We start from the raw sequence: 55,719 nt of genomic DNA on the forward strand, positions 1-55,719 counted from the left end.
GCTGCTCATTATGGGAGTGGTGGCCTGGCTGCTGACCCTGTTCCTTGGTTATAGCTCGCTGACCAGCCTGGCGAAGCTGTGGTCCTAATGCTGCCCCGTCCGGTAACCGCGCGGCCCGCCGTCGTCTCTCCTGAAAACCCGGCTGGCCTGCTTCCGGCGGCGGCACGGTCCCTGTTCCGCGCCGGCCTCGTGACTCCCACCTCCGGCTGGAGCAGCGGCTACGCGCAGGCCAATCTGATAATTGTTCCCAAGGCGCAGGCGTTCGACGTGCTGCTGTTTGCCCAACGCAACCCTAAGCCGTGCCCTATCCTGGGCGTCCTGGACGCCGGGGTGACCTCCGGAGCGCTGCTCGCCGGCGGCGATATCCGCACCGATGTGCCCAAATACGTGGTGTACAAGGACGGCGTGAAGGTCGACGAACCGACCGACATCACGGACCACTGGCGCGATGACCTCGTTACGTTCATTGTGGGGTGCAGCTTCACCTTCGAATCGGCCCTGCAGGACAACGGCATCCGGGTGGCGCATATCGACCAGGGCACGAACGTGCCCATGTACCGGACGTCGGTTCGCTGCGACCCGGCCGGCACCATGGCCGGGCCGCTGGTGGTCTCCATGCGCCCCATGCCGGCATCCCAGGTGGCCGACGCCGTTCGGATCACCTCCCGCTATCCGGCCGTGCACGGCGCCCCGGTCCATGTCGGCAACCCCGCAGAACTTGGCATCGCTGATCTGGGCCGGCCGGACTTCGGCGACCCGGTCCGCATCCCGGACGGCCAGGTACCGGTCTTCTGGGCATGCGGGGTGACTCCGCAGGCAGCCGTGATGGAATCAAAACCTGCACTGGCCATTGGACATGCTCCGGGGCACATGCTCATTACGGACGCACGCGATACGTCCTACCAGGTCCCGTAGGCCAGCGGACTACGAGCTCCGAGCTCCGAGCTGGACTGTTGACGGCGGTCCGCCGGAATCCCAATTCTCCCGAGGGCAGCTGGGCTCAGCGTCGAAACTCGCCCGGCCGCAATTCACGCTGATGATCGCGTAGCTACGATTCGCCGAGCGCAATGTCATCGCCGGGTTCTGCTAGTCCAGAACTTGAAGTGCCAGAACTTGCAGTGATCGGAGGTTGTGGCCTGTTTCCTTGGCCCGGGAAGTTACGTCTGGGAAGTAGACGTCTGGGCGAAGAGCCGTGCCGAAGCCCGCGATGCCGCGCCTCGTTCATCCGAAGCCGTCTGCACGCAATGTCGACACTCGTCTGCACGACCCACGATGTGTCCGTGCCGGGAGCCTTGGGTTCTTGCGGGCACCGTCGTCGCTTTGGGCGCGCAACACTTCGCAGGTGGCGCGCTTATCCAAGGTGCTATCGCTTACGATGACGCGCATCTCGCCAGTGTGAAGCATCAGTTGATGATTTCGCCCCGCTCGCTCGAGAGCAGCACCGATAGCCGTTCCCGCCACGTCTGCAGCTGTTCGGGTGTCAGTCTGGCCCACTCGGTGATCTCGCCGCAAATCCGCAACGGGTCTCTGCTCCGGTACGACAGGGTGGGGTTACCAGGGAACTTCTTGTCGGTCACGTTGGGGTCGTCCTCGAACGCTCCGGTGGGCTCGACCACATACACCCGTGGAGTCGTCGCGCCCTCTGCAAGTTCCGCGGCGATTTCCGCTGCGAGGCCGGCGCCGTCGGCACGAGCTGTGAAGTAGATATGGTTCATCACGATCTCGGGGCGGTAGTTCGATCGGTTGCCCGATGTGAGCAAATCGCCCACCTTCAAATCCGCGACCGTGCCATGGAAAAAAGGGCCCTCTTCGAGCGGTCTGGACACCTGGACTCCTTCTGTTGGCATACTCAACCCCGCGAGTATGCCACGTCAGCAGTCCCTTGCCGCAAGTCCCCCTCAGCGCTTTATCCTGAGAGTAGTGGAGGTACAACCTGCATTGCAGCGAGGAACACTACTCCGCAGAAGATGTTTGCTTAGCGCGAGGTCAGGACGCCTTGTTGGCGCCACACGGCGACACGCACGCACGAGGACGCTCGGTAAGGAATCGCTCACCGGACACAAGGATCCCGGACGTTTGATGATCTCAGCGAAAAAGCACCGAATCCGAGATCTGTTGCGCGGCTTGTTCCGGTGTGCGGTATGGGGTGTCGATGACCTCGGCTTCATCATGCGGCCAGGTTTGAGCTGCCTGGGCGTCCGGTTCCAGGTACGCGAAGCAGACTGTTGACGGGCCGAGGTGCGACCGCCACTGCGGCGGCGGAGGGGGCAGCCAACGACGGCGCCTCCGCCGCGGTCACGTCGCTGGCTTCCTTGGTTCCACCGGAGCAGGACCCCAGTGCACTGCCGAGCAGCAGCACGCCGGCGGGGATGAGGAAGCGCTTCATCTTGAAGAACCGCTTAGTGTGCGGTTAGCAAGGTGGTAACAAGCCTTTCTGCTGGCGTCCGTGCATCGTTTCCCTACGCCTCGGGCTTCTCGCCACGGAACCCCCGCTTCATGAAGTCCTTCGCTCAGGAGTGGCCGGACTTCCCAATGTTGCATCAGCCTGTTGCAACATTGCCTTGGGGCCACAACGTCATTCTTGTGGACAAGCTCAGCGACGCTGAGACCCGGCTCTGGTACGCAAGGTCCGCCGTCGACAACGGTGCTCCCGGAATGTTCTGTCTCATCACATTGAGACCAGACTCGACGAGCGCACGGGTAATGCCGTCACCAACTTTACGCAGACTTTGCCGCCAGCTGAGTCGGACCTAGCCCAGCAGGCATTCAAGGACCCTTACGTCTTTGACTTCCTGTCGCTGACAGGCCAGCAGAATGAGCGTGGGTTAGAGGATCAGCTGATTGGCCACGTGGAGAAGTTCCTCCTGGAAGTTGGCCAGGGTTTCGCCTTTGTGGGACGCCAGGTGCAATTGATAATCAGCGGTGATGAATTCTTTGCCGATCTGCTCTTCTGCAAGTTCAAGCTCAGGTGCTTTGTGGTGGTCGAACTGAAGGCAACGGCGTTCAAGCCGGAGTATGTGGGCCAGATCAATATGTACATGTCTGCGGTGGACGATCTGCTGGGCCATGCGGAGGACAAACCCACCGGATTCAACTCAAGCCGCTCATCTTTTTGCCCTGCCTTGAACAACTGCCCGGTGTGCGGCCCATGGAACTGCTTTTGAGATCTGGTCGTCGTGATTCAGACGCCCGATTCGCTGAATGCGCCGACGATAATCGTTTCGAAGGCCTCGCGCGTACGACGATTCTCCACATTCTCGGCGACGCGAGGGGCAAGTTCGGCATGCATTTCCTGAATCGCCATATGGAGGTCGTCGCTGCCGGGGTCAAGGCTTCGGTACGGCGCCGCGTGGACGTCCATATTGATGAATTCAGCGAGTAGTGCTTCCGTCAACACCTGGAGTACCAGGACGGCTGCCTGCGCTCCGAACTCGGCCCCGATCCTTGCAGCGGCAAGGCCGGGTCCCTCACCCGCGGACAGAGTTGCCCAGCCGTCACTCAGAGGAAGGGCTTCGACCTCACAAGGGCTCAGACCCGAATCCTCCACAGGAAGGGAGAGCTGCCCAACGCAGTGCCGCCAGTCCGCGGTATACGTCAGCCCGTCCTGATCGACGCCCGCAACGACGACCGGATACATACTCAGCTCCAGCATCGGCAGACCGTGCTCATCTACTCCGGCGACGACGAGTTCCATCGCGAAGCTGCCGTCAACGTGCAGGTGGTTCTCTTCGTACATGTTCATGGTTTTGACCTTTTATAGGTTCGGAGTGGCTTGAGACGCGAGAAGACCCCCGCCGGCGATGCCGTGCGGAGGTCTTCTCCTGATGATGCGATTGTGTTCCGCATTGCGCTACAAATGCAAGAAAGCTTGTCTAAGACAGTCTCAATGTGGTGCAACTTCCGTTTCACCGCCAAGCCACGCAGGGGCCGCGCCCCGGGAAACACATACTGACTAAGCGAAGACGGTCTTTTCGACCTTCCACTGCATCAGTCGCGGGTAGACCCAGAAGGTGTAGATGCCCAGCGTGATGATGCTCAGGAGCGCCCATTTGATCCACAGTCCGAAGATGCCCCACCCGGTGCCGACGAAGAGGAGCTGCCGGCCGTGAAGATAGGTGTTCTTGGCCCGCCATCGCTCCACGAGGACAAGGGCGAACGGGTAGCAGATTCCAATGGTGCAGATCGTAATCAGCACGCCGAGAATCTGGGTGCCGAACCAGGATGCGGCCCCGCCACGGAACTGATAGATCTGGGCCACAGGGACGGCCCCGGCGCCGCTGGCCACTATGGTTCCGGCGTCTGCGGCGGGCATTTGCCCAGATGGCGAAACGTGCTCTTTGTTGATGCTCAAGGAATCCCCCAATTGATAACGCGAAAGTGAACAGTTGAACTGTAAGGGTCGAGAGGGAGCCGGGCACCCCCGGACACGGCTCCACAGTTGCACTACCCCGGGATCTGGATCCGTGCGGCTTCCTGCATCAGCGGGGTGGAGATCATCACGGTCGAAGCACCGGCCGCGGTGTCGAAGGCAATGAATCCCCGGGTCTTGTCACCCGGCAGAACGTCGCCGGAACCAAGCTGGTTGTCCGCGAAGAGGTTCAGATCGGCTTTTCGCCCGTTGGAGTCCTTGGCCGAGAAGTAGAACGGGTTGGAGCTGGTTTTGCCCGTCTCCGTTTCCCACAGGACGTCCAGGAGCAGGTAGCTTCCACTCTTGGGTGCCGCCGCGAAGGCAGTGGTGGTGACAGCGTCAGTGCGGACGGCAGAGACAATCGTGATCTTCGCGACGTTGCCGTTGCCCATCTTGACGCTGAACGGAGCGCCGACGGCGGGTCCGGCAGGTGCCGCCGGTGGAGCAGGTGGAGCAACAGGGGCAGCCGGCGTTGCGGCCGGCGCAGCAGCTGCCGAAGAAGCAGGTGCCTCTGCCGCAGGAGCTGAGGTCGCGGCCGCCGGCGAGGCATCGCTGGCCTGCTTGGAGCCCCCGGAACACGAGCCCAGGGCCATGCCCAGCACCAGGACTCCGGCCGGGATAAGGAAACGCTTCTTCTTGAAGAACGGCCGCGGCTGAGGCGCTGCAAGCGCAGTGGTCAAGGGCTGTTCCGGAAGTTCGTGGGACATGTGGTGCCTTTCCAAGGTGAATGAATGATGCGAGGCGTGGAACTGTTACTGCTTTTCCCATTTGCCACAGCGGCTGGACTTGAAGTCCTGCCCGCCGGAGAGCGCCACTGAGGGCCGGCCGCCGCCGGGGAGATCGTTGTCGATAATGGTGCTGCCGTTGCTTCCGGTCGCGTAGATGCCCCAGTAGCAGGAGGAGCCGACGTCGGCAGCGGCCCGGTAGGTGCCGGCCTCAAGGTCCTTGCCGACCGTCCAGGTGCCGTCGGCGATGGTGTTGGCCGCCTTGGTCTTCTCGGCGCCGGTCACCGCCTCTTCGCGTTTTTTGACGGCCGCATCGGCGGTCTTGACGGCCGCATCGGCGGTCTTGACGGCCGCATCTGCCTTGCCAACCTCAGATTCCCTGGCCGTGAGCTTCGCTTCGCGGGCGGCATTGCCGTTCTGCAGGGTGTCGTACTTCGACTTCATCGACTGGTAGTTGGACTGAGCCGAGTCGCGCTCAGACTTCGCAGCGGCTTCCTCCCCCGCCAGCGCCAGGTAGGCGTCGCTGGACCTCGGGTCAGGCAGCGTCGTGCCGAGCACCGTTCCACCGGCCAGGAGCGCGATGGCGGCGACAGCCAGCAGGACCCTCTTCTTGCGCGCCGGCTTCAACTTCCCCAGGAACGGCGTCTCGTCCGTTCCGTGGCCCGTGACGGAGTTCAACATGATCTCGTCCTCTCTTTGCTGTAGCTACTGAGCGGCGGCGGGATACCGGTCCCCCAATGCGTGGTTCCCCGCCGCCGTCGCAGCATCGGAGGATTCCCTCGGCGCTGCAGAACCGAAGCTACGGCGGCCCTGCACCGGCACGACGAAAGACCACTGATAACCCCCCTTATCAGCACTCCAGCAGGAATGTCACCACATCCCGTTAGGCTTGGGGCGACGTCGTAAGGAGGCGCACATGACCAAAGCAGAAGCCCTGCGTATGACCCTTTCCGACGTCGCCGCACTGGCGCAGGTCCAGCGGCCCGTCGTGTCCATTTGGCGCAAACGCAGTGCCGGGTCAGCTCACCCGTTTCCCGAGCCCAGTGCGCTGGATAGCGGCCGTGAACTGTTCGACGCCGATCAGGTCGCCGGCTGGCTGGACGCTACCGGACGCGGCAACAACCCTGATGCCGTGAACGACGCCGCCGCTTTCGCCCGGATACCCGTAACGGCGGCCGGCGGCGTCGAAGGGAACACCCTGGCTGCCCTCACCGCCCTCCTGACTCTCAAGGCCATGACAGGAGCCGGGATTGGAACCCTGACCACAGCTGAACTGCTGGACGCCGCGGACGAGTGCGACCCCGATGACGGGTTTCTTTACTCGGAACTGGAGGCCCAGGGCCCGTCGCTCGCTGCTACCGCAGCGTTCGCGGACCGGCTGGTGGACAGCGCCTACAACGCACCTGCCGCCTTTGAACAGCTTCTGGCCGCCCGGTTCCGGGCGGGGCTGCGGGAGCACTCGGATACCGCCCTTACGGAATCTGCCGTGGAGCTAATCGCCGCCGCGGCGGTCGAACTGTCCGCGGTGCTGGGCGGGAGTCCCGTCTTTGCCGACTCCACCCGCGGCGGCAGCGACCTCCTGATGGGCGTCGTGCACGCTTCCGGCGAGGGTGCGCCCGTCACCTTTCTGACAGCGGACGACGACGGCGGCGCCGGCCGGCTGGTGCGTCGCCGCCTGCGCGTCCATGGTGTGGACTCCGGACAGATCCGTGTCGAGACCAGCGGCGAATTCGCCATGCATGGAGCCGTGGTCCATGTGGCGCAGTACCCATCCCCCGGCCAACCAGGCATGGACGCCACCCAGATTCTCTCCGCGGTGGAACACCTTGTCCTCCAGATGGACGACCAGCAGCGGGCGGTCATCATTGCCCCGGCACGTGTTCTCTGCGATGTTCCGCTGGCCGCCGGGGCCGCGGGTTTGCGTTCGGGGCTGCTGCGCACCGGCCGGGTACGTGCCATTGTCCGGCTGCCCCAGGGCCTGCTGCGGTCCAAGCCCCGCGAAGCGCAGGCGCTGTGGGTGCTGGGACCGTCGTTCGCAAAAGTACCGATTGCGGAACGCTGGACCATGGCGGCGGACCTCAGCGCCTGTGCCCTCACCGACGACGTGAGGCAGGACCTGGTGAGCGACATGGTCGCCTCTATGGGTAACCGCGCCACCGTGCGCGCCCACTCCTTCAGGTTTGCCCGACTGGTCCAGACCCGTCTGCTGCTGGCCGCCCGGACATCCCTCGTGGCAGCTCATCACCCCGGGCCGGCTCCGAGTTCCGGCGGCGCGGGGGCTGTCCTTCGCGTCGAGGAACTGGTGCGTCTGGTCGGAGCCGGAGGAACGAAGCCATCAGCTGACATGGCCGTTCTCCCGGGAGGTCCAGCCACGAAGGCCCAGCCCGCCGCAGTCCAGGGACTTCTGGCCGCCGGCACCCTGAAATACATCAAGGGGAACCGGATTGTCGATGCGGACCTGGCGCCGGGCGGCACCACACGGGTCCTGGGGCCGGCCGAGCTGCTCCACCCGCACACCGCCCCGGCCCGGTACATCAGCTTGCTGGAGTTCGCCGCCAGCAACCCCGGGGGCCGGCTCACCGAGCCCGGCGACGTCGTGTTCTGCACCAGCCCGCGTCCGGCGGCCACTGTTGACGCTGACGGCGGCTCCGCCGTCGTGTTCCCCGCGAGGGTGCTGCGGATCGACGCCGGGGACCCCGGCGGGCTGCTGCCCGACGTCGTCGCCGCGGACATCAACGCACTGTCCGGCAGGGACAAGGTCTGGCGGCACTGGCAGCTGCGCCGCCTGCCGGAGGCCCAGCGGGAGAAGCTTGCCGAAACGCTCGCCCGGCTGCAACATGGGCAGCATCTGGCCCGCGAACGCCTCAAACGGCTGGAGGAACTCGCTACCCTGATTACGGACGGCGTAGCGGGCGGAAGCCTCACCCTGACAGACCCCAGCACTAAGCTCGCCGAACCACAGACCGAAGGAACCCAGTAATGCCCCCGAAATTAAAGGTGGACCTCGCCCCGTCCACCATGAAGGAACTCAAGGACACCCTCTGGAAGGCCGCGGACAAGCTGCGCGGTTCCATGGACGCCTCCCAGTACAAGGACGTCATCCTTGGCCTGGTGTTCCTGAAATACGTCTCGGACGCTTTCGAGGAGCGCCGCGCCCAGATCGTCACGGAGCTGGAAGCCGACGGCCTCAATGAGGACCAGATCGCCCAGCTGATCGACGACGTGGACGAGTACACCGGCCGCGGCGTCTTCTGGGTCCCTGCCCGTGCCCGCTGGGACTACCTCGCGGAGAACGGCAAGGGCCTCGCCGCCGCGATGGGCGAGGCACCGAAGAGCATCGGCCAGCTGATCGACGAGGCCATGGACCTCATCATGGCCGCCAACCCCACGCTGGCGGCCACGCTTCCCCGCATCTTCAACCGCGACAACGTGGACCAGCGCCGCCTCGGCGAGCTGCTGGACCTGCTGAACTCGGCCCGCTTCACGGGCCAGGGCGTCAGCAAGGCCCGCGACCTGCTCGGCGAGGTCTACGAGTACTTCCTGGAGAAGTTCGCCCGGGCCGAGGGCAAGCGCGGCGGCGAGTTCTACACCCCGGCCGGCGTGGTCCGGGTGCTCGTGGAGGTGCTGGAACCCAACCGCGGGCGGGTCTATGATCCCTGCTGCGGCTCGGGCGGCATGTTTGTCCAGACCGAGAAGTTCCTGGAGCACCACCAGAAGGAGGGCTCGGACATCTCGGTCTACGGCCAGGAGCTCAACGAGCGCACCTGGCGAATGGCCAAGATGAACCTCGCCATCCACGGCCTCAACGCCAACCTCGCCTCCCGCTGGGGCGACACCTTCGCCCGAGACCAGCACCCGGAACTGACCGGGGTCAACGGCGCAGATTTCATCATGGCCAACCCGCCCTTCAACATCAAGGACTGGGCCCGTTCCGAGTCCGACCCCCGCTGGAAGTACGGCATCCCGCCCGCCGGGAACGCCAACTACGCCTGGATTCAGCACATCATCTCCAAGCTCGCCCCCGGCGGGTCCGCGGGCGTGGTCATGGCCAACGGCTCCATGTCCTCCAACTCCGGCGGCGAAGGCGAAATCCGCGGGCAGCTGGTTGAGGCGGACCTCGTCTCCTGCATGGTCGCACTGCCCACGCAGCTGTTCCGCAGCACCGGGATCCCGGTCTGTACTTGGTTTTTCGCCAAGGACAAAACCGCCGGCCCCAAGGGCTCCGTCGACCGCACCGGCCAGGTGCTCTTCATCGATGCCCGCAACTTGGGCTACATGGTGGACCGTGCCGAGCGCGCTTTATCCGAGGATGACATCGCCAAGATCGCCGGCACCTACCACGCCTGGCGCGGGACTTCCTCTGCTGTCGAGGCAGGCCTGACGTACGACGACGAGGCCGGCTTCTGCTACTCGGCCACCCTCGCGGAGGTCAAGGCAGCAGACTACGCGCTGACGCCTGGCCGGTACGTCGGAGCTGCTGAGGTAGAGGACGACGGCGAGCCGATCGAGGACAAGATCGCCCGATTGTCGAAGGAGTTGTTTGAGCAGTTTGAGGAGTCCGAGCGTCTGGCCGCTGTTGTGCGCGAGCAGTTGGGGAGGGTGTCATGAGCGAGTGGCGCGAGGTCACTCTGAGTCAGCTCGGCGAAGTGAATCGAGGACGCTCCAGGCACAGGCCTAGGTACGCCGAACATCTCTACGGTGGCACATACCCCTTCATTCAAACTGGCGACGTCAAAGCATCTGGGGGTCGAATCTCTCAGCACAGCCAGACGTACAGCGAATCTGGGCTCGCTCAAAGCCGCTTGTGGCCAGCGGGGACGATGTGCATCACCATTGCTGCAAACATTGCCGAGACAGGCGTACTCGACTTTCCTGCATGCTTCCCCGACAGCATCGTAGGATTCATTGCTGATTCAAAAGTGGTCGATGTGCGCTTCATCGAGTACGCATTCCGAACATTGAAAGCCGGTCTGCAACATCAAGCAGCGGGTTCGGGTTCGGTCCAGGACAACATCAATCTGGCGACACTGGCAAGGCTCAAGTTCTTGATCCCTGAGTTATCAGAACAGCGAGCCATTGCAGACGTCTTGGGGGCACTCGACGACAAGATCGCCTCCAACACCAGACTCATCTCGAAGACCGGCGAGGTCTTAGAGACCTCCTTCGCACTGTTGTGCGGACTCCCCCAGGAGACAATCCCGTTCAGCGAGATGGCGTCAATCACAAAGGGCGTTTCCTATAGAAGCGCTGATCTCCTGGAGTCGTCGAATGCCCTTGTCACACTGAAGTCATTTGACAGAAACGGTGGGTACTCCCTCAGAGGACTCAAGGAGTATGCCGGCCCCTTCAAACCTGCTCAAGAGGTCGCGCCTGGTGAATTGGTCGTGGCTCAAACGGACTTGACCCAAGAGGCAGAAGTGATCGGACGAGCAGTTCGCGTTCCAAGGGCCCCCGGTTATGAAAAGCTCGTCGCAAGCTTGGACCTGGCCATCGTTCGTCCGCGCCAGGACTCGCCGGTCGAATTCCTGCTCGGCGTGATGTTGCAGGGGCGCTTCAGAGCGCATTGCAGAAGCAGAACAAGCGGCACTACAGTCCTGCATCTAGCATCCGATGCAATTTCAACGTTCCAAGCACCTTTGGTTTCGCAGGACATACAGGAGAACTACGCTTCCGTAGCGCGTCCGATTCTGCAGCTTCGCGACTCGCTCGAGTACGAGATGGACTCGCTGGCATCAACCCGTGACGCTCTCCTCCCACAACTCGTGTCCGGCAAGCTGCGGGTCAGGGATGCGGAGAAAGTGCTGGAGAACGCGGGAGTTTGAGAGGTCGGACGGGCTGACCTAGCCAGCCTGTCCGACTTCGAAGCAGCATTGCACAACCACTTACGAATGACATCCGGTCCATCAGGGGGAACCACCGTGACAGCAGCACCCGCCGTAGCCTTTTCGGAAGCCGATTGGGAAGGTATGGCGCTAGACCGTTTGGCCGAGCCGCTAGGCTGGCGGCCCTTGGCCGCACAGGACATCGCTCCCGGCCGCGGCGAACGCGATTCCTGGGAAGAGCTGCTGATCCGGCCGCGGCTGCTCGCGGCCCTGCAGCGGTTCAACCCGGCGGTCCCCGTGCAGTACCTCCAGCAGGCCCTCGCGGAGATCGCCTCACCGAAGTCCAACGACGCCATCGCCGAGAACCACCGAATCCACGGCTATCTGGTGGATGGCTTCCGGCTCAGCTACATCGACACCGACGGCACCGAGGTCAACCCCACCATCCGGCTGCTCAGCACGGACCCTGACCAGAACGACTGGCTCGCCGTCAACCAGGTCACCCTCATCCAGGGCGACTACAAACGCCGTTTCGACCTCGTGCTCTACTGCAACGGCATGCCCGTCAGCATCATCGAGCTCAAGAAGGCTGGCAGCGCCACGGCCGACGTCGCCGGCGCGCACGCCCAGCTGCAGACCTACCTGCGCGAATTCCCCCTGGCGTTCCGCTTCTGCGTCTTCACCCTCGCCTCGGACGGCATCGACGCCAAATACGGCACGCCGTTCACACCCCTGAACCACTTCTCCCCCTGGAACGTCGACGACGACGGCGTCCCCCTGACGCCGGGCTATATGGAAGACGGCGAAGCCGTCACGGCGCTGGAAACCGCCCTGCACGGGCTGTATAACCAGGACCGTTTCCTGCAGCTCCTGCAGAGCTTCACCGCGTTCGACGGCGGCTCCGACGGGCTCACCAAACGCATCGCCAAGCCGCACCAGTACTTCGCCGTCACCAAGGCCGTGGGCAGCACCGTTCAGGCCGTGGAGAGCAATGGCAAGGCCGGCGTCGTCTGGCACACGCAGGGCTCGGGCAAGTCGATGGAGATGGAGCTCTACACCAACTTGGTGGCCCGGCACCCCCGGCTGAAGAACCCCACCGTCGTCGTCATCACGGACCGCAACGAACTCGACGGGCAACTGTTCGAGGGCTTCTCACGTAGCCTCCTGCTGGCCGAGTCGCCCAAGCAGATCAAGAAGCGCTCCGAGCTGCGCGAGGAACTCTCCAACCGCACCACCGGCGGCATCTACTTCACCACGCTGCAGAAGTTCGGCCGCAGCAAGGCCGAAAAGGATGCCGGCACCGACCACCCGCTGCTGTCCGACCGGCGCAACATCATCGTGGTGGTGGACGAGGCGCACCGCAGCCACTACGACGACCTCGACGGCTACGCCCGGCACCTGCGCGACGCCCTGCCGCACGCGACGCTCATCGCCTTTACCGGCACCCCGATTTCCTTCGATGATCGCAACACTCAGGACGTCTTCGGCGACTACATCGACGTCTATGACCTCTCCCGGGCCGTGGAGGACGGCGCCACCGTCCCCGTGTACTTCGAGCCCCGGTTGATCAAAGTGGGGCTGGCCTCGGAGGTCACGGAAGAAATCCTGGACCGGGCCGCCGACGAGGCGACCCTGGGCCTGGACGACACCGAGCGGGCGCGGATCGAGGCGAGCGTCGCCGTCGTGAACGCCGTCTACGGCGCGCCGCAGCGGATCGCCGCGCTGGCCGCCGACCTGGTGGCGCACTGGGAGAACCGCAGCGCCCGGATGCACAAGTTCATCGAGGCGCCGGGCAAGGCCATGATCGTCGGCGGCACGCGGGAAATCTGCGCGAAGCTGTACACCGCGATCGTGGAACTGCGGCCGGACTGGCACTCGGATGACCTAGGCAAGGGCAAGATCAAGGTGGTGTACTCGGGCAATGCGACCGATGGGCCGCCGGTCTCGGACCATGTGCGCCGCGACTCGATGAACGCCCAGATCAAGGAGCGTCTCAAAGACGTGGATGACGAGCTGGAGCTGGTGATCGTCAAGGACATGATGCTCACCGGCTACGACTCCCCTCCCCTGCACACCCTGTATCTGGACCGGCCGCTGAAGGGCGCGCTGCTCATGCAGACCCTGGCCCGGGTGAACCGCACATTCCGCGGCAAGGATGACGGGCTGCTGGTGGCGTATGCGCCGCTGGCGGAGAACCTGGCCAAGGCGCTAGGCGAGTACACGCGCTCGGACCAGGACAAGAAGCCGGTAGGGAAGAACATCGATGAGGCTGTCGGCCTGACGGTGTCGATCGTAGATTCGCTGCGTGCCCTGCTCGCCGGGTACGACTGGAAGGCGGTGCTGATGAAGGGCGGCAACAAGGCGTTTCTGAATGCCGTGACCGGCGCGGTGAGCTATCTGCGCAACCCGGGCACACCCGGTAACCAACCAGCCGACGGCGAGGAGTCGATCGCCGCCCGGTACCGCAGGTTCTCCAGCCAGCTGTCCAGAGCTTGGGCTCTGTGCTCAGGGTCGGAGACGCTGGCCGAGCTGCGCCCGGAGATCCAGGTTTACGAGGAGATCCGGGTCTGGATGGCGAAGTACGACGCCGCCGACCGGCAGGCCTCTGGCGAGCCGGTGCCTGAGGACATCCAGCGGCTGCTGGGCGAACTGATTGCCTCGGCCACTTCGTCCGGCGAGGTCCTCGACATCTACGAGGCTGCCGGCATGCCGAAGCCGTCATTGGATGACCTGACACCGGAGTTCATCGCCAAAACCCAGCAGGCGCGGAACCCGCAGCTGGCCATCGAGGCACTGCGCAAACTGATTTCTGATGAGACCGTTGCCACGACGCGGACCAACGTCATCCGGCAGCGGGCGTTCTCCGAACGCATCACCGAGCTAATGAAGAAGTACACCAACCAGCAGTTGACGTCGGCGGAGGTCATTGCGGAACTGGTGGAACTGGCCCGTGAAGTGGCAGCCGAAGCCAACCGCGGCGCGCACTTCACTCCCCCGCTGAACTCGGACGAACTGGCCTTCTATGATGCCGTGGCTTCAAATGAGTCGGCGGTGGAGGTACAGGGCGAAGGCATCCTGGCCGACATCGCCCGCGAGCTGGTGTCGGTGATGCGCCGTGACGTCCGGACTGACTGGACCGTCCGCGACGACGTCCGGGCCAAGCTGCGCTCCTCGATCAAACGGCTCCTGGTCCGTTTCGGCTACCCGCCGGACAAGCAGCCCGAGGCCATCAAGCTGGTCATGGAGCAAATGGAGTCGATGGCCCCGCGGTTTGCGGAGGCCCGTGGCTAACCGCACCGGAGTTTCCGCCGTCAGGCGGTCGCAACAAACAACACGAAAAAATGGGGAAATGACTACTTACGAAACATCCACTGGAAACGCGATGCCGGAGGTACCGCCGACTCCGGACCACGAACCGCAGCTAAAGTCCAAGAGGCTGAAGTTAGCGAAGCTCCGGTCGGCCAACGGCGCCCGGATCATTTTGGGGGCGCTGCTGGGTCTGCTGATGATCATCACATGGATCGTCAACAACCCGGCCTTTCAGAGTGGCAGCAGCCCTTCCGATTGGAAGTCCGGGCTCAGCGCAGCCGATCTTAAGAACACCATGAACAACGGCGAGACAAAGGGCGCACCGCAGCAGACTGTTGTCAACGGTTGGTACGCCAATGACATCGCCGCTGTCACTGCCGCGCAGAACACGTATATTGCGGCGAGTTCCGCCAGGAATGGGAATCTTTTGATGCTGCTGGGGATTGGAGCGGCAGGCGAACTGATCATCCGTGGTGCGGAGCGCGCACGCATCAACCGCCGAGCTACCGCGTAGCGAAGGTCGCCTGCACGTCGCCGGAAGTCACTTCTGGTAGACGTCCCGACGGTGCCCGAGGTTTACGACCACTACCAAGAGCACGTCGTCCTGGATGGTGTAGATGATCCGGTAGTCGCCGACACGGACCCGATACCCGGGACGGCCGCTCAAAGCAATTGCTTTGGGCGGCCGTGGGTCTTGGCCTAGCAGCGCGATCGCACCTTGAATGCGTTCTTTATCCTCGGGATGAATTTTTCTCAGTGCGCGGATGGCGGCAGGTCTAAGCTCAATCCGGTAGGGGCTCATGCCCAGCCCAGATCCGCCTTCACTTGTACCCAGGGAATGTTCTCGCCTTCTTCCGCCATTGCGGCATCAAACGCCGCAATGTCCTCGACTTCTTCCAAAGCATCAAGCATCTGCTCATATCGCTCAGGCGATACTAGAACCGCCGCCCGATGTCCGCGGCGTTCGATAAATACCGGCTCAGACTCGGCCTTCTCGATGAGCTCCGGCAAGTGTGATCGCGCGTCCGTGATGTTGATGGTCGACATGCAACAAATGTACATCCGAGAGCATCAGATGTACATCTGCCGCATCCCCGCCGAAGGAGAGAAGAAGACTAGAAGTCCCAGTCGTCATCCTCAGTATTAACAGCCTTGCCAATGACGTAAGAAGACCCCGACCCCGAGAAGAAGTCGTGGTTCTCGTCAGCATTCGGTGACAGCGCCGACAGGATGGCCGGGTTCACGTCCGTCACCGAGGCCGGGAACATGGCCTCGTAGCCCAGGTTCATCAGGGCCTTGTTGGCGTTGTAGTGCAGGAACTTCTTGACGTCCTCGGCCAGGCCGACGGAGTCGTAGAGGTCGTGCGTGTACTGGACCTCGTTCTCGTACAGCTCGAACAGCAGCTCAAAGGTGTAGTCCTTGATCTCCTGCTTGCGCTCCTCGGAGGCGCCTTCGAGGCCCTTCTGGAACTTGTAGCCGATGTAGTAGCCGTGCACGGCCTCGTCGCGGATGATCAGGCGGATCAGGTCGGCCGTGTTCGTCAGCTTGGCCCGTGAGGACCAGTACATCGGCAGGTAGAAGCCGGAGTAGAACAGGAAGCTCTCCAGCAGCGTGGAGGCCACCTTGCGCTTGAGGGGATCGTCGCCCTGGTAGTAGTCCATAACGATCTGCGCCTTTTTCTGCAGGTTCACGTTTTCGGTGGACCAGCGGAACGCCTCATCGATCTCTTTGGTGGAGGCCAGCGTGGAGAAGATGGAGGAGTAGCTCTTGGCGTGCACGGACTCCATAAACGCGATGTTCGTGTATACGGCTTCTTCATGCGGGGTGATCGCGTCCGGGATGAGGGAGACGGCGCCGACGGTGCCCTGGATGGTGTCCAGCAGGGTCAGGCCGGTGAACACGCGCATGGTGAGCTGCTGCTCGTCGGGCGTCAGCGTCGCCCACGACTGCACGTCGTTAGACAGCGGGATCTTCTCCGGAAGCCAGAAGTTGTTGACCAGGCGGTTCCAGACGTCAACGTCCTTCTCGTCTTGGATGCGGTTCCAGTTGATCGCATCAACATGGGTGAGAAGCTTTACTTTTGCTGTCATGACTCCGACTCGCTTTCTGCAGAGAAACTGGGTTTGGCTGAGTCCTCGATGCAATAGCTGCACTCGGCGTTCTCGATGCCTTTGTTGGTGTGATGTCTGGTGTGTGCGCTGCGCTGGCTGGCAGGCTTGGGCTTGCCTTTTTGAGCGGCTGACAGCTTCGCCCGGGTTTCCGCGCTTAGCTTCTTGCCAAAGTTAGGATTCCCCGGCCCCTTCCTGGCGTCGGAAAGAGCCCTCCGTGATTCCTCACTCATCGTATGGCCAAAGCCCGGGTGCTCCGCTCCGAACTTACCAAAGTTGGGATTGTCCGCACCGGAGTAGGTTCCCTTGCGGTCCTGAGACCACTTCCCGCGTTGCTCCAGGCTGTGCCTGCCACCGTAGAAGGGGTTCTCCGGCCCGGGCCGGCTCAGCCCCTTCCGACCCGTGCCACGGATACTTGCGGCTTCCCGCATCTCCTCAGTCCACACAACTCCCGTGGGACCCAGACCGCCGTCGGAGAGATTCAGGAGACGGTCTCCCTCACGCCGCAGATAACTGATCCACTCGATCTCGGCCCGGCCGAGCTCCGGCAGGCCTTCAATCCAGTCCAATTCATCTGCAATGAGATCAGCCGGATCATGCTTTCGGAGCCAATCGTAGAGGGGCGTCTTTCGCCCTTCAGCGGCAACGCGCAGGTGCTGATGGAAACGACGACTGGCCGTCTTAGTCGTGATACCGACATAGCGGTACTCGACCTCCCGCCTAAGCCGGATGCCGTAGACCAAGCCGCCCGTCGCCGTCGTCGGTTCCATCATTTCATCCCTAAAGCAAATCAACCTATTTCAGTTGATTACAACATACACGAGACACAATTTTCCACCTCAGTCCCTTCCAGCGCGAGCTGGCGGAGACGGATGTAGTAGATGGTCTTGATGCCCTTCTTCCAGGCGTAGATCTGGGCCCGGTTGATGTCGCGGGTGGTGGCGGTGTCCTTGAAGAACAGCGTCAGGGACAGGCCCTGGTCCACGTGCTGCGTGGCAGCGGCGTAGGTGTCGATGACCTTCTCGTAGCCGATCTCATACGCGTCCTGGTAATACTCCAGGTTGTCGTTCGTCAGGTACGGCGCCGGGTAGTACACGCGGCCCAGCTTGCCTTCCTTGCGGATCTCGATCTTGGACGCCACCGGGTGGATCGAGGAGGTGGAGTTGTTGATGTAGGAGATCGAGCCGGTCGGCGGGACAGCCTGCAGGTTCTGGTTGTAGATGCCGTGCTCCATGACGGACGCCTTCAGCTCGCGCCAGTCATCCTGGGTGGGGATGTGGATGTTCTGGAACAGCTCGGCAACCTTGGCCGTCTGCGGGACCCATTCCTGGTTCGTGTACTTGTCGAAGAACTCGCCGGAGGCGTACTTGGACTTCTCGAAGCCGCCGAAGGTCTGGCCGGTCTGGATGGCCAGCCGGTTGGAGGCCCGGACGGCGTGGAACACCACCGAGTAGAAGTAGATGTTGGTGAAGTCGATGCCCTCTTCGGAGCCGTAGTGGACCCGCTCGCGGGCCAGGTATCCGTGCAGGTTCATCTGGCCCAGGCCAATTGCGTGGCTCTGGTCGTTGCCGCGGGCGATCGAGGGGACCGAGGTGATGTTGGACATGTCCGAGACGGCCGAGAGGGACCGGATGGCCGTTTCGATGGTCAGACCGAAGTCCGGCGAGTCCATCGCCTTGGCGATGTTCAGCGAACCCAGGTTGCAGGAAATGTCCTTGCCGGTGGTCTCGTAGGACAGGTCGTCGTTGTACGTGGTGGGCTGGGAGACCTGGAGGATCTCCGAGCACAGGTTGGACATGATGATCTTGCCGTCAATCGGGTTTTCCCGGTTCACGGTGTCCTCGAACATGATGTACGGGTAACCGGATTCGAACTGGATCTCGGCGAGGGTCTGGAAGAACTCGCGCGCCTTGATCTTGGTCTTTTTGATCCGGGAATCGTCAACCATCTCGTAGTACTTCTCGGTGACCGAGACGTCGGAGAACGGCATGCCGTAGACCCTTTCGACGTCGTACGGCGAGAACAAGTACATGTCCTCGTCCTTCTTGGCCAGCTCGAAGGTGATGTCCGGGATCACGACGCCGAGCGAGAGGGTCTTGATCCGGATCTTCTCATCCGCATTCTCCCGTTTGGTGTCCAGGAAACGGTAGATGTCCGGGTGGTGGGCGTGCAGGTACACCGCGCCGGCACCCTGGCGGGCACCGAGCTGGTTGGCGTAGGAGAAGCTGTCCTCGAGGAGCTTCATCACGGGGATGACGCCGGAGGACTGGTTCTCGATCTGCTTGATCGGCGCGCCGACCTCACGGATGTTGGTCAGCGCGAACGCCACGCCGCCACCGCGCTTGGAGAGCTGCAGGGCGGAGTTGATGGAACGGCCGATCGACTCCATGTTGTCTTCGATGCGGAGCAGGAAGCAGGAGACCAGCTCGCCGCGCTGGCGCTTGCCGGCGTTCAGGAACGTGGGGGTGGCCGGCTGGAAGCGGCCTTCGATGATTTCGTCGACCATCTGCAGCGCGAGCTGCTCGTCGCCGCGGGCCAGGTGCAGGGCCACCATGCAGACGCGGTCCTCGTAGCGCTCCAGAAAACGCTTTCCGTCGAACGTCTTGAGCGTGTAGGAGGTGTAGAACTTGAACGCGCCGAGGAAGGTCTCGAAGCGGAACTTCTTTTTGTACGCGCGGTTGTAGAGCTCGCGGATGAAGTTCATCGTGTACTGGTCGAGGGTTTCGCGCTCGTAGTACTCGTTCTTCACGAGGTAGTCGAGCTTTTCCTCAAGGTCGTGGAAGAAAACGGTGTTGTTGTTCACGTGCTGCAGGAAGTACTGGTGGGCAGCCTCGCGGTCGGCCTCGAACTGGATCTCCCCGTTCGGGCCGTAGAGGTTCAGCATCGCGTTGAGCTCGTGGTAGCCCAGGCCCTGGAAAGCGGCCGGCATGGCCGGCTTCTCGCCGGGAACGGTGTGCTTCTCGACGGCGGAGCTGGTCTTCTCGGCTGAGCCGAGGGAGCCCGGCCCGGTCACTTCGGTGTCTGCGACAGTCGTGTCCAAAATTCTTCCAATCCTTGGTGAACCCGGCTGACGTCTTCCGGCGTCCCCATAAGTTCAAATCGATATAAGTGCGGGACCTGGCATTTCGCGGCAATAATGTCGCCGGCCATGCAGTAGTTGTCCCCAAAGTTCGTGTTGCCTGCCCCGATCACGCCCCGGATTTCTTCCCGGTTGCGCGGATCGTTCAGGAAGCGGATGACCTGCTTCGGAACGGAACCTTCTCCCCCGGTGCCGCCGTAAGTCGGGAGCACCAATACAAAGGGCTCGGTGGCCACCAGCGCCGGTTCCCGCGCATGGAGCGGAATCCGGGCGGCGTCGATGCCCAGCTTCCCGACGAAGCGGGCGGTGTTTTCCGAACTGGAGGAGAAGTAGATGAGGTGACTGGCAGTGCTCCGGACCGTAGCCGGGTTCCGGCCGTCTGCCGCCGGCGAAGTGTGGGCCGTTGCCGTTGCCACTGGTGCCATGGGTGTCACCTCATCGAACGTGATTTCGTGTCAAGCGTTTTAGGCGACGGCGACGGCGTACGCCTGCGCCAGTTCTTCGATCTTGTCGGGGCGGAAACCGGACCAGTGGTCCTGGTCCGTGACGACAACCGGGGCCTGCATGTAGCCGAGGCCTTTCAGGCGCTCGAGGGCATCCGCATCCTGGGAGATGTCGACGCTCTGGTAGGTGATGCCCTTCTTATCCAGCGCGCGGTATGTCGCGTTGCACTGAACACAGGCCGGTTTCGTGTAAACCGTAACGGTCATGGTCCCTGTCCCCTTTGTTGAAGTCTTTGGTACTGCGTAATCCACGGCGAACTGCGTGCTGCGCAGAGGCTGTTGCTGGTGAGCTGAGGCTCTGGTGCCAGTGGTCCGGGCGGGCCGGTCCGGGACAGGAATCCTGATCCGTTACTGGTCTTGCCTGGCGAGCACTGCTGCTCCGCTGGAACTGTATGTCGATACTACATGTTGTGCAAGAGCCCGATGTGGACCCCAAGATGATGTATTACAAGTATGTCATTTAATGCACCATCAGTCCACAGGCAGGGTGGCTCAAAATGTCCGGAATTCCGCCGTTTTGACGGACGAAATCCACAGGCTGTGGAGTACCTTTGCACAATTAACTCCCTGCGTGTCGTGGGGTGGACGGCGTGTCGCGGGAGCCGGGGACCGGGTCCCTGCGTGGCGTTAAGCACCCGTCGTGGTGTCCGGAAACACTAAGAAGGCGGACACCCACCGGGTGCCCGCCTTCGCCGGCGTACGGCGACTCAGAGTTGCTGTTACCTGCCGGTCTCCGGCCTGCTGCAGAGAATCTGCTCCACGCCCATCCGGCGTTCGGCAAAGCTGCGCAGTGCGCCGACCAAGTACAGCCGCCAGACCCGGGCGACTTCCGCCCCCATCATTTCGACGGCGGCCGCGTGGTTCTCCTCGAACCGCGCGTACCAGGCCTCGAGGGTCCGGACATAGTCACGGCGCATGCCCTGCACGCCCTCGACCTCCAGGCCAGCGTCTTCCAGGAAGCCCAGCGTGTCCCCGACCGGACGCATGTGCATGTCCGGGGCAATAAAGGACTCGATAAAAGGACCCCCGCCGGGATGCTTGCCCCGCCGGGACATTTGCTGGACCAGCACCCGGCCACCAGGGGCGAGGTTATTAAACAGGGCGGCGGCGTAGACGGGGTAATTCTGCTGGCCAACATGTTCGCCCATTTCCAGGGAGGCGACGGCGTCGAACGGTCCGTCCGGGATTTCCCGGTAATCCTGGACCCGGATCTCAACGCGCCCCTCAAGGCCGCGTTCCTTGATCCGGGCGTCGATGAACGCCTTCTGCTGCACGGAGAGGGTGACGCCGACGACGTCGACGCCGTAGTACTGCGCCGCATGCAGGCTCAGCGAGCCCCAGCCGCAGCCAACGTCCAGCATCCGCATCCCCGCCTTGAGCCCGATCTTGCGGCAGACCAGGTCCAGCTTGTCCCGCTGGGCGTCTTCCAGCCCGTAGTTCGGGGACGAACTGCCGTCCGCTGCCCGATCCGTCCAGTAGCCGCTGGAGTAGGCCATCTGCGGGTCCAGGATCAGCGCATAGAAATCGTTGCTGAGGTCGTAGTGGTGGCTGATCGCGGCACGGTCCCGGAGGAGGCTGTGCAGCCGTCCCTTGACCCTGGCCTGGCTGGCCGGCGGCGGCGGCGGCGCGCCGAGAGCCCCGGCGGCGCGGGCAATCCGTGCGACGCCGGCCAGCACCGCCGGCGTGGGGCGGATACCGGCGAGGCCCCGGTCCCGTACCACCTTCCAGAGGTGCTCGAGGGTGCTGTTCAGGTCGTCGTCGAGATCCAGCTCACCGGTGACATATGCCTGCGCGGCGCCCAGCTCCCCCGGCGCCCAGAGCAGGCGCCGGATGGCATCCGGGGAGTTGAGCCGGACCACCGGGGCGCCGGCCGGACCGGCCTCGCTGCCGTCCCAGGCGACGAGCCGGACGGGGAGCTCCCCGCCGGCAAGCGGCCGCAGGACCTCCTCGACCATTGTGGCCAGCGGCGCCGTCATTCGGCGGATCCGTTGTTCGACTCGCCCACTGTCCGACGGTCCAGCACGATCTGCTGCACGTCGAGGTAGCCGGTTTCGAAGCCTGCCCGGGAGTAGCAGAGGTAGAACAGCCACATACGCTGGAAGATCTCATCGAAGCCCAGCGCCCGGACCTCGGCGGAGCGGGCCATAAAGCGCTCTTCCCAGAGCCTGAGCGACTGGGCGTAGTGCTCCCCCATGGCCAGGCGTTCGCGCACGCGCAGTCCCGTCTGCTTGGCCGTGGTGTCCTCGATGGCGCGCACCGAGGGAATGACGCCGCCGGGGAAGATGTACTTGTGCACCCAGGTGTAGCTGGTGCGGGTGGCCATCAGCCGGTCGTGGGCGATGGTGATGGCCTGGATGGCGACCTTTCCGCCCGGGGCCAGGAGACGCTCGATCGTCTGAAAATACGTAGCCCAGTATTCGAAGCCCACGGCTTCGATCATCTCCACGGAGACGACGGCGTCGTACTCGCCTTCAACCGCGCGGTAGTCCTTCAGTTCGATTGTGACGGCGTCGGCGTACCCCGCGTCGGCGACCCGCTTGCGGGCAAGTTCCTGCTGCTCGCTGGAGAGGGTGACGGAGTAAACGGTGGCCCCGCGCTGTGCTGCCCGGAGGGCGAGCTCGCCCCAGCCGGTGCCGATTTCCAGCACCCGGGTGCCCGCCCCGACGCCGGCCTTGTCCAGCAGGCGGTCGATCTTGGCCTGCTGCGCCGCGGCAAAACCGTCCCAGGCCACGCTTTTGAGGGCCTCGCCGGGCTCCGGGAACAGCGCACTGGAGTAGGTCATGGTCTCGTCCAGGAACGTGGAAAACAGTTCGTTGGAAAGGTCATAGTGCCGGGAGATGTTCGAGCGGGTGTTCTGCTCGGTGTTGCGTTCCTTGCGCGGCTGGCGCGGCAGGTAGAACGCACGCAGTTTCTGCAGCGGCTCCGGCACGAGGGTCCCGACGCGGGCGGCAAAAACCTCCATCACGGCTGTCAGATTGTCAGCGTCCCAATCGCCGGCCATAAAGGACTCGCCCAGGCCGATCAATCCGCCGTCGCCGAGCCGGGCCGCAAAGGCCTGGGGACGGTTCATGGTCATAACCGGGTAGCGGTGGCCCGGCGTGGCTGCCTTGCCCAGGACGGTCCCGTCCGGATAGCGGACCTCCAGCGGGAGCCGGCGGACCGCGGCTTTGAAGATGGCGTCAGCAGCGCGGCCGGCCAGCCGCGCCTTCAGGCTTGAGGGGACGGTGGCGATGCTGGGCCAGATGGCGGCGTCAACCACCGCCGGAGGCTGCGGAACGGTGTAAGGGGCTGCGGCCTCATTCTCGCGGCGCGCCGCGCCCGATCCGGTCGCTTCGGTCATTGTCACTGTACTGCCTCCTGGGAAGGGTGGTGCGGTCGTTTGATAAGGGGCAGCCGGCGTGCCCAAAGTTTGATTCCCTGCCAGCGGATCTGCGCCGAGACGCGCAGCGGCGCAAGCGGGACGGCGAGCGCCGTGGCGAGGATCGTCCGCACCGTGGCGTCGTGCCGTTCACCGTCCATGCTGGCGATAAAAGGCCGGTGCCCTTCGCGTTCCAGCACTATCGAGACGGCGAGCCGTGCGCCGGGTTCCGGCAGTTTCATCCGGTACTCGCCGTCGACGTCGTTGAACGGTGAAACGTAAAAGGCCTTCGGCACGCTGGCCCGGCCGGCGTCGTCCGTCTCCAGCAGGTAGCAGTGCCGTTCACCGTAGGTGTTATGGACCTCCGCGACAACGCAGCGCAGTTCCCCGGCAGCGTCGTGGCACCAGAACAGGCTCAGCGGATTAAACACGTGCCCGAATACCCGGGCACTGGCAAGCATCGTGATCCGGCCGCCGTCCAGGGTGACCCCGCGGGTGGCCAGGAACGCCTCCACGTTCCCGCGCAGCGTGCCCTCCGGGTCACCCAGGTGGTCCGCGACACGAAAATCGGCCAGCGGACGCAGCAGCCGGGGCACCCTGGGCAGCCGGTCGACGTCGACATACCAGCTGTAGCTGCGGTACGTGAAAGCGTTCTTCAGCGGGGTGCGCCGCACATGCGCGATCGAGGTGCGGTAGATGGCCGCCGCGGCGCTCATAAGCCCTCCGCGGCGGCGCTTTGCAGGTCCGGATCGATCGCGACGGCGCGGTACTCCGCGTTCAGGGCCACGGCGGGGACGTCCCAGCTGCGACCGAGCCGTTCCGCGGCCCGGACCCCGGAAAGGGCGCCGTCTTCGTGGAATCCCCAGCCGTGGTAGGCGCCGGCGAAGGCCAGCCGCGCGTCCCCGAGGGCCAGGATCTGCCGCTGGGCCCGGAGCGATTCGGGTGTGTACTGCGGGTGCTCGTAGACCATCCGGTCAAGCACCGTATGGTCGGCAATCAGCTCGGACTCGCCGAGGCTGACGATGTAGCGTCCGCCGTCGGCGGTGTCCAGCCGCTGCAGCCGGGTCATGTCGTAGCTGACCAGGACCTTGTCCGGGCGGGCGTCACAGGCGGGCAGCCGGTAGTTCCAGGACGCCTTGGCATTGTCACTGGCGGGCAGCACGGCGGCATCGCGGTGGAAGACGGTGTGGTTGACCGAGTACGGCATGCCGCCGAGCGCGGCCTGCTCCGCGGGCGAGGCGTCGGTGAGCATGCCCAGCGCCTGGGCCGGGTGGGTGGCGATCACCACGGCGTCGAAGTTTTCGGTGCGGAAGCCGGCGTCGGCGTTTCCGGTCGTTAGTTCCACGCCGTCCGCGTGCCGGCGCACGCCGGTGACCGGGCTGGCGAGCCGGATATCGTCCAGCGTGGCCGCAAGCTTGTCCACGTAGGAGCGTGAGCCGCCGGTGACGGTGCGCCACTGCGGTGAACCGGATACTCCGAGCAGGCCGTGGTGGCCGAGGAAGGTAAAGAGGTAGCGGGCCGGGTACGCGAGCGCCGTGGCCGGGTCGCAGGACCAGACGGCGCTCACGATCGGGGTCATAAAGTGCGAGATGAAGTAGCGGCTGAACTTCTCCCGGGCCAGGAACTCCGCCAGCGTGATGTCGGTACCGGCCGGATCCGTCTCGGCGAGCAGGGCGCGGGCCTTCCGGTAGAAGCGCATCACCTCCAGCAGCATCAGCAGGTATCGTCCGCGCAGCAAGGTGGCAGGCCCCGGAAGGATCCCGCGGCCCTTGGCCCGGGCACCGGCGTATTCCAGACCGCAGCCGTCGCAGCGGACGGACATGGACATTTCGGAGTCCTGGGTTTCAACGCCCAGCTCCGCGAAGAGCCGGAGCAACGTGGGGTAGGTGCGTTCGTTGTGAACGATAAAGCCGGTGTCGATGCCCAGCACCGGCCCACCGTCCTGCGGCACGTCGTGGGTGTGGGCGTGGCCGCCCAGCCGGGAATCGGCTTCGAAGACGGTGACAGAGTCCTCACGGTTCAGGACGTACGCGGCGGTCAGCCCCGCCACGCCGCTGCCAATCACGGCGATCCGCCGGCCTTGCGGAATCCCTGCTGCATCTGACACTGATTTGCTCCTGTTGGCTGCTCTATCCATTGCCTGGATCGTCCTGGTTAAACTTCTTACGGGCAATTCGTCGCCGAGGCGCCCGCGGATGTGTGCGGTTCCCCAGCTTTCTGCTTGAAACCAATGTGCCAGAATGAAGCGGGATTGCGGTCCCGCCTCACCGGAATCCGAGAAGGGCACCCCTTGATTAACCCCGTCCATCTGCGGACCCTGGTCGAAGTGACCCGGCTCGGGTCCTTCGCGGCCGCCGCCACGCGCCTCGGGTACACGGCGTCGGCCGTTTCCCAGCAGATGTCCGCCCTGGAGCGTGACACCGGCGTCGAACTGTTCCAGCGCTCGGCCCGCAGCATCCACCCCACCGAGGCCGCCCAGGTTATGACCCGGCACGCGGCCAAGGTGCTCACCGACATCGAGGCGCTGATGGCGGCGGCCTCCCGCACCGGTGACACCACCCGGCAGGAACTCAGGCTGGGCATCTTCCCCAGCCTGGCCACCTATGTGCTGCCCCGGATCCTGGCGAACCCGGCCTGGAAGAAGCTTGGCATCGACCTGCGGGTCTCCGTCGCTGAGCCGGCCCAGACCATCCAGGGCCTGCGCACCGGCGGCGAACTCGACGTCGCCTTGGTGTACCAGGTGGGGCAGTCGGGCCTCGCCTGGCCGCACACCGTCAACCGGCAGTGGATCGGCGATGACAACTTCCGGGTGGTGCTGCCGGCCGCCTGGGGCATCGGCACGGATTCGAAGATCGCGGCCGACCACCTCTCGGACATGCCCTGGATTGTGCATCATCCCGGCACATCCGACGCCACGGTGATCGAGCGCCTCTTCGCCAGCTGCAACCTGCACCCCCGGGTGGTGGCGTACAGCGATGACTTCCATGCCAGCCTGGAGATGGCCGCGGCCGGGCTGGGGGCTGCGCTGGTTCCCGAACTGGCCCTGCTGCACCGCCCGGCCGGTGTGGTGGTGCTGGACGTTCCGGAGATCCGGCTGGCCCGCAACGTTTTTGCCCTGCTGATCAATGAAAAGCAGACAGCCCAGGTGCAGCTGTTTGTCGAGCTATTGGGCGAAACGTTCAATTCACCGTCCGTCCAGCGTGCCGTCACCGGCAACGGGTGAGTCAGTTCTTGCGGAACCGCTTGCCAACGGGTGCCACCAGCGTGCTGACGACCCAGCGTTTGGTTTTGTTGTAGGGCGGATAAATCAGTTCCAGCGTGTCCGGCCGCAGCGGCTTGGCCAGGGTTGCCCGCTCGTGTGAAAAGGTCCGCAGTGAATACTCCCCGTGATACGCGCCCATCCCGCTGGCGCCGACGCCGCCGAACGGCAGCCCCGGAACCATCAGGTGCGCCGCGGGGACGTCGAAGCACAGCGCCCCCGACGATGTCTGGTCCGCGAATGCCCGGCGGGTGCCCTCGTCGCCGCTGAACACGTACAGCGCCAGCGGCTTGGCGCCGTCGTTGATTCTCCGGATGGCTTCCTCCCGCCCGGCGACGGGAACCAGCGGCAGCAGCGGACCGAAGATCTCCTCCCCCATCAGGGCGTCCCCGGGAGCGGGCCGAAGCAGGGTCGGGGCGAAGTACCGGGTCGCGGCGTTCCGTTGGCCGCCGTGGACGACTGTGCTGCCGTCGGCGAGGGCCGCGAGGCGCGCGAAGTGCTGATCGTTGACGATCCGGCCGTAGGAGTCGCTGCGGGAAGCATCCGGCCCGAAGAGCTCGCCGATTGCCTTAACCAGCTCTCGCTCCAGCGGCACCAACACGTCCTTGGTGGCCAGGACATAGTCGGGCGCCACACAGGTCTGCCCGGCATTTATGAACTTCCCCCAGGCGATCCGCTTGGCCGCCCCGGCCAGGTCCGTGGAGGCGTCCACATAGGCCGGTGACTTGCCGCCGAGCTCCAGGGTTACCGGTGTCAGGTTCTCCGCCGCCGCGCGCAGCACCACTTTGGCGGCCGTTTCCCCGCCGGTGAAGAAAATATGGTCAACCTGCGCAGCCAACAGCGCAGTGGTTTCCGGGATTCCGCCTTCCACCACCTGCACCGCCCCGGCCAAATATTCGGGTATCCACCGGGCCAGGGCCGCCGAGGTCGCGGGCGCCTGCTCGCTGGGTTTCAGCACGGCTGTGTTGCCGGCGGCGAGCGCACCGGCCAGCGGCGCCAGCAGCAACTGCAGCGGGTAGTTCCACGGCCCGATCACCAGCACCACGCCGAGCGGGGTCAGCTCGGTCCAGGCTTTGGCGGGCCGGACCGCAAGCGGCACGGCGACGGCACGCGGCCGCAGCCATCCTTTGAGGTTTTTTTCCAGATGCGCGGCTTCTGCTGTGACAAATCCGACTTCCGCCAGCAGCGACTCGGTCGCGTGTTTGCCCAGATCGCTGCCCAGCGCTTCGGCAAAATCGTCGCTGTGATCGGCCAGCATCCGGCGCAATCCGGCGAGCCTTTCAAGCCGCCAGGCCAACGGACGCGTGGCTCCGCTGTCAAAAATTTCACGGGCGCGGGCGACGGCGGCGGCTGCGGGTTGCATGTCATAAATGTACCCGGACGTTGCCGCCGGCAACGGTGTCCGCACCCTAGCTGCCAGGAATCCCTGCTCCCAGCCGGCTCTCAGGCAGTTAGGCTAGAAGGATGGCCGAAAATACTAGACCCCGAATCGTAGAACGGTGGGTCTTCTGGCCCGCTGCAGTGCTGGTGACCGTTTTCGCGGCATTTGCACTGCTGGCTCCCAAGACCGCCGAAGCAATGTTCAGCACCATCCAGTCAAACATCGTGAACTCCTTCAACTGGTACTACGTCCTGATTACCAGCTTCTTTGTTGCCTTTAGCCTCTTCCTTGGCTTCAGCCGTTTTGGCGACATCAAGCTCGGCCACGACGACGACGAACCCGAGTTTTCCCTGCTGGCCTGGTTTGCGCTTCTGTTCGCAGCCGGCATGGGCATCGGCCTGGTTTTTTATGGTGTCAGCGAACCGCTGAGCCACTTCGCCAATCCCCGGCCCGGGGTGAGCGGTACCCCCTCGGAACTGGCCCAGCAAGCGCTCAGCCAGACGTACCTGCATTGGGGGGTCCACGCCTGGTCCATCTACGTGGTGATCGGACTTGCCCTCGCCTACGCGATCCACCGCCGCAAACGGCCCGTGTCCATCCGCTGGGCCCTTGAACCGCTGCTGGGCAAGCGGGTGCAGGGTTCGTGGGGAAACGCCATCGACGTTGTCGCCTTGGTGGGCACCCTGTTCGGCGTGGCGACCTCCTTGGGCCTGGGTGTGCTGCAGATCAGCGCCGGGCTGGAAAGCATCAACCTGGTGGAAGCCAGCCGTGGCTCCGAAATCGTTATTATCATCATCATTTCCTTCTTCGTCCTGCTCTCCGTCCTCTCCGGACTGACCAAGGGCATGAAATGGCTCTCCAGCATCAACCTCGTGCTCGCCGGCCTGCTGGTGGTCTACCTGCTGGTCTTTGGCCCGTCGACCTTCCTGCTGCGCGAATTTGTCCAGTCCATGGGCGCCTACGTCCAGAACTTCGTTTCGCTCTCCTTTAACGTCAATGCCTTCACCGGTGCTGCCGGCGAAGCATGGCAAGCCTCCTGGACCTCGTTCTACTGGGGCTGGTGGATTTCCTGGGCCCCCTTTGTTGGTATTTTCATTGCCCGGATTTCCAAGGGCCGCACGGTCCGCCAGTTTGTTGCCGGCGTCATCCTGGTCCCGACCCTGATCGGCATCCTCTGGTTCAGCGTCCTTGGCGGCACAGCCCTCGCTGTCGAACTCGGCGGCAACGGCACACTCCTGGAGTCCGACGGCAGTGTCAATGTCTCCAGCGCCCTGTTCAGCATGCTCGACTTCATCCCCGGCACTCCGGTCCTGACTGTGGGCGTCATCCTGCTGATCGCCATTTTCTTTATCACCTCCTCGGACTCCGGGGCCCTGGTGATGGGCATGATCGCCACCGGCGGCCAGGTCAACCCGAAGAAACGCATCAGGACCTTCTTTGTCCTGATCACAGCGGTCCTGGCCATCTCCCTGCTGATCTCCGGCGGGCTGGTGGCCCTGCAGACCGCGGCGATTATCATCGCGCTGCCTTTCAGCGTGGTGATGCTGCTGATTTGCTGGTCCACGTTCATCGCCTTCAGCCGTGAGCGCCGGGCCTACGACAGGGCCCGCCGCGCCCAACTGGTAGACCACATCGGTGACTTCTACGGCCTGGAAGTGGAAGAACTCGCCGAGAACGGGATCCTCGGCAATACACCGCGCTGGATGCAGCTGCTGCGCCGCCGCGGCGCCCCGGCCGGGACGGCAGTCCCGGCGGAAATCCTGCCAAGCCCCGAGCCATCCACCGCGGCCGTCGACACCCTGATGGCCGAGGCGCCGCAGCCACGGCACGCCTCGGAACGGGCCCTGGCGATCGAAAACGCCGAGTCCCATGACGTCCTGATCTCCGACGTTGACAACGTTGTGGAACACGATCCGTTTGTTTCCCGGGATGCCAAGGACATCCCAGACCGGGGCGATCAGGAACCCTCGCGCTGGTGATCCTGCGCTAAAAAGGCAGGGCGAACGCTGGAACGGAGCGGTATTCAGGGCTATGTTGAAAGTATGAGCAAGGTAGCCAGCCAGCATTTCGGAGAAGTCGAGCTCAACCACGGGAGAGACCATAATTTCTCCGCCAAGCATGATCTGGCGGGTCAAACCCTGGAGCTTGACTTAAATGTCCAAGCGCACGACCACTTCGATGAAGCGGCCCTGCGCAAGGTCGACTACCGCCTCCGGTTCCTGCCCGAGCTTGTGGACGAGGTCCGCGACATGATCGCCGAGGAACTCGATGAAGACGGAACCAGCCCGCAGGAATACCGCCATTTTCACTGCAACGCGATTAAGGCCGAACACCTGCAGAAGGTCTTTGGCATCACGGACAAGAGCCAATTGACCAATGAGGTATTCCTCAAGGCCCTGAAACTGGGCCATGTGGGGATTTTCCCCGGCCAGCCGGAGCGCTACTTCGTCCTGGATTTCACCCTCGGAAACCATTTCACCGACGAAGTCCTGGTCGCTTCGGCGGACGAGGACGGCGTCGTGGATGATGAGATCCTCTGGGAGAGCTGACTTCACGGGCACAACTTCAAACGTACGACGCCGGCCGGTCACCTTTGCGGGGTGACCGGCCGGCGTCGTACCTGGCGCTGGGCTAGTTGGCCGCCGCAAGCAGCCCGGCGCGCACCGTGCGGGTGGCGGCGACGAGGTTGCGCAGGGATTCTTCGGTTTCGGCGTAGCCGCGGGTTTTCAGGCCGCAGTCCGGATTGACCCAGAGCTGGCGGGACGGGACGTGCCTGACGGCGGTGCTGAGCAGCTCGGTGACTTCCTGCTCGCCCGGGACGCGCGGCGAGTGGATGTCATACACACCCGGGCCGACGCCGCGGCTGAAGCCATGGGACTGAAGATCATGCACAACCTCCATCCGGGACCTGGCGGCCTCGATCGAGGTGACGTCGGCGTCGAGGCCGTCGATCGCGTCGATGATGGCGCCAAACTCGGAGTAGCACAGGTGCGTGTGGATCTGTGTGGCATCCGCGGCGCCCGCGGTGGCGAGGCGGAAGGAGTTCACCGACCAGTCCAGGTACGCGGCCTGGTCCGCCGTGCGCAGCGGCAGGAGTTCGCGCAGGGCTGGCTCGTCCACCTGGATGATCTTGATGCCGGCAGCTTCGAGGTCCGTGATCTCATCGCGCAGGGCCAGCGCCACCTGGTTGGCGGTCTCGCCGAGCGGCTGGTCGTCGCGGACGAAGGACCAGGCGAGGATGGTGACCGGTCCGGTGAGCATCCCCTTCATCGGCTTGCCGGTGAGGGACTGCGCATAGCTGGCCCAGTCCACTGTGATCGGTGCACCGCGGGTGACATCGCCCCACAGGATGGACGGGCGCGTGCAGCGGGAGCCGTAGGACTGGACCCAGCCGTGCACCGTGACGTCGAAGCCCTCGAGGTTTTCGGCGAAATACTGGACCATGTCGTTGCGCTCCGGCTCACCATGAACCAGGACGTCGAAACCGAGCTCTTCCTGCAGCTCCACAACACGCTTGATCTCATCCTTCATCAGCAGCCCGTACTGTTCGGCGCTGATCGCGCCCTTGTTGGCGCGGGCCCGGGCGGTGCGGATCTCACCGGTCTGCGGGAAGGAGCCGATGGTGGTGGTCGGCAGTGGGGGCAGGTGCAGCGCCGCTGACTGCGCGGCTTCGCGGACGGCGTAGGCGGAGCGGCTGAAGTCGGCACCGGTCAGCGCGGCGGTGCGGTTCCGGACCTCGTCGCGGCGGACGCCCTTGGCTGCGGCACGATCGGCGATGATGCGGGTGGCCGCCTCGATGGCGGGCCGGGCTGCTTCCGGCTCGGTCAGCCAACCGGCCAGGGTAACAACTTCGGTAGCCTTCTGGTCGGCGAAGGCGAGCCAGCTGCGCAGCTGCGCGGGGAGCTGGACTTCCTCGTCGACGTCGTGCGGAACGTGCGCGGTGGTGGTGGAGGTGCTGACGGCCAGCCGGGCGACGGACTTCCGGAGCTCGGTGAGCTTCCCGGCCGAGGCGGCAAGATCGTTGCGCCAAATGTTGTGGCCGTCCACAACGCCTGCGACGAGGGTTGTATTGCCCAGCGCGGCCAGGGCCGCCGCGGCGGGCACTCCGCCCTTGTAGACGTCCAGGTGCAGGGCGTCGATGCCGGTGGCGGCGAGCGTGCCGAGCTGGCCGTCGAGCGCGCCGTAGGGGGTGGAGACGAACAGCCGGGGGCGGTTGGCGGCGGCGGCGAGCACCTCGTAGGAACGGGCGACGGCGGCCTGGATCTCTTCGGCGGGGGTGTCCTGGTCCACCACCAGGGCGGGCTCGTCGAGCTGGACCCAGCTGGCCCCGGCGGCGGCGAGCTTCTCCAGCAGGACTGTGTACACCGGCAGGACGTCCGCCAGGCGCGAGAGCGGGCTGAAGCCGGCGGGGGCGTCCCCGGAGGCCTTGCTCAGCAACAGGAAGGTGACCGGGCCGACGAGGTACGGCCGGGTCTCGACGCCGTTGGCCAAAGCGTAGGCGAATTCCTCAACGATGCGGCTGGAAGTCAGCGAGAAATCGGTTTCCGGGCCGATTTCCGGGACGAGGTAGTGGTAGTTGGTGTCGAACCACTTGGTCATTTCCAGTGGCTGCTGGTCTTTGGTGCCGCGGGCCAGGGTGAAGTAGCCGTCGATGCCAAGCTGGCCCCCGGCATCCAGGAGGTTACCGAAGCGGGCGGGCACAGCGCCGAGGTGGGCGGCGGCGTCGAGCACCTGGTCGTAGTAGGAGAAGGTGCCGGGCACTGCTGCCGCCTCGGTCAGGCCCAGGCCCTGGAGGCGCTTGGCGGCGCCGAGCTGGATCTCCTTGGCTGCAGCATCGAGGGCCGCGGCATCGATGCTGCCGGCCCAGTAAGCCTCGACGGCCTTCTTGAGTTCGCGGCGCCGGCCGATGCGCGGGTAGCCCAGGATCGAAGCGGACGGGAAGGGGGTGAGCGTGTCAGTCATGGGAAGTCCTAGAAGTTGGTGGTGTGGTGCGGAGGAGAGTTTTTGGTGAGCCGTCAGCCGGCGAGCTGTCGGCGTCCGGCCGTGCGCTGGTGGCTTCTGTGCCGGCTGGCGCTCCGCGGGCGCGGCAGCGCGAGTTTGTCCAGCACGTCCAGTGCAGCGGCATGTTCATTGAAGGTATAGAGGTGCAACCCGGGGGCTCCAGCGTCCAGCGCCGCGTTAGCCAAGTCCACTGTGGCGCCGACCCCGATCCGGGTCCGGTCGGTGTCGGTGCCCGCGGCGGTGAGCCGGTCGATGAGGACCGGGTCCGGCGCGACGCCGGTCAGCTCGCTGAGGCGGGTGAGCCGGCGGACGCTGGTGAGCGGCATAACCCCCGGAATAATCGGGATGGTGACGCCGGCCCGGCGTGCCCGTGCCAGCAGGTCCGCGTACTGCCCGGTGTGGAAAAACACCTGGGTGATGGCAAAGTCCGCGCCGGAGCGCTGCTTGGCCAGGAGCACCTCCACATCATGCGCTTCGCTCGGGGACTCCGGGTGCCGGGTGGGGTAGGCAGCGACGCCGATCGCCACCTTACCGGCGCAGAGCAGCGCGAACCGGCGCTGTTCGACCCGGCGGATGAGCTCAATCAGGTCCTGTGCGTAGCGCAGCGAACCCGCGGGCGGCACAACGCCGTCTTTGGGCTGGTCGCCGCGCAGGGCAAGGATGCCACGCACGCCGACGTCGAGCAGTTCGCCGATGATGTCGGCGAGCTCCTGCGGTGAGTTTCCAACGCAGGTCAGGTGCGCCAGCGGCCGCAGCGTGGTCTCCTGGACAAGCCGGTTGATCAGTTCGACGGCGGTGGTCCGGTTCGAGCCGCTGGCGCCGTAGGTCACGGACACGTAGTCCGGGTCCGTGCTTTCGAGTTCGCCGATGGTGGTCCAGAGCGATTCCGTGGCAGCGGGTGACCGCGGCGGGAATAGCTCGTAGGAGAGGGCGACAGGAGCCATTCCGGCAAGATCTGGATGGGTGTCAATAAGGCTTGGTGGAGACATTTGCGTCCTTGGCTGTGACCACTGACGGCGTTGCCGTCGGTGAATTGAGTTTGGGGAACACGGAGGAGACTCCAGCAGGACGCAGCCGCGACTGTTACGCCTGATACGAAGTATTCCGTGAGCAAATGTCAGGCCCACATGGGGGCACCCACACCCTCCTGGGCCGCCGGTGGGCAGGCCTTCAGCGGAGGATCGCTGACACGTTACCGGGGTAACTTGGATAGAACTTTACGGCCCGCCCGGTCAGCGTTCAAGTCCGCTGCCGAATTAAGACGTGCTCTTACGGAACTTTCCGGCTGGTGACAGAACATTCTTCGCTTTAATGCGCCAGGGGCCGGTTTGCGGACGGTATACCCGGCGGAAGTGTTGGCGCCGGCATCTGCCTTTCACACCCGCGCAGGACTATTCTTTTGCCATGATCCAGCTTCCAGCCAGCTACCAGGAGTACCTCGCCGGCAAGAGCGAGAGTTTCATCAACGCCGTGCGTCCGATTTTGATGCAGTCCGCGGCGGACAAGATGCACGGCGTCCGGGTTGTGGTGCACCCGCACGACCACCAGGCCCATCTGGACTCCACCATCCCGTTCGGTTCCGTTGTGGAGGACATCGACTGACGCCTGCCGGCAGGCTTTAGCCGTCCAGCAGGAGGCGCTGCGAGCGCGGTGCCAGCGTGTGTTCAAGCACGAGGCAGGCGGCGCCGACAGCGCCGACGTCCTCGCCGACGCCGGTGCCGACCACTTCGATCTCGTGGATCTTCCGGGTGGCGCTGCCGTCCCGGACGAGCTCCGGGACCCGTTCAAGGTAGCGCTGTGAGAGGCAGGTCCAGAACGGGCCGCCGAAAACCACACGGTCCACGTCCAAGGCGTTGGTAACGATGGAGACGGCGCGGGCCACCAGCACGGCGGAATGGTCAATGATCGCCTCGGCCCGGGGCTCGCCTGCGACCGCCGCCGCGCACAGCGCGGCGAAGCTCTCCTGGAGGGCAGGACCTGTCTGGACCGCAAGGGGTCCCGCCAGGACCCCCGTTTCGACGGCGCGGGCCACCAGGACCTGCGGGATGCAGGAGGACAGGACGCAGCCGCGCGCCCCGCACACGCACGGCGGGCCGTCAGGATCCACGATGATATGCCCGATCTCGCCGGCGTTGCCGGAGGTGCCGCGGACCACCTCGTCATTGAGCACGATCCCGCAGCCGATGCCGGTGCCCATGTACATAAACACGAAGCTGCCGGAGCCGCTCGGACCGCCCGCCCAGGTCTCCGCCACAGCGGCGCTTGTTACATCCTTATCCACGATGGTGGACAGCCCCGTCGCCGCTGCGAGCGCATCCCGGAGCGGCACGCGGTCCCAACCGAGCAGGAGCGGAGGGTCAACCACCGAGCCCTCCTCCAGGTCGATCGGTCCGGGAGAAGCGACGCCGAGGCCGGCGATCCGCGCGGGGTCGACGCCGGAATCCAAGATCAGCTGCTTGATTTCGGCGGCGATGGTGTTGATAACGGCGCCGGGATCCGAGCCCATCGGGGTCTTGATCCGGGAATGCTTGACCACTGCTCCGACCAGGTCCAGCACGACGAACGTTATGACGGCGGGATCCAGATGGACACCCACGGCGTACATCCCGGAGGACTTGAGCCTGAGCATGGTCCGCGGCTTGCCCGGGCCGGTGCCTTCCTTGCCCGCCTCGTAGATCAGGTCCTGGTCCAGCAGCCGCCGGGAGATGTTGGAGATCGTCTGCGGGGACAGCCCGACAATCTGCGCCAGTTCCACCCGGCTAAGGCCCGCCGGGGACCGACGGATGGCGTCGAGGATCACCGTGAGGTTGAAATCCCCCATCCGCGGCAAGTTGGTTCCGCGCCTCGGCGAGGGCTGGCGGATTTCAGGCACTGATACCCCTAAACGTCTTTGGCTGCGCACTGCTTATCTCAGAATCGTACGTTAAGCTCCGGTGGCGGCCCATACACCCCGCTTCACACTGCAGCGGATTTCCGGATGCTCGCTGTCACGGTGAATTTAGGGTTTCTTCCGACCTCGCGGGTGGGGCCAATAAGCCGCTGCAGCGTGGGCCGGTAGTGCAGGTGGCTGTTGAACACCGTCCAGAGCTCCCCACCCGGAGCCAGCACCCGGCCCGCCGCCTCGATCAGTTTGATGCCAGCCCCGGAATGCACCGCCGCACCGACGTGGAAGGGCGGGTTGAGCAGGATTAGCTCCGCGCTGGCCTCCGGGAGTGAGGCCATCGCATCGTCCTGCAGGGCCGTGATCCGGTCACCGAGGCCGTTGGCCTGCGCCGTGGCTCGGGCGGACTCGACGGCGGCGGCGGACTGGTCCGTCGCCGTGACCCGGGAACCGGGGTGGCTGCGGGCATACATGGCGGCGAGGATGCCGGTCCCGCAGCCGAGGTCGACGGCGTGCCGTGCGGCCGGCATCCGGGGCAGGAACTCCAGCAGGAACCGGGTGCCGATGTCCAGCCCGGTGCCGGCAAAGACTGCGCCCCGGGCACAGACAGCCAGTCCCAGGTCGGTATTGACCTCCGTGCTGGGGAACGGCTGGGCCCCGGTGGCGGGGCGGGGACGCCGGGCCAGCAGGATCCGGGACTTTTGCCGGGCACGCTGCGGCTGGACTTCACCGAAGTGACGCTCCAGCACGGCGTTCATGCCCAGGCTCATGTGTTTGACCCGGCCGCCGGCCAGCAGCACAACGTCGGGCGCGGCGTAGCGGGCGACGGCGTCGGCAATCTCCTCGAGCTCAGCCAGCGACTTGGGCAGCTGGAGCAACACCAGGGTGGCACCGGACAGCAGCCCGGCGCCGAGCGGAAACTGCTCAAAACCGCCGTCGACGCCTAGCTTCTCCGCGTTGTTGCGGAGGGCACGTTCCCCGGTGATGAGGTCCTGGTGCACACGGACCGGGCCATTCAGCGCGCCCGGCTCCCCGGTGTTCCACCTGTTCAGCGCCAGCGCGCCGAGGGTCAACGCTCCGTACCGGTCCCCCACGATGGCCAGCCGTCCGCCCGGAGGCAGCAGCCCGTCCGCGAGCAGTCCGCCGGCGGCCTCGAGCAGGAGCGGGTCCGTTGCGTCCCAGGCCTGCAGGTTGGGCGCCTCCACATCCGGAGACCTGCCCAGCCGGGAGAAGAGGGATTCAAGAGTGTTGTCCGCCACGCGCGAGTTGCCGCCTTATGTGAGTCCGGTGAGTGAGTGTTCAGGACGGGTAAACGAAGTCCCCTGCCAATTTATCCTGCCCGCCAAGTAAACGCAGGATGCCTGCCACCGCGGACCGGCCCGCCCGGTTGGCACCGATGGTGGACGAGGACGGACCGTAGCCCACCAGGTGGACCCGTGGTTCCGCGGCCACCTGCGTGCCGTCCATGGCGATCCCGCCGCCCGGGCCACGCAGGTGCAGCGGGGCGAGGTGTTCAAGCTCCGCCCGGAAGCCGGTGGCCCAGAGAATCACGTCGGCGGCCAGGAAGCTGCCATCTGCCCGCCGCACTCCCCCGGGCTCGATGCCGGTGAACATGGGCTGGCGCTCCAGGACACCGCGGTCCGCGGCCGCGCGCAGGGCCGGGGTCCAGAGCAACCCGGTCACCGCGACGATGCTTTGCGGCGGCAGTCCCTGCCGGACGCGTTCTTCCACCAGCGCGACGGCGTTGTGCCCGGCCCGGCGGTCAAAGTCCGTGTCCCGCCAGACCGGTTCCCGGCGGGTGAACCAGCTGGTCCCGGTGACGTGGGAGATCTCGTCGAGCAAACCGACGGCGGAGATTCCCCCGCCCACCACGATCACGTGCCGGCCGCGGAACTCTTCGGCGGAAACGTAGTCCGCAACGTGCAGCTGCCGCCCCTGGAAGGTGGCCCGTCCAGGGTAGATCGGCCAAAACGGCCGGGTCCAGGAACCGGTGGCGTTAATGATGGCCCGGGCGGACCAGTCGCCGCCCGTGCTGGCGATCCGCAGCCGCCCGTTCGGCTCCGCGTCCTCCCGGGTGACCGACCGGACTTTGACGGGGCGCTCGACGGCGAGCGAGAGCTCGTGTTCGTAGCCGCCAAAGTACCTCGGCAGGAAGCTGGAGCTCGCTTCGTCCGGGTCGACGGCGGGCTGCGGCCGGCCGGGCAGGTCGCTGATGCCGTTGACGGTGGACATCCGCAGGCTCTTCCAGCGGTGCCGCCAGGCCCCGCCTGGACCGTCCTCGCCGTCGAGGACATGGTAGCTGCCGGCCGGCCCGCCGGTTCCTCCGCCCTCGGCCGTTCCTCCGTTGTCGGGGCGGGCCGTGGCCGGGACCAGGCCGCGGCGGCGCAGGTGGTAGGCGGCGGAGAGCCCGGCTTGGCCACCGCCGATAACAACCACGTCGGCGGACCTGAGCGTCCCGTCACCCGCTGTGGACATTACGGCTCACATTTTCTTGACGACACTGGATTTCAGCTGCATGGGTCCGACGCCGTCGACCTTGCAGTCGATGTTGTGGCCCCCAACCCCGTTGACCAGCCGGATTCCGCGGACTTTGGTCCCGACTTTGATGACGGTGGAACTGCCCTTGATCTTCAGGTCCTTAATGACCGTCACTGTGTCCCCGTCGGAGAGGACGTTGCCAACGGCATCCTTGACCGGTGCTGGTTCCTGTCCGCCGGTCTCTGCTTCCGCTGCGGGCGACCATTCGTGGGCACACTCGGGGCAGACCAGGAGCGCACCCATCTCATAGCTGTATTCACTGGAGCATTCCGGGCACGGCGGCAGGGTCTCATTCACGACCCCAACAGTAGTCGAGGTGCCGGGCCGAATCGCGGGAAGGCCGGCATTGCTAAGCTGAGCTCCCCAGAGTGAAGGCGGCGCCCCATGGCCCAGAGCCCAGTTCAACCCCACCGCCCGGTCCCAACACCGGGTTCGCCTCCCGCGCCGGGGGATTCCCGGCTGCGCTCCGGCGTCCGGACTGCAGGCAGGATGCTGCTGGGAGGATTCCTGTTGCTGGCCGGTGTCAGCCACCTGGGCTGGGCGCGGGAGGCGTTCCATGCCCAGGTGCCGCCATGGTTGCCGTTGGACGTGGACTTTGTGGTGGTTGCGTCCGGACTGGTGGAAATCGGCCTGGGCGTTGGCCTGCTGCTGATCAGGCGGCGGCGGGTTGCCCTCGGTTGGCTGGTCGCTGCCTTTTTTGTCGCCGTTTTTCCCGGGAATATCTCCCAGTTCGCTACCGGCACCGATTCGTTTGGCCTCAACTCGGACACCAGCCGCGGGATCCGGCTGCTGTTCCAGCCGCTGCTGGTGCTCTGGGCCTTGTGGTCCACGGGCGCCTGGCGGGCCTGGCGGATGAGTCGGCGCGCCGGCCGGTAAACCGGCACCGCTGCCTGCCCTGGTCCCGGCTGGTTCGTGCACTGCAGCCGGCGGCAGCCCGTTCCGGGCGCAAAAAATTCCCCGAAAGACAAAAGGTCCTGCTCACTGAGCAGGACCTTTTTCGGTGGAGCTGAGGGGACTCGAACCCCTGACCCCCTGCATGCCATGCAGGTGCGCTACCAGCTGCGCCACAGCCCCGAACGTGCCGGGAAATCCGTCCTGCGAAGGAACGTCTCTCCGGAAGCAACCTGTTTATCTTAAACCACAATTCCGGTTCACGCGAATCGGCGAGCCGGCTCGGAGAAACCGGCCCGACCCCGACGTTCCACGCCCGGGCCGGACAACCGCCATACGCAAAAAATCCGCCGGAATCTTTCGATTCCGACGGATTATCCGGTGGAGCTGAGGGGACTCGAACCCCTGACCCCCTGCATGCCATGCAGGTGCGCTACCAGCTGCGCCACAGCCCCGAATTTTCGCTGCCCCGACCCCGCCGGCTTTCGCCTCCGGGCTCCGTACTTCGTCCGGATTTCTCCGAAGCAACTCAAATATCTTAGAACAGTCTTTCGGAAAATTCCAAATCGGGCATATTCCGCAGCTGCATGCCGGGTTACTCCGCTTCGGGGCCCGCCGCTGCCTGCGCGGAAACGTCGTCGCCAAGCTGAAGGTCCACAACGGGGCAGTCCTTCCAGAGGCGCTCCAGGGCGTAAAACACGCGGTCTTCCTCGTGCTGGACGTGAATAACGATGTTGCCGTAGTCCAAGAGGACCCAGCGGCCGCCGGAGCGGCCCTCACGGCGGATCGGCTTGAGCTCGAATTTGGAGAGTTCGTCTTCGATGCCGTCCACAATGGCATTAACCTGGCGTTCGGACGGCGCCGAGGCAATCAGGAAGATATCCGCCAGGGCCAGCCGTTCGCTGACGTCCATGGCGACGATGTCCTCAGCGAGTTTCTCGGCAGCCGCTCGGGCTGCGTGGCGGGCTGAGGCGATGGATGAATCGGTTGCAGTCACGGGACTCCTTATTGGGTACAAAAGTGTTGGGTAAAAAGCGTTATGGGTAACAAGCGTGTGTTCTGAAACTGCGCGGGTGGCCACCGGGCGGAAGCGCGCGGCCCGCAGCAAAGGTGGCTAGCCGGAGATGGCAGTGACAATCAGCGTGATGCCGGCGATCAGTGCCAGCACCCCCAGGGCCAGTACCACCAGGCGCAGGCGCCGCGCCCTGCCCAAACCGGCCGTGACCGCGTCCAGGGGTTCAAGCCCGTAGGCTGCGCTTGCGGCCACCGGCGAGCCGCCGGCGAAGTCCTCCTCGGACCGGAGCGTTGCCGGCTCCCCCGCCGCCGGCTGGGATTCTGCCGGCGGCACGGACGAAGCACGGGCAGCGGCCTCGGCGCGGGCAAGCACCCCGGCACGACCGGTCGCAGGGCCGGGTTTGCGCTGGCGGGATGCACCGGGGCGGTGGCCGCCGGACTTGCGGTTGTCACCAACCCGGGGGCCCGGGTTGGTGACAACCGGAACGTGTGAGGTGGCAGGGCGCTTCAGGACCGGCCGCTCCACGCCCGGAACCTGGACGAACTCCAGGGGTGTGACCATTGCCAGGTTATTGGCCGTGGTCGGATCATTGCGCACCGGCTCCGGCACGCTGTTCTGCTCGGCCAGCTTCTGCTTCGCGGCGGCACGGCGTCCAAGTACTGCGGCCCGTTCGGCCACGGCGATCTGCTCCGCCAGTGCGCGCGGATCCACGGCATCGGCGTCCACGGCGTTGATGTGTTCCATCTTGGCCAGTTGGTTCTGCGCCTGCTGGGCGAGGAGTTCGCGTGCGGCGAGGGCCTGTTCCACGCTCATCCCCACGGCGCCCGGAGCTCCCGGGCCGGCTACGGCTTCCTCGTCCGCCGGGGCGGCGGTTTCCGCACCCGCGGCCGGCGCGTCGGCTTCCGCCCCCGGCGGGGGCGCGGAGGGGCTGACCCGGGTGCGGGGCGAGGCAGGGACGATCAGATTGGCGGACGTTGCCGGGGCTGTCTCGGCGGCCAGCTGCAGCAACCGCAGCTGGCGACGCGTCGGCGGTCCGCCGGCGGCGAGGTTGCCTTCCTTCTCGGCTAATTCCTTGATGGTTCGCAAGGTGGCGCGGTCCCGGGCCCGGATCTGCGAGGACCGTTCGGTTCCCGGGGAACTGCTGACCGAGTCGACCGGGCCGGGAATCCGGCGCCGGCCGGTGGTTTCCGCTTCGGTGGGTTCACCGGGATCAACGGCGTCCGGCCGCGCGGCATCCTTGTTTGCGGCGTCCTTGTTTGCGGCGTCCTTGTTTGCGGCGTCCTTGTTTGCGGCGTCCTTGTTTGCTGAGGCCGGGCTATTCGAGGCAGGGGGAACCGCGCCGGAAGCGGGGGCACCGGGCTCCCGGCGTTCATCTCTGGCCTGCCGCAGTTCGCGACGGCTGCGGATTGGTGGCTGTTCCTGACTCATTGCAAACTCATTCGATGCTGGCGGGGTGGGCTAACTCGGTACTGCGGTCGTAGCGTGCGGCGCCATTTCCGGCGGAGGTGTCCCCGACGTCCGGGTGGCCGCCGTACAGTCCGTATTTGGCGATGTACTGCACTACACCGTCCGGCACTAAGTACCAGACAGGGTTTCCTGCAGCTACCCGGGCGCGGCAGTCGGTCGAGGAGATTGCCATCGCTGGCACCTCGAGCAGGCTGACGTCCTTGCGGCCCATTCCGTCCAGGACGTGTCCGGGCCTGGTGACGCCGACGAAGTGCGCAAGGGACCACAGCTCGTCAATGTCCTTCCAGGACAAGATCTGCGCCAGGGCGTCGGCGCCGGTAATAAAAAACAGGTCCGCATCCGGGCGCAGGGTTCGGAGGTCACGAAGGGTGTCGATAGTGTACGTGGGACCGGGCCGGTCCACGTCCACCCTGCTGACGGTAAAGCGCGGGTTTGACGCCGTGGCGATGACTGTCATGAGGTAGCGGTGCTCGGCCTCGCTGACCTTTTTGCTCATCTTCTGCCACGGCTGGCCGGTCGGCACAAAAACCACTTCGTCCAAGTCGAACTTGGCTGCCACCTCGCTGGCGGCAACAAGGTGGCCGTGATGGATGGGATCGAAGGTACCGCCCATCACGCCCAGACGCAGACGGCGCCGGGCACCGCGCTGCGTCACGATGGCGGAAATATTAGTGGCCTTGGCTGTGATCGTGCTTGTTCGGGTGCTGGCGGTGCGGATCCGCGTGCTCCTCAACGGCTGCATGGCGCCTGCCCAGGTTGCCGTAGGACAGTGTGACCGACAGCATGACCATCAGCAGCGCGAACATCACGGCGCCAATTACGATCGGCGGTGCGATGAGCGGCGCGAGTTCCTCGTGGCCTGATCCGCCCACGGCGGCGACGATTGTGGCGATCTGCTGGGACAGCATGTTCTCCCCTAGTGAGTTCACAATTTAACGACGGCGGATATCCCCGCCGTTCCGGACTTCTGTTCCATGTTACAGCGTTGCTAGGACCTGATCTGGCCCTCGCCCTGGACGATCCATTTGGTGGTGGTCAGTTCCGTCAGGCCCATGGGTCCGCGGGCGTGCAGCTTCTGGGTGGATATACCCACCTCGGCGCCGAGGCCGAGTTCACCGCCGTCGGTGAAGCGGGTGGACGCGTTGACAATAACGGCGGCCGAGTCGATCTCGGCAATAAACCGCTCGGCGTTGCCAAGGTCATTGGTCAGGATGGCCTCGGTGTGGCCGGTGGACCAGGTTCGGATGTGCCTGACGGCGTCGTCCACGCTGTCGACCATGGCCACGGCAAGGTCCAGGTCCATGTATTCGGTGGCCCAGTCCTCGTCCGTGGCGGGGACCGAGTCTATCGAGGCGGGCAGTGCAGCGCGGATCCGATCGTCGGCATGCAGCGTAACGCCGGCGTCGCGCAGGGCAGCGGCGACGGCGGGCAGCGCTGTTGAGCCGGAGTGGACCAGCAGGGTTTCCACGGTATTGCAGACGCTGGGCCGTTGGGTCTTGGAGTTCAGCAGGATCTCGACGGCCATCTCCTCGTTCGCGGAGGCGTCCAGGAAGATGTGCACATTGCCTTCGCCGGTCTCAATCACGGGAACCTTGGCGTTGGCCACAACGGACTGAATGAGGTCCCGGCCGCCGCGGGGAATCAGGACGTCCACCCGGCCGCGTGCACGCATCAGGGCGTTGGCTCCTTCGCGGCCGAACTGGTCAACGCTTTGCACTGCGTCGGCGGGCAGGCCCACCGACTCCAGGGCGTCACGGAGCACGGTAACGAGCGCTGCGTTGGTGGCGGCGGCGGCGGTTCCGCCGCGCAGGATGACGGCGTTGCCACTCTTGAGGCCGAGCCCGGCGATGTCCACCGTGACGTTGGGACGCGCCTCGTAGATGGCGGCGACGACGCCCATCGGGACGTTGACCTGGCGCAGCCGCAGCCCGTTGGGCAGGGTCTGGCCGCGCACCACGTTACCGACCGGATCCGGCAGGTTGGCGAGGTTCTCCAGGGCGGCGGCGAGGCCCTGGATGCGGGCATCGGTGAGGGTGAGCCGGTCCAGCAGCGCCGCGGAGGTGCCGTTGGCCTTCCCGGCGGCCACGTCCGTGGCGTTGGCGGCAAGGACCCCGGCCTGACGCTCCAACAGCGCTTCGGCGATGGCGCGCAGCCCCCGGTCCTTCCAGGCCCGGTTGGCGCGGGACATCCTGCGGCCTGCGGCACGGGAACGGTCGGCGATGGCGTGGACGGCGGCCTCGACGTCGGCCGGTGAAAGCGTGGATGGTTCAGGCACGGAAGAGCCCGTGGTTGAGTCGATGGAATTCGCTGCGGATTCGTGAATCAGTGCCTCAGTCATCATTCCAGTCTAGGCGAGGCTCCCGGTTAGACCAGAACCAGGTCATCCACGTGGATGACCTCCCGGTCGAAGCCCCTGCCCAGCGACTCCCCCAGTTCCACTGTGGAACGGCCCAGCATTTGCGGGAGCTCATCGGAGGAGTAGTTGACCAGCCCGCGCGCAACGACTGTTCCATCCGCTGCAACCATCTCGACGGCGTCGCCGGATTCAAAGGTCCCTTCCACGGCCGTGACGCCGGCCGGAAGCAGGGAGGTGTGGTGGTCGCGGACGGCTGTGACGGCGCCGTCGTCGAGGATCAGCCGGCCCTGCACATGGGCGAGGTGGGCCAGCCACATCATCCGCACGGACTTTCGTCCGCTGTTGACAGTGAACAAGGTGCCGACGTCCTCCCCCGCCAGTGCGGCGGCAGCGTTTGCCGTGGAGGTGACCAGCGCGGGGATACCGGAATCCGCGGCCATCGTGGCGGCTTCGACTTTGGTCTGCATTCCGCCTGTTCCGACCCCCGCCTTGCCGGGCGAGCCGATGGTGACGTCCTCCAGGTCCGCGGGGCCGTCGACCCGGGGAATGCGCTTGGCACCTTTGGCGGGCGGGCCGTCGTAGAGGGCATCGACGTCGGAGAGCAACAGCAGGGCATCGGCCCGGACCAGGTGCGCCACCAGGGCGGACAAGCGGTCGTTGTCGCCGAAACGGATCTTGTGCGTGGCCACCGTGTCATTTTCGTTGACAACCGGCACAACGCCCAGGTTCAGCAAACGGTTCAGCGCCCGGAACGCATTCATGTGGTGACTGCGCCGCATCAGGTCATCTGCGGTCAGGAGCACCTGGCTGACGGTAATCCCGTGGGCACCAAAGGCGTGCGTGTAACGGGCCATCAGCAGCCCCTGGCCCACGCTGGCGGCGGCCTGCTGGGTGGCGAGGTCCCGGGGACGCTTCGTCAGGCCCAGCGGCGCGAGCCCCGCGGAGATCGCTCCCGAAGACACCAGGATGATTTCGGTGCCGCTATTGCTTTTGGCCGCCAGCGCGTTCGACAGTTCGATCAGCGCGTCCTCGGAGATTCCGCCCTTGATACTGGTGAGCGACGACGAACCCACCTTGACCACAATGCGGCGAGCCCGGGCGAGCAGCCTGCGGTCGTTGGTTTTGGGTTCCTCGATGACAACTGCGGACTTGTCGCTCACGTGTTAAGGCTCACTCCTCATTCTCGGTGTCAAGGGCGCTTTCCTTAAGCGGCTTGGGCCGGCGGCCGCTGACGGATTCAGTCCAGATGCCGGCTTTGCGCTCGGCTTCGAGCTCGGCGCGGGCCGCAGCCTTGGCCTCGCGGCGCTCCACCTGTTCATCGCGCTTTTGGCCACGGGTGGGGCGGTCGCCGATGTCGGCAAAGCGCACGTCGGTTCCGCGGGGTGCTGCCAACAGTTCGGCGCCGGCCATCATGGTCGGCTCCCAGTCGAAGACGACGCCGTCGTCTTCACCGATGACCACCATGTCGCCCGGGGTGGCGCCCTGTTTGAACAGCTCGTTTTCTACGCCGAGCTTAGCCAGTCGGTCAGCAAGGTAGCCGATAGCCTCCTCGTTGGTGAAGTCGGTCTGCTTGACCCAGCGCACGGGCTTGTCGCCGAGGACGCGGAACAGCGGCTCCAGGTTCTTCTCCTCGCGGCGGATTTTGAAGCCGGACTCGTTGACGGCGCGAGGTTTGAGTACCGGGGCGTGGACCTTCGGCGGCGCGGCAGCAATGGCGTCGCGGGCAGCCTGGACGATCTCGCCCATCGCGAAGCCAAGCTGGCGGAGACCTTCGTGGCTGGTCGCCGAAATTTCGAAGACCTTGAAGCCGCGGGATTCGAGTTCGGGGCGGACAAATTCTGCCATGTCCTTGCCGTCCGGGAGGTCGACCTTGTTCAGGGCGATCAGGCGCGGGCGCTGGTTCAGCGGAACAACTTCACCGTCGGAACCGGCATAGCTCATGTCCACCGCGTATTTGTCCAGCTCGGCTTCGATGACGGCGAGGTCCGAGAGCGGATCGCGGTCTGATTCGAGCGTGCCGCAGTCGAGCACATGCACCAGGGCGGCGCAACGCTCAACGTGGCGCAGGAAGTGGTGGCCGAGGCCCTTGCCTTCGCTGGCGCCTTCGATCAGGCCGGGGACGTCGGCGATGGTGAAGCGCACCTCGCCGGCCTGGACCACACCGAGGTTCGGGATCAGGGTGGTGAACGGGTAGTCGGCGATTTTGGGCCGGGCGGCAGACATCGCGGCAATCAGGCTGGACTTGCCGGCGGAGGGGAACCCGACCAAGGCAATATCGGCGATGGATTTCAGTTCCAGGACAACGTCACTGGATTCGCCTTCGATGCCGAGCAGGGCGAATCCCGGGGCGCGGCGTTTCTGCGAGGAGAGCGAAGCGTTGCCCAGTCCACCGATGCCGCCGGCCGCGGCGATGTATTCGGAACCCTCACCGACCAGGTCTGCGAGGACCCTGCCGTCCTTGGACTTGACCACGGTGCCCTCGGGAACCGGGAGGATCAGGGTTTCGCCGTGCTTGCCGGCGCGCCAGTCGCCCATACCGGGTCCGCCGTTGGTGGCGTGGCGGTGCGGGGCGTGGTGGTAATCGAGCAGGGTCGTGGTCTGGGGGTCCACGCGCAGGATAACGTCGCCGCCGTTGCCGCCGTTGCCGCCGTCGGGACCGCCGAGCGGCTTGAACTTCTCGCGGTGAACGGAGACACAGCCGTGGCCGCCGGTACCGCCGGATACGTGCAGTACTACCCGGTCTACAAAGCTCGCCACGTGGATCTCCTCAGTGCTGTTCCCGTAAGCGTGCAAAGACGCTCAGGATGATTGTAATGCGGTTAAAACACCGGTGGAGCGGACCTAATGGCCCGCCCCACCGATTTAAAACGTAGGTACTACTCTGCAGCTGCTGCAGCCACAATGTTCACAACGCGACGACCGCGGCGGGTGCCGAACTCGACGGCTCCGGGAGCCAGGGCGAACAGGGTGTCGTCGCCGCCGCGGCCAACGCCGGCGCCCGGGTGGAAGTGGGTTCCACGCTGGCGGACGATGATCTCGCCTGCGGAAACTACCTGACCGCCGAAGCGCTTGACGCCGAGGTACTGGGCGTTCGAGTCACGACCGTTGCGAGTGGAACTCGCGCCTTTTTTATGTGCCATTTGGAAATGCCTGCCTTAAAATTCTGGGGAATCTGCTGAAAACCTGAACAGTAACGAGTAGTTACTTGATACCGGTGATCTTGACCTTGGTCAATTCCTGACGGTGACCCTGGCGCTTTTTGTAACCGGTCTTGTTCTTGAACTTCTGGATGACGATCTTGGGACCGCGAAGGTCCTCAAGGATCTCAGCCGTAACCTTTACCTTGGCCAGGTCCGAAGCAGCAGACATGACCTTGTCACCGTCTACCAGGAGCAGTGCGGGCAACTCAAAGGTGCTGCCGGCTCCACCGGGGACGCGGTTCAGGGTAACGAAGTCTCCAACGGAAACCTTCTCTTGCCGGCCGCCTGCGCGGACAATCGCGTACACCACTGGGGAACTCACTTCTCTCGACGTTTATTACTAGATTTGCGTGCGGAACCTGGGTCCAAAGTTGATGGTCCGGCTCACGCTGTGCCTCTACGCCGGTGGGTTCCCCGGGGGAACCCATGAGCTATCCCGTGGACATTCGCACCTGAAATCAAGTGGAGCGTCCTCAAGGTCATAACCCAAGTGTTGGCGTAAGCACCGAAGATCTAGACTACGCTAATTTTGCCTTCGGCCGCAAATGAGGCTGGTTCCGAAGGGAGGTACGTGATAGGTGACACCCTGTATGGACAGGACGTTGCCGCAACGACTTCCGGAACCGCGCCTCCCTATCGTACAGGCTCCCTGCTGTCCCGCGGCTCAGGCGTGCACGCGCGGCGCGTCGAAGAAGTCCACTTCGTAGCGGGCGGACTGCCGGAAGGCCACGGTCATGGCGTCCCGTTCGCCGGGTGAGGCCGCCCGGGCTGCGGTGTCGGTGTGGGCGATGGCCTGCCGGGTGGCGTCGGCGAACTCCGGATCGGCGTAGGTGCGCAGCCACGCGGCGTAGGGGTGCGATTCCGGCGCACCCGCGGCGAGGAACCGGTTGTGCAGTGCCTGTCCCACCTCGGCATAGAGCCAGAAGCACGGCAGTACCGCAGCGATCAGCACTCCGTAGCTCCCGGTGACCGAGGCGGCCAGAAGGTGGTCTACGTAGGACTTGGTGACCGGTCCGAGCGTCCGCTCCGCCGTGCGTCCGCGCAGCCAGGTCCGGTGCAGTTCGGCTTCGACGCTGAGGCAATTCTGTGCGGAGCGGGTCCAGAAGAGCTGTTCGTCTTCCGTGGGTGCGATCGCGGCGGCCCGGGAGAGGACCCGCGAATAGCCGTTCAGGTACAGGGCGTCCTGTCCGAGGTAGTACGCGAAGTCCTGCTCCGGCAAGGACCCGTCCGCCAGGGCCGTGATGAAGTCCAGGCCGTAGATGGCCTCGAGGTCGGCAGCAGCGGTTTCCCGCAGCCCACGGGCGAATTCACCCGCGGCAGGGACCCGGTGCAGTTCGCCGCCGCCGGCACCCGTACCGTGATGGGCGGTCTGATGCTGGACATGGTGGAAGTGATGGACCGGGCCGTTGCCGCTGCCGACGTCGAGGTCCGCCGAGGTGCGCAGCGCCCCTTCCAGCCACGGCTTAACTTCCCGCAAGGCGGCCTCCCAGTCCCCGACCCGGGCCTGCACGGTCGCCATCGCCGCGGACAGTGAGCATCCCGTTCCGTGGCTGTTGCTGGTGCGGACCCGCTCCCCCGGTACTACTATGACGTCCCGGGCCAGGACCCCGCAGGTGTTGACGAGCGCGTCCGGGCAGCCGTCGCCGTGCTCGCCGGCTCCGCCCGCAGCGCCGGTGCCGTCGAGGTGGCCGCCCTTCACCAGGACGGTCGTGCCGGTGCCGGCGGCAAGCCGCTTGCCCTGTTCCAGCGCCGCAGCCCAGTTGCCGGCGACGGGTTCGTTGAGCAGAATCGCGAGTTCGGCGAGGTTCGGCGTGATCAGGTCCGCGTAGGGCAGCAGTTCTTGCAGCGCCGATTCGGCCGGCGCCTGCAGCAGCCGGTCACCGCTTGTGGCCACCATCACGGGGTCCAGCACCACAATGGCGGGCCTGACCTTCGCCAGCCAGGTCCGGACGGCGTCGATCACGGCGGCGTCCCCCAGCATCCCGATCTTGACGGCGTCGATCCGGATGTCGGCGCTGACCGCGTCAAGCTGGGCGGTCAGGAAATCTGCCGGCGGGACGTGGATGGCGCTGACGCCGCGTGTGTTCTGTGCGGTCAGGGCGGTGATGGCGGCCATGCCGTAGCCGCCATGCGCGGCAATGCTCTTCAGGTCCGCCTGGATCCCGGCACCGCCGGAGGGGTCCGAGCCTGCGATCGTGAGCACCCGCGGGATCCGGGATGCCGGGGCTGCGGGGACAGCGGGAAGAAACGGGGAGGCGGCGGTCATGGGAGACATCCCTTCGCCGGTGCTAACCGGACAGGTTCAACGGGTCTGGATCTCAGCCGGCTCGATGCGCGGCACCCCGTGTCAGGGACCAAGCCTAGCCGCATCCTTTAACGAAGTCGCGGGCACGGCCCGAACCTGGCGTATTGCTACGCGGCCCGGACCGCACCCGCGGCCTTCCCGAACTTTCTTGGGGTTAGAGTTCCGAGGCCGGAACGCCGACGCCGAGGATAATCGGTTCGTTTGTGGCCGGTTTGGCCGCCGGCGTTGTTGCTGCTGCCGGGGCCTTTGCCTCGTGTACCGAAACGGCAGCCTGCGGCGCTTCCCGGCGCTGCTCTACCGAGGTTTCGTTGGCTGCTCCCTGCGCGCGGCTGGCGCTGCGGTTGCGCCGTCCGCGGCGGGCACGGGAGGCGCCGGCCTCGGGGGCCGCCTCCGTCTGGGAGCCTGGCGCCTGGGCGCGGCCCGGGCCGGTTCCGCCGGCACGCGCCGGAGCCGCCGGTGCAGTCCGGGCTGCGGCCGCCTTCGCAGCCGGTGCAGCGGGATCCGCCGCGGAGACTTCCCCGCTGTCACCCAGCTGGGCGAAAGCCTCGGTCAGCAGGTCCATGGTCAGCGCGGGCGCACCCGACTCGTCGGCATGCTCCACAAACGGCAGTGCGACTTGTTCGCCGCCGAAGGTCAGCACGGCGCCGGGACGTCCGGCAGCCTCCTCCGTTGCGGCCAGCTCGACGGCTGCCTCAACAGCGGCCTGGCGGACCCCGGCGTCGACTCCCGTGGCCGCTTCATCGTCATGCAGATGGGCAGCATGCGCCGCCGCAGCGATATTCGCCAGCGCGTGGCGGGTCGCCTCGGCCTTGGCATGGCGTTCAGCGTCGGTGGGCTCGGGGTGCGCTGCGGCCGGCACCGACTGTTCGTCCGTGCCCTGGCCGCCCCGTCCGCGGCGGCGGCTCTTGCGTTCGGTCCGCGGGGGGGCAGGCTGCTCCGCACGGGGAATGTGATGCTCGGCGGCAACGACGTTGGCGCGGCGGTGCTCCACCGGCTCGTCGTGGGTCACAATGCCGCGGCCGGCGCAGGCCTCGCACTGTTCGCCGAAAACTTCCAGCAGCCCGGTACCCATCCGCTTCCGCGTCATCTGCACGAGGCCCAGCGAAGTCACCTCCGCGACCTGGTGTTTGGTCCGGTCCCGGCCCAGGCACTCCACCATGCGGCGCAGTACCAGGTCCCGGTTCGATTCAAGCACCATGTCGATGAAGTCGATCACGATAATGCCGCCGATGTCGCGGAGCCGGAGCTGCCGGACAACTTCTTCGGCCGCTTCGAGGTTGTTTTTGGTGACGGTTTCCTCAAGGTTGCCGCCGCTGCCGGTGAACTTGCCGGTGTTGACGTCCACCACTGTCATGGCTTCGGTGCGGTCGATTACGAGCGAGCCGCCGGAGGGCAGGAAAACCTTGCGGTCCAGTGCTTTGTGGATCTGCTCGTCGATGCGCCAGGCACCGAAGATGTCCGAGTCCTTGGTCCATTTCTCCAGCCGGCCGACAAGGTCGGGGGCTACGTAGGTCACGTAGGCCTCGATGGTGTCCCACGCTTCCTCACCGGAGACGATCAGCTTGGAGAAGTCCTCGTTGAAGACATCACGGACTACCTTGATGGTCAGATCGGGTTCGCCGTAGAGCAGTTCGGGGGCAAGGATCTTAGTTGAGCTCGACTGGCCCTCGATCCCTTCCCACTGGGCACGGAGCCGGTTGATGTCGTGCGTGAGTTCTTCCTCGGACGCACCCTCCGCGGCGGTGCGCACAATAACGCCAGCATCCTCGGGCAGGCGGTCCTTGAGGATCCGCTTGAGGCGGTTGCGTTCGACGTCGGGCAGCTTGCGCGAGATTCCGGTCATGGAACCGCCGGGTACGTAGACGAGGTAGCGGCCGGGCAGCGAGATCTGGCTTGTGAGGCGGGCGCCCTTGTGCCCGACGGGATCCTTGGTGACCTGGACCAGCACGGAGTCGCCGGACTTCAGCGCGTTCTCGATCCGGCGCTGCTTGCCCTCGAGGTTGACGGACTCCCAATTGACCTCGCCGGCGTACAGCACGGCGTTGCGGCCGCGTCCGATGTCGACGAAGGCGGCTTCCATCGACGGCAGTACGTTCTGGACCTTGCCCAGGTAGACGTTGCCGATCAGGGAATCCTGCTGGGTCTTCGAGACAAAGTGCTCGGCCAGCACGCCGTCCTCGAGGACGCCGATCTGGATTCTGTCATCGCGCTGGCGGACGATCATTTGGCGGTCCACCGATTCGCGCCGGGCCAGGAACTCGGCCTCGGTGATGACGGTGCGGCGGCGTCCGGTATCGCGGGATTCGCGGCGGCGCTGCTTTTTCGCCTCCAGGCGGGTGGAGCCCTTGAGCGAGGTGACACGGTTGTTCACCGGAGCCTCGCTGGCTGTGCGCGGCGCACGGACGCGCGTCACCGTGTTGGGCGGGTCGTCGTCCTCCCCGCCGGTCAGTTCCAGATCCTGCTCGCCGCGACGGCGGCGGCGACGGCGGCGGGAGGTCACGCCGTCTTCGAGCTGCTCGCCAGTGCCTTCTTCAGCGTCATCCGCGTCGTCGGATTCGTCTTCGGAACCCGGTTCGCTCTCAGCTCCACGGCTGCTGCGGCCGCGGCGACCGCGGCTGCGGCGACGGCGGCGGCTTCCGGCGTCCTCGCTCTCGCCTTCTTCGTCGTCGTCGTCGTCAGCTTCCGCTGCGGCGGCAGCCGGGGCCGGGACAGGGCGGGCCGCGGCGGCCAGGTCGGGTGCCTGGAAGATCATTGAGGTAACCGCTCCCGGCTCCATGAACAGCGAAGCGGCAGCCGAGGCTTCCGCCGGGGCTTCAGCAGCCGGGCTTTCAGTTGCCGGGCTTTCAGCTGCCGCGGCGGCTGGGGCTGCTGCCGGGGCCTCGGCGGCAGTTTCATCCGCGACCGGGCTGGCGGCGGCGGTAACGCCTGCGGTTTCCGTGGCGGCGGCTTCCGGTTCCGCACTGGCGGCCCCGTCAGCTGCGGTCCCTGCGGCCGGGGCCTTGGCCTTGGCGCGGCTGGCGCGGCGACGGACGGGCTTTTCGGCCGGGGCGTCGGCGGCCTCGGCTGCGGCTGTCATTCCGGCAGGGACATCAGAGGGAACGTCCGGGGTCTGTGCCGGGTCCGCAGCAGGAACGGATTCGGCCGGCTCGGCTACCTTGCGGGCACGTGAGCGGCGGGCGGGGGCCTTGGTTTCGGCGGCCGGAGCGTCCGGCACCTCCGCGGGGACCGCGGTGTCCGCGACGGTCTCCGCGGCGCCTGTACCGCTTTTGGGAAGGGTCTTGCGGCGGGTCCGGACGGGCCGTTTCGGCGGTGACGCGGCCGCTGATTCATCAGCTGCCCCGGCACTTGCGGCCAGCACGTCTTCGTTGCCTGTTACAACCTGGTCATTATCCATATATGGCGACACTCCTGCCCCTGACATGCCGCCACATCCGGCACCCGTTGGGGCAAATATTTGTCAACACCCGCGGGCATTGACAGAAGTCAATTGAATACCCTCAGGTTCGCACCGGCAGTGGGGTGCGGCAGCCCTGGAGAGCCGGCGGAATTGCTCTGAAACCCGTTGATCTACACACCACAACCAGGTGCCGTCCAATGGCATTGCGGGACAGCCTGGATCAGAGGATCCGTGGCTCCCTGCTCATCATTGGCGGTCTTGGGAACAAAATCGCCGGACCGGGACCCGGATGTGGATCGGGTTCCAGCCACGATCATTGTCTCACAGGACACGTCCGAGCAGGCGTAAGCGGGGCATCCGGCCTGCCCCGTGGACCGAATCCCCCATGAAGGCAACAGCGTCCGGACTCCCTCCAGGGTCCGGCGATACAATCGGACCAGTTGCATCCAAGCGAAGGACATCCATTCCATGCCCAGCATCTCCAGCGCCACCGACGAGGCAGCCGTGCGGCAGCAACGCCGCGGCACCTCAGCCGACGCACTTCAGCTGCCGCCGATGACACGCGACCGCCCGTTCGCGTGGCTCCTGCTGATCACCGGCGTCGTTGGCTGGCTGGCCTCCGGGGCCCTGGTGCTGGAAAAGCTCGAGGTACTCAAGGATCCGAACCATGTAACAGTCTGCGATGTGAACCCATGGATCTCCTGCGGGCAGGTTATGCAGACCTGGCAGGGTTCGGTGTTCGGCTTCCCCAACATGTTTATGGGAATCGTGGCCTTTGCGGTCATCATCACCACAGCCATGGGAATTCTCTCCGGAGCCGCGTTTGCCCGCTGGTACTGGCTGGGGCTGCAGGCCGGCGTGACCCTTGGCTTCGGGTTTGTGGTCTGGCTTTGGTCGCAGGCGCTGTACTCCATCCATATCCTCTGCCCGTTCTGCATGATCGTCTGGGCCGCCATGATTCCGCTCTTCGTCTGGGTCACAGTCCGCAACGTAACGCACGGCGTGATCAGGCTGCCGGCGGGCCCAACCAGGATCCTGGGCGACTCCGGCTGGGTCATCACCGCGCTGCTTTACGTCGCAGTGGTTGCCACCATTTTCTTCGCGTTTATCCAGGTCTTCATCGGAACCTCCGGCTACTGAACCGAAGTACACCGGTTAACCGCCGCGAGGTGACAGCTAAGGCCAATGTTCGACTCGAACATTGGCCTTAGCTGCCACCTCGCGGCTGGGCGGTCAGGAACCTAGAACCAGATCTTGATTTCGCGCTCCGCGGACTCCGCCGAGTCCGAGCCGTGGACGAGGTTCTGCTGGACCTTCAGGCCCCAGTCGCGGCCGAAGTCGCCGCGGATGGTGCCCGGCGCCGCCGTCGTGGGGTCGGTGGTGCCGGCGAGCGAGCGGAAACCCTCGATCACGCGGTGTCCCTCGAAAATCGCGGCTACTACCGGACCGCTGAGCATAAACTCGACGAGCGGCTCGTAGAACGGCTTGCCCACGTGCTCCTCGTAGTGCTGCTCCAGCAGTTCGCGGCTCGCATCAACCTTCTTCAGCTCGGCCAGGGTGTAGCCCTTGGCTTCAATCCTGGCGATGATGCTGCCTGTCAGGTTGCGGCTAACGCCGTCGGGCTTGATCAGGACGAGGGTGCGCTCAATGCTCACAGCTGCTCCAATGTGTAGGGGTGGGGTTCGGAAATAAGTCTAGTTGCTTTGGCCCTCGGGGTGGGATGCGTCCCAGGCGGCCTGGTCGTGGTCCCGCTGGGCGGCTTCCCGGTCAATCCGGATGCCGGTGCGGATGCCGTACCACCAGGCCAGCGCGAAGAGGCCACCGACCAGGAACATCGCCGGTTCCAGGATCCCTGCCAGGATCAGCACGATTTGCAGGATCCAGCCCAGCGCCACACCCCACGGCCGGGAAAGCACGGCGCAGGTGAAGGCGTAGATGAGGCTCAACGCGATGCCAACGGAGAAGATCAGGACCGGCGGGAATTCGTCCCGCCGCAGCCCGAACACGGTAAGGGTGCCGAAAAGGATCACAAACGCTTCAAGGAGCAGCACCGTGGAGGCGAACATAACCTTGGTGGAGCGGCGTTTTTTGGGCATACCGGGGCGCCACTCGCGCTGGGCCTTGGTAAGTTTCGCCATGGTCTACGCGTCCGCCTTTCCGAGCAGGATCCGGGCTTCGGCGACGAGCGTGATGGAGCCCGTGACCAGGACGCCGCCGGCGAGATCGTCATTGGCTTCGGCGCGTTCCACCGCCCATTCGAGGGCGTCGTCGAGCTTCTCGGCCACGTGGATGGTGTCCTCGCCGTACCCGAGGTCCACCGCGAGTTCCGCAAGGTCCTCGGCCGGCACGGCGCGGGGCGAATTGGACTGGGTGAAGCAGTACTCTGCGGAGAGCCCGCCTAGGGATTCCTTGAGTTGGCGCAGGATTTCCTCGGCGTCCTTTTCCCGCAGCACGCCGACCACCACCACAAGCTTTGTGAAGCTGAACGCTTCATGGATGGCTTCGGCCGAGACCCTGATACCTTCGGGGTTGTGCGCGGCGTCCACGATGATGGTCGGTGCGGTCCGCACCACTTCGAGCCGGCCCGGCGAGGTGACCGAGGCGAAGGCCTCCTGCACCAGCCCGGGGTCGAGCGGCTTTTCAGCGCCGAAGAAAGCCTCCAGCGCAGCGATCGCGACGGCCGCATTCTCGGCCTGGTGGGCCCCGTGCAGGGGCA

At 65.2% G+C, this 55,719-nt stretch carries 53 protein-coding genes, 2 tRNA genes and 1 riboswitch (2 of these 56 running past the window's edge); of the genes, 15 read left to right on the forward strand and 40 right to left on the reverse strand.

What is annotated here, in order from left to right:
• On the forward strand, nt 1-88 hold the 3' portion of the coding sequence (locus ABIB49_RS03360) for an NRAMP family divalent metal transporter (protein WP_282360235.1). Its footprint begins 1,130 nt before the window's first position; only the last 88 of its 1,218 coding nucleotides appear in the window; its start codon lies off the left edge, out of view; the stop codon is at nt 86-88.
• Entirely contained in the window at nt 88-915 is an 828-nt protein-coding gene (locus tag ABIB49_RS03365) for a putative hydro-lyase (protein WP_354156688.1), read from the forward strand. The genes ABIB49_RS03360 and ABIB49_RS03365 overlap by 1 nt, the downstream gene beginning before the upstream one ends.
• Before the next feature lie 488 nt (nt 916-1,403).
• Here the strand turns inward: ABIB49_RS03365 and arr are convergent, their stop codons facing one another.
• Nucleotides 1,404-1,826 carry an NAD(+)--rifampin ADP-ribosyltransferase gene (gene arr / locus ABIB49_RS03370; protein WP_354156689.1) on the reverse strand — a complete coding sequence of 141 codons (423 nt, stop codon included), beginning with the start codon at nt 1,824-1,826 and terminating at the stop codon, nt 1,404-1,406.
• A gap of 341 nt (nt 1,827-2,167) precedes the next feature.
• Nucleotides 2,168-2,386 (reverse strand): hypothetical protein, encoded by a 219-nt coding sequence (locus tag ABIB49_RS03375; RefSeq protein ID WP_354156690.1) that lies wholly within the window; start codon nt 2,384-2,386, stop codon nt 2,168-2,170.
• Between the two features lie 32 nt (nt 2,387-2,418).
• On the opposite strand from ABIB49_RS03375, the gene ABIB49_RS03380 reads away from it, so the two are divergent.
• A complete protein-coding gene (locus ABIB49_RS03380) occupies nt 2,419-2,754 on the forward strand; it encodes a DUF1016 N-terminal domain-containing protein (protein WP_354156691.1) in 336 nt (111 codons plus the stop codon).
• Nucleotides 2,730-3,164, forward strand: coding sequence for a PDDEXK nuclease domain-containing protein (locus ABIB49_RS03385; RefSeq protein WP_354156692.1), 435 nt, complete (start codon nt 2,730-2,732; stop codon nt 3,162-3,164). Before ABIB49_RS03380 ends, ABIB49_RS03385 begins: the two co-directional genes overlap by 25 nt.
• Before the next feature lie 17 nt (nt 3,165-3,181).
• On the opposite strand, the gene ABIB49_RS03390 is transcribed toward ABIB49_RS03385, so the two are convergent.
• From ABIB49_RS03390 to ABIB49_RS03405, 4 genes are all read right to left on the reverse strand, one after another.
• Nucleotides 3,182-3,742: a hypothetical protein gene (locus ABIB49_RS03390; protein ID WP_354156693.1), complete on the reverse strand. Its 561-nt coding sequence runs from the start codon at nt 3,740-3,742 to the stop codon at nt 3,182-3,184.
• Between the two features lie 210 nt (nt 3,743-3,952).
• A complete protein-coding gene (locus tag ABIB49_RS03395; protein ID WP_282360241.1) occupies nt 3,953-4,312 on the reverse strand; it encodes a DUF898 family protein in 360 nt (119 codons plus the stop codon).
• A gap of 131 nt (nt 4,313-4,443) precedes the next feature.
• The gene (locus ABIB49_RS03400) at nt 4,444-5,115 is read right to left on the reverse strand and encodes a DUF4352 domain-containing protein (RefSeq protein WP_354156694.1); all 672 of its coding nucleotides are present in this window, start codon (nt 5,113-5,115) and stop codon (nt 4,444-4,446) included.
• Between the two features lie 45 nt (nt 5,116-5,160).
• Nucleotides 5,161-5,814, reverse strand: coding sequence for an Rv1352/Rv1906c domain-containing protein (locus ABIB49_RS03405; RefSeq protein WP_354156695.1), 654 nt, complete (start codon nt 5,812-5,814; stop codon nt 5,161-5,163).
• A 235-nt stretch (nt 5,815-6,049) separates the two neighbouring features.
• Here ABIB49_RS03405 and ABIB49_RS03410 point away from each other — a divergent pair, with 235 nt between their 5' ends.
• The 5 genes from ABIB49_RS03410 (at nt 6,050) to ABIB49_RS03430 (ending at nt 14,778) form a co-directional block, all read left to right on the forward strand.
• On the forward strand, nt 6,050-8,113 hold the full coding sequence (locus ABIB49_RS03410) for a hypothetical protein (RefSeq protein ID WP_226774539.1): 2,064 nt from the start codon (nt 6,050-6,052) through the stop codon (nt 8,111-8,113).
• A complete protein-coding gene (locus tag ABIB49_RS03415; protein WP_354156696.1) occupies nt 8,113-9,741 on the forward strand; it encodes a class I SAM-dependent DNA methyltransferase in 1,629 nt (542 codons plus the stop codon). Before ABIB49_RS03410 ends, ABIB49_RS03415 begins: the two co-directional genes overlap by 1 nt.
• Complete coding sequence (locus tag ABIB49_RS03420; protein WP_354156697.1) at nt 9,738-10,955, forward strand: restriction endonuclease subunit S; 1,218 nt, start codon at nt 9,738-9,740, stop codon at nt 10,953-10,955. The genes ABIB49_RS03415 and ABIB49_RS03420 overlap by 4 nt, the downstream gene beginning before the upstream one ends.
• Before the next feature lie 66 nt (nt 10,956-11,021).
• Nucleotides 11,022-14,246, forward strand: a complete 3,225-nt coding sequence (locus ABIB49_RS03425) for a type I restriction endonuclease subunit R (protein ID WP_354156698.1) — start codon at nt 11,022-11,024, stop codon at nt 14,244-14,246.
• 58 nt (nt 14,247-14,304) lie between these two features.
• Nucleotides 14,305-14,778: a hypothetical protein gene (locus ABIB49_RS03430; protein ID WP_283479515.1), complete on the forward strand. Its 474-nt coding sequence runs from the start codon at nt 14,305-14,307 to the stop codon at nt 14,776-14,778.
• A gap of 27 nt (nt 14,779-14,805) precedes the next feature.
• Here the strand turns inward: ABIB49_RS03430 and ABIB49_RS03435 are convergent, their stop codons facing one another.
• From ABIB49_RS03435 to ABIB49_RS03485, 11 genes are all read right to left on the reverse strand, one after another.
• A complete protein-coding gene (locus ABIB49_RS03435) occupies nt 14,806-15,066 on the reverse strand; it encodes a type II toxin-antitoxin system RelE family toxin (protein WP_226774545.1) in 261 nt (86 codons plus the stop codon).
• The gene (locus ABIB49_RS03440; protein WP_142037365.1) at nt 15,063-15,311 is read right to left on the reverse strand and encodes a type II toxin-antitoxin system Phd/YefM family antitoxin; all 249 of its coding nucleotides are present in this window, start codon (nt 15,309-15,311) and stop codon (nt 15,063-15,065) included. Before ABIB49_RS03440 ends, ABIB49_RS03435 begins: the two co-directional genes overlap by 4 nt.
• Nucleotides 15,312-15,379: 68 nt before the next feature.
• The gene (gene nrdF / locus ABIB49_RS03445; protein WP_226774546.1) at nt 15,380-16,354 is read right to left on the reverse strand and encodes a class 1b ribonucleoside-diphosphate reductase subunit beta; all 975 of its coding nucleotides are present in this window, start codon (nt 16,352-16,354) and stop codon (nt 15,380-15,382) included.
• The gene (locus ABIB49_RS03450) at nt 16,351-17,145 is read right to left on the reverse strand and encodes an NUMOD3 domain-containing DNA-binding protein (RefSeq protein WP_354156699.1); all 795 of its coding nucleotides are present in this window, start codon (nt 17,143-17,145) and stop codon (nt 16,351-16,353) included. Before ABIB49_RS03450 ends, nrdF begins: the two co-directional genes overlap by 4 nt.
• A gap of 35 nt (nt 17,146-17,180) precedes the next feature.
• Complete coding sequence (nrdE, locus tag ABIB49_RS03455) at nt 17,181-19,301, reverse strand: class 1b ribonucleoside-diphosphate reductase subunit alpha (RefSeq protein WP_354156729.1); 2,121 nt, start codon at nt 19,299-19,301, stop codon at nt 17,181-17,183.
• An 80-nt stretch (nt 19,302-19,381) separates the two neighbouring features.
• A complete protein-coding gene (nrdI, locus tag ABIB49_RS03460; RefSeq protein ID WP_226774548.1) occupies nt 19,382-19,876 on the reverse strand; it encodes a class Ib ribonucleoside-diphosphate reductase assembly flavoprotein NrdI in 495 nt (164 codons plus the stop codon).
• Nucleotides 19,877-19,915: 39 nt separating this feature from the next.
• On the reverse strand, nt 19,916-20,161 hold the full coding sequence (gene nrdH, locus ABIB49_RS03465) for a glutaredoxin-like protein NrdH (protein WP_253032606.1): 246 nt from the start codon (nt 20,159-20,161) through the stop codon (nt 19,916-19,918).
• 512 nt (nt 20,162-20,673) lie between these two features.
• Nucleotides 20,674-21,930, reverse strand: coding sequence for an SAM-dependent methyltransferase (locus ABIB49_RS03470; protein WP_282360253.1), 1,257 nt, complete (start codon nt 21,928-21,930; stop codon nt 20,674-20,676).
• Complete coding sequence (locus ABIB49_RS03475; RefSeq protein ID WP_502913747.1) at nt 21,927-23,294, reverse strand: class I SAM-dependent methyltransferase; 1,368 nt, start codon at nt 23,292-23,294, stop codon at nt 21,927-21,929. The genes ABIB49_RS03470 and ABIB49_RS03475 overlap by 4 nt, the downstream gene beginning before the upstream one ends.
• A gap of 2 nt (nt 23,295-23,296) precedes the next feature.
• Complete coding sequence (locus tag ABIB49_RS03480) at nt 23,297-24,028, reverse strand: DUF1365 domain-containing protein (protein WP_283479507.1); 732 nt, start codon at nt 24,026-24,028, stop codon at nt 23,297-23,299.
• On the reverse strand, nt 24,025-25,419 hold the full coding sequence (locus ABIB49_RS03485; RefSeq protein WP_282360255.1) for an NAD(P)/FAD-dependent oxidoreductase: 1,395 nt from the start codon (nt 25,417-25,419) through the stop codon (nt 24,025-24,027). The genes ABIB49_RS03480 and ABIB49_RS03485 overlap by 4 nt, the downstream gene beginning before the upstream one ends.
• Nucleotides 25,420-25,602: 183 nt before the next feature.
• On the opposite strand from ABIB49_RS03485, the gene ABIB49_RS03490 reads away from it, so the two are divergent.
• Nucleotides 25,603-26,535, forward strand: a complete 933-nt coding sequence (locus tag ABIB49_RS03490) for a LysR family transcriptional regulator (protein ID WP_226774554.1) — start codon at nt 25,603-25,605, stop codon at nt 26,533-26,535.
• A gap of 1 nt (nt 26,536) precedes the next feature.
• On the opposite strand, the gene ABIB49_RS03495 is transcribed toward ABIB49_RS03490, so the two are convergent.
• Nucleotides 26,537-27,934 carry an aldehyde dehydrogenase family protein gene (locus ABIB49_RS03495; protein ID WP_354156701.1) on the reverse strand — a complete coding sequence of 466 codons (1,398 nt, stop codon included), beginning with the start codon at nt 27,932-27,934 and terminating at the stop codon, nt 26,537-26,539.
• A 101-nt stretch (nt 27,935-28,035) separates the two neighbouring features.
• On the opposite strand from ABIB49_RS03495, the gene ABIB49_RS03500 reads away from it, so the two are divergent.
• Both ABIB49_RS03500 and ABIB49_RS03505 read left to right on the forward strand, forming a co-directional pair.
• Nucleotides 28,036-29,931 carry a BCCT family transporter gene (locus ABIB49_RS03500; protein WP_226774556.1) on the forward strand — a complete coding sequence of 632 codons (1,896 nt, stop codon included), beginning with the start codon at nt 28,036-28,038 and terminating at the stop codon, nt 29,929-29,931.
• A 63-nt stretch (nt 29,932-29,994) separates the two neighbouring features.
• Nucleotides 29,995-30,501, forward strand: coding sequence for a DUF2004 domain-containing protein (locus tag ABIB49_RS03505; RefSeq protein ID WP_226774557.1), 507 nt, complete (start codon nt 29,995-29,997; stop codon nt 30,499-30,501).
• 82 nt (nt 30,502-30,583) lie between these two features.
• Here ABIB49_RS03505 and metE read toward each other — a convergent pair whose 3' ends face one another.
• Both metE and ABIB49_RS03515 read right to left on the reverse strand, forming a co-directional pair.
• A complete protein-coding gene (gene metE, locus ABIB49_RS03510; protein WP_354156702.1) occupies nt 30,584-32,914 on the reverse strand; it encodes a 5-methyltetrahydropteroyltriglutamate--homocysteine S-methyltransferase in 2,331 nt (776 codons plus the stop codon).
• A 53-nt stretch (nt 32,915-32,967) separates the two neighbouring features.
• Complete coding sequence (locus ABIB49_RS03515; RefSeq protein WP_354156703.1) at nt 32,968-33,942, reverse strand: methylenetetrahydrofolate reductase; 975 nt, start codon at nt 33,940-33,942, stop codon at nt 32,968-32,970.
• A gap of 415 nt (nt 33,943-34,357) precedes the next feature.
• Here ABIB49_RS03515 and ABIB49_RS03520 point away from each other — a divergent pair, with 415 nt between their 5' ends.
• Nucleotides 34,358-34,555, forward strand: coding sequence for a hypothetical protein (locus ABIB49_RS03520; protein WP_226774560.1), 198 nt, complete (start codon nt 34,358-34,360; stop codon nt 34,553-34,555).
• A 16-nt stretch (nt 34,556-34,571) separates the two neighbouring features.
• Here the strand turns inward: ABIB49_RS03520 and ABIB49_RS03525 are convergent, their stop codons facing one another.
• The 4 genes from ABIB49_RS03525 to ABIB49_RS03540 form a co-directional block, all read right to left on the reverse strand.
• A complete protein-coding gene (locus ABIB49_RS03525; protein WP_354156704.1) occupies nt 34,572-35,825 on the reverse strand; it encodes an ROK family transcriptional regulator in 1,254 nt (417 codons plus the stop codon).
• Between the two features lie 83 nt (nt 35,826-35,908).
• Complete coding sequence (locus tag ABIB49_RS03530; protein WP_354156705.1) at nt 35,909-37,093, reverse strand: class I SAM-dependent methyltransferase; 1,185 nt, start codon at nt 37,091-37,093, stop codon at nt 35,909-35,911.
• Between the two features lie 40 nt (nt 37,094-37,133).
• The gene (locus ABIB49_RS03535) at nt 37,134-38,309 is read right to left on the reverse strand and encodes an FAD-dependent oxidoreductase (RefSeq protein WP_354156706.1); all 1,176 of its coding nucleotides are present in this window, start codon (nt 38,307-38,309) and stop codon (nt 37,134-37,136) included.
• A 6-nt stretch (nt 38,310-38,315) separates the two neighbouring features.
• Nucleotides 38,316-38,669: a zinc ribbon domain-containing protein YjdM gene (locus tag ABIB49_RS03540; protein ID WP_253032594.1), complete on the reverse strand. Its 354-nt coding sequence runs from the start codon at nt 38,667-38,669 to the stop codon at nt 38,316-38,318.
• Between the two features lie 87 nt (nt 38,670-38,756).
• Here ABIB49_RS03540 and ABIB49_RS03545 point away from each other — a divergent pair, with 87 nt between their 5' ends.
• The gene (locus tag ABIB49_RS03545) at nt 38,757-39,248 is read left to right on the forward strand and encodes a DoxX family protein (RefSeq protein WP_396021261.1); all 492 of its coding nucleotides are present in this window, start codon (nt 38,757-38,759) and stop codon (nt 39,246-39,248) included.
• Nucleotides 39,249-39,373: 125 nt separating this feature from the next.
• On the opposite strand, the gene ABIB49_RS03550 is transcribed toward ABIB49_RS03545, so the two are convergent.
• The 13 genes from ABIB49_RS03550 to ABIB49_RS03610 all read right to left on the reverse strand — a co-directional run bounded on the left by ABIB49_RS03550 (nt 39,374) and on the right by ABIB49_RS03610 (nt 53,000).
• Nucleotides 39,374-39,446 (reverse strand) — tRNA-Ala (locus ABIB49_RS03550).
• Between the two features lie 199 nt (nt 39,447-39,645).
• Nucleotides 39,646-39,718, reverse strand: a tRNA-Ala gene (locus ABIB49_RS03555).
• Nucleotides 39,719-39,858: 140 nt separating this feature from the next.
• Nucleotides 39,859-40,260 (reverse strand): ribosome silencing factor, encoded by a 402-nt coding sequence (gene rsfS, locus ABIB49_RS03560; RefSeq protein ID WP_226774565.1) that lies wholly within the window; start codon nt 40,258-40,260, stop codon nt 39,859-39,861.
• Nucleotides 40,261-40,377: 117 nt separating this feature from the next.
• Nucleotides 40,378-41,706 (reverse strand): hypothetical protein, encoded by a 1,329-nt coding sequence (locus ABIB49_RS03565; RefSeq protein ID WP_354156707.1) that lies wholly within the window; start codon nt 41,704-41,706, stop codon nt 40,378-40,380.
• Between the two features lie 7 nt (nt 41,707-41,713).
• Nucleotides 41,714-42,358 carry a nicotinate-nucleotide adenylyltransferase gene (gene nadD / locus ABIB49_RS03570; RefSeq protein WP_396021265.1) on the reverse strand — a complete coding sequence of 215 codons (645 nt, stop codon included), beginning with the start codon at nt 42,356-42,358 and terminating at the stop codon, nt 41,714-41,716.
• A gap of 55 nt (nt 42,359-42,413) precedes the next feature.
• Nucleotides 42,414-42,653, reverse strand: a complete 240-nt coding sequence (locus ABIB49_RS03575; protein WP_226774568.1) for a hypothetical protein — start codon at nt 42,651-42,653, stop codon at nt 42,414-42,416.
• Nucleotides 42,654-42,733: 80 nt separating this feature from the next.
• Nucleotides 42,734-44,083 (reverse strand): glutamate-5-semialdehyde dehydrogenase, encoded by a 1,350-nt coding sequence (locus ABIB49_RS03580; protein ID WP_354156708.1) that lies wholly within the window; start codon nt 44,081-44,083, stop codon nt 42,734-42,736.
• Between the two features lie 26 nt (nt 44,084-44,109).
• Nucleotides 44,110-45,261, reverse strand: coding sequence for a glutamate 5-kinase (gene proB, locus ABIB49_RS03585; RefSeq protein ID WP_226774570.1), 1,152 nt, complete (start codon nt 45,259-45,261; stop codon nt 44,110-44,112).
• Nucleotides 45,262-45,271: 10 nt separating this feature from the next.
• Nucleotides 45,272-46,858, reverse strand: a complete 1,587-nt coding sequence (gene obgE / locus ABIB49_RS03590) for a GTPase ObgE (protein ID WP_226774571.1) — start codon at nt 46,856-46,858, stop codon at nt 45,272-45,274.
• A gap of 119 nt (nt 46,859-46,977) precedes the next feature.
• The gene (gene rpmA / locus ABIB49_RS03595) at nt 46,978-47,241 is read right to left on the reverse strand and encodes a 50S ribosomal protein L27 (protein WP_069952019.1); all 264 of its coding nucleotides are present in this window, start codon (nt 47,239-47,241) and stop codon (nt 46,978-46,980) included.
• A 61-nt stretch (nt 47,242-47,302) separates the two neighbouring features.
• The gene (gene rplU, locus ABIB49_RS03600) at nt 47,303-47,611 is read right to left on the reverse strand and encodes a 50S ribosomal protein L21 (RefSeq protein WP_226774594.1); all 309 of its coding nucleotides are present in this window, start codon (nt 47,609-47,611) and stop codon (nt 47,303-47,305) included.
• Nucleotides 47,612-47,965: 354 nt separating this feature from the next.
• Nucleotides 47,966-49,567, reverse strand: a complete 1,602-nt coding sequence (locus ABIB49_RS03605) for a bifunctional hydroxymethylpyrimidine kinase/phosphomethylpyrimidine kinase (protein WP_282360265.1) — start codon at nt 49,565-49,567, stop codon at nt 47,966-47,968.
• Nucleotides 49,559-49,656: riboswitch (TPP riboswitch) on the reverse strand. (Overlaps the previous gene by 9 nt.)
• Before the next feature lie 104 nt (nt 49,657-49,760).
• Complete coding sequence (locus ABIB49_RS03610) at nt 49,761-53,000, reverse strand: Rne/Rng family ribonuclease (RefSeq protein WP_354156709.1); 3,240 nt, start codon at nt 52,998-53,000, stop codon at nt 49,761-49,763.
• 471 nt (nt 53,001-53,471) lie between these two features.
• Here ABIB49_RS03610 and ABIB49_RS03615 point away from each other — a divergent pair, with 471 nt between their 5' ends.
• Nucleotides 53,472-54,143, forward strand: a complete 672-nt coding sequence (locus tag ABIB49_RS03615; protein ID WP_282360267.1) for a vitamin K epoxide reductase family protein — start codon at nt 53,472-53,474, stop codon at nt 54,141-54,143.
• Between the two features lie 101 nt (nt 54,144-54,244).
• Here the strand turns inward: ABIB49_RS03615 and ndk are convergent, their stop codons facing one another.
• The 3 genes in view from ndk to ABIB49_RS03630 are tightly spaced (at most 39 nt apart) and all read right to left on the reverse strand, a layout consistent with a single transcriptional unit that may run on beyond the window.
• Entirely contained in the window at nt 54,245-54,658 is a 414-nt protein-coding gene (ndk, locus tag ABIB49_RS03620; RefSeq protein ID WP_226774575.1) for a nucleoside-diphosphate kinase, read from the reverse strand.
• Between the two features lie 39 nt (nt 54,659-54,697).
• Nucleotides 54,698-55,141: a DUF4233 domain-containing protein gene (locus tag ABIB49_RS03625; protein WP_282360268.1), complete on the reverse strand. Its 444-nt coding sequence runs from the start codon at nt 55,139-55,141 to the stop codon at nt 54,698-54,700.
• Nucleotides 55,142-55,144: 3 nt separating this feature from the next.
• Nucleotides 55,145-55,719 carry the 3' portion of a bifunctional folylpolyglutamate synthase/dihydrofolate synthase gene (locus ABIB49_RS03630; protein ID WP_226774577.1) on the reverse strand. The gene runs 784 nt beyond the window's last position, so only the last 575 of its 1,359 coding nucleotides appear in the window; the start codon falls outside the window, past its right edge; it ends in the stop codon at nt 55,145-55,147.

Source organism: Arthrobacter sp. UYCu512 (assembly GCF_040547075.1).
In the GTDB taxonomy this organism is placed as follows: domain Bacteria; phylum Actinomycetota; class Actinomycetes; order Actinomycetales; family Micrococcaceae; genus Arthrobacter.

Excerpts from the sequence above, each read along its gene's own strand:
- ABIB49_RS03435 (WP_226774545.1), bottom strand. The coding sequence starts at position 15,066 with ATGAGCCCCTACCGGATTGAGCTTAGACCTGCCGCCATCCGCGCACTG.
- ABIB49_RS03535 (WP_354156706.1), bottom strand. The coding sequence starts at position 38,309 with ATGTCCACAGCGGGTGACGGGACGCTCAGGTCCGCCGACGTGGTTGTT.
- ABIB49_RS03365 (WP_354156688.1), top strand. The coding sequence starts at position 88 with ATGCTGCCCCGTCCGGTAACCGCGCGGCCCGCCGTCGTCTCTCCTGAA.
- nrdF (WP_226774546.1), bottom strand. The coding sequence starts at position 16,354 with ATGACAGCAAAAGTAAAGCTTCTCACCCATGTTGATGCGATCAACTGG.
- ABIB49_RS03450 (WP_354156699.1), bottom strand. The coding sequence starts at position 17,145 with ATGATGGAACCGACGACGGCGACGGGCGGCTTGGTCTACGGCATCCGG.
- ABIB49_RS03425 (WP_354156698.1), top strand. The coding sequence starts at position 11,022 with ATGACATCCGGTCCATCAGGGGGAACCACCGTGACAGCAGCACCCGCC.
- nrdE (WP_354156729.1), bottom strand. The coding sequence starts at position 19,301 with ATGCCGGCCGCTTTCCAGGGCCTGGGCTACCACGAGCTCAACGCGATG.
- ABIB49_RS03440 (WP_142037365.1), bottom strand. The coding sequence starts at position 15,311 with ATGTCGACCATCAACATCACGGACGCGCGATCACACTTGCCGGAGCTC.
- ABIB49_RS03565 (WP_354156707.1), bottom strand. The coding sequence starts at position 41,706 with ATGAGTCAGGAACAGCCACCAATCCGCAGCCGTCGCGAACTGCGGCAG.
- metE (WP_354156702.1), bottom strand. The coding sequence starts at position 32,914 with ATGACTGACACGCTCACCCCCTTCCCGTCCGCTTCGATCCTGGGCTAC.
- ABIB49_RS03390 (WP_354156693.1), bottom strand. The coding sequence starts at position 3,742 with ATGAACATGTACGAAGAGAACCACCTGCACGTTGACGGCAGCTTCGCG.
- ABIB49_RS03615 (WP_282360267.1), top strand. The coding sequence starts at position 53,472 with ATGCCCAGCATCTCCAGCGCCACCGACGAGGCAGCCGTGCGGCAGCAA.
- ABIB49_RS03610 (WP_354156709.1), bottom strand. The coding sequence starts at position 53,000 with ATGGATAATGACCAGGTTGTAACAGGCAACGAAGACGTGCTGGCCGCA.
- ABIB49_RS03430 (WP_283479515.1), top strand. The coding sequence starts at position 14,305 with ATGACTACTTACGAAACATCCACTGGAAACGCGATGCCGGAGGTACCG.
- ABIB49_RS03400 (WP_354156694.1), bottom strand. The coding sequence starts at position 5,115 with ATGTCCCACGAACTTCCGGAACAGCCCTTGACCACTGCGCTTGCAGCG.
- ABIB49_RS03395 (WP_282360241.1), bottom strand. The coding sequence starts at position 4,312 with ATGCCCGCCGCAGACGCCGGAACCATAGTGGCCAGCGGCGCCGGGGCC.
- ABIB49_RS03420 (WP_354156697.1), top strand. The coding sequence starts at position 9,738 with ATGAGCGAGTGGCGCGAGGTCACTCTGAGTCAGCTCGGCGAAGTGAAT.
- ABIB49_RS03410 (WP_226774539.1), top strand. The coding sequence starts at position 6,050 with ATGACCAAAGCAGAAGCCCTGCGTATGACCCTTTCCGACGTCGCCGCA.
- rpmA (WP_069952019.1), bottom strand. The coding sequence starts at position 47,241 with ATGGCACATAAAAAAGGCGCGAGTTCCACTCGCAACGGTCGTGACTCG.
- ABIB49_RS03580 (WP_354156708.1), bottom strand. The coding sequence starts at position 44,083 with ATGACTGAGGCACTGATTCACGAATCCGCAGCGAATTCCATCGACTCA.
- ABIB49_RS03475 (WP_502913747.1), bottom strand. The coding sequence starts at position 23,294 with ATGACCGAAGCGACCGGATCGGGCGCGGCGCGCCGCGAGAATGAGGCC.
- ABIB49_RS03500 (WP_226774556.1), top strand. The coding sequence starts at position 28,036 with ATGGCCGAAAATACTAGACCCCGAATCGTAGAACGGTGGGTCTTCTGG.
- ABIB49_RS03515 (WP_354156703.1), bottom strand. The coding sequence starts at position 33,942 with ATGTCTCCACCAAGCCTTATTGACACCCATCCAGATCTTGCCGGAATG.
- ABIB49_RS03575 (WP_226774568.1), bottom strand. The coding sequence starts at position 42,653 with ATGCTGTCCCAGCAGATCGCCACAATCGTCGCCGCCGTGGGCGGATCA.
- nadD (WP_396021265.1), bottom strand. The coding sequence starts at position 42,358 with ATGGGCGGTACCTTCGATCCCATCCATCACGGCCACCTTGTTGCCGCC.
- nrdH (WP_253032606.1), bottom strand. The coding sequence starts at position 20,161 with ATGACCGTTACGGTTTACACGAAACCGGCCTGTGTTCAGTGCAACGCG.
- ABIB49_RS03505 (WP_226774557.1), top strand. The coding sequence starts at position 29,995 with ATGAGCAAGGTAGCCAGCCAGCATTTCGGAGAAGTCGAGCTCAACCAC.
- ABIB49_RS03415 (WP_354156696.1), top strand. The coding sequence starts at position 8,113 with ATGCCCCCGAAATTAAAGGTGGACCTCGCCCCGTCCACCATGAAGGAA.
- ABIB49_RS03405 (WP_354156695.1), bottom strand. The coding sequence starts at position 5,814 with ATGTTGAACTCCGTCACGGGCCACGGAACGGACGAGACGCCGTTCCTG.
- ABIB49_RS03545 (WP_396021261.1), top strand. The coding sequence starts at position 38,757 with ATGGCCCAGAGCCCAGTTCAACCCCACCGCCCGGTCCCAACACCGGGT.
- ABIB49_RS03605 (WP_282360265.1), bottom strand. The coding sequence starts at position 49,567 with ATGACCGCCGCCTCCCCGTTTCTTCCCGCTGTCCCCGCAGCCCCGGCA.
- ABIB49_RS03495 (WP_354156701.1), bottom strand. The coding sequence starts at position 27,934 with ATGCAACCCGCAGCCGCCGCCGTCGCCCGCGCCCGTGAAATTTTTGAC.
- ABIB49_RS03375 (WP_354156690.1), bottom strand. The coding sequence starts at position 2,386 with ATGAAGCGCTTCCTCATCCCCGCCGGCGTGCTGCTGCTCGGCAGTGCA.
- nrdI (WP_226774548.1), bottom strand. The coding sequence starts at position 19,876 with ATGGCACCAGTGGCAACGGCAACGGCCCACACTTCGCCGGCGGCAGAC.
- ABIB49_RS03625 (WP_282360268.1), bottom strand. The coding sequence starts at position 55,141 with ATGGCGAAACTTACCAAGGCCCAGCGCGAGTGGCGCCCCGGTATGCCC.
- ABIB49_RS03480 (WP_283479507.1), bottom strand. The coding sequence starts at position 24,028 with ATGAGCGCCGCGGCGGCCATCTACCGCACCTCGATCGCGCATGTGCGG.
- ABIB49_RS03470 (WP_282360253.1), bottom strand. The coding sequence starts at position 21,930 with ATGACGGCGCCGCTGGCCACAATGGTCGAGGAGGTCCTGCGGCCGCTT.
- ABIB49_RS03520 (WP_226774560.1), top strand. The coding sequence starts at position 34,358 with ATGATCCAGCTTCCAGCCAGCTACCAGGAGTACCTCGCCGGCAAGAGC.